Source organism: Streptomyces sp. DSM 116793, assembly GCF_057320905.1.
The window spans coordinates 2,936,235-2,993,905 of record NZ_CM170494.1 but is presented as its reverse complement, the minus strand read 5'-3'; the positions used below and the strand labels follow the sequence as shown (position 1 = coordinate 2,993,905).

35 protein-coding genes and 1 pseudogene (1 of these 36 only partly in view) are annotated in these 57,671 nt (G+C 71.2%); 17 read left to right on the top strand and 19 right to left on the bottom strand.

Annotated features, from left to right (window positions below):
- The first annotated feature begins 261 nt into the window (after positions 1-261).
- Complete coding sequence (locus tag ACSMXW_RS11835) at positions 262-1,935, top strand: APC family permease (RefSeq protein ID WP_485805929.1); 1,674 nt, start codon at positions 262-264, stop codon at positions 1,933-1,935.
- Between the two features lie 295 nt (positions 1,936-2,230).
- Here ACSMXW_RS11835 and ACSMXW_RS11830 read toward each other — a convergent pair whose 3' ends face one another.
- Complete coding sequence (locus ACSMXW_RS11830) at positions 2,231-2,590, bottom strand: DUF4190 domain-containing protein (protein WP_485805927.1); 360 nt, start codon at positions 2,588-2,590, stop codon at positions 2,231-2,233.
- 559 nt (positions 2,591-3,149) lie between these two features.
- On the opposite strand from ACSMXW_RS11830, the pseudogene ACSMXW_RS11825 reads away from it, so the two are divergent.
- The 4 genes and pseudogenes from ACSMXW_RS11825 to ACSMXW_RS11810 form a co-directional block, all read left to right on the top strand.
- A pseudogene (locus ACSMXW_RS11825) lies at positions 3,150-3,608 on the top strand (polymorphic toxin-type HINT domain-containing protein); the annotation flags it as partial.
- 352 nt (positions 3,609-3,960) lie between these two features.
- Complete coding sequence (locus tag ACSMXW_RS11820; protein WP_485805925.1) at positions 3,961-4,401, top strand: hypothetical protein; 441 nt, start codon at positions 3,961-3,963, stop codon at positions 4,399-4,401.
- A 290-nt stretch (positions 4,402-4,691) separates the two neighbouring features.
- A complete protein-coding gene (locus tag ACSMXW_RS11815) occupies positions 4,692-4,982 on the top strand; it encodes an HNH/ENDO VII family nuclease (RefSeq protein ID WP_485805923.1) in 291 nt (96 codons plus the stop codon).
- Positions 4,979-5,473, top strand: coding sequence for an SMI1/KNR4 family protein (locus ACSMXW_RS11810; protein ID WP_485805921.1), 495 nt, complete (start codon positions 4,979-4,981; stop codon positions 5,471-5,473). Before ACSMXW_RS11815 ends, ACSMXW_RS11810 begins: the two co-directional genes overlap by 4 nt.
- Positions 5,474-5,686: 213 nt before the next feature.
- On the opposite strand, the gene ACSMXW_RS11805 is transcribed toward ACSMXW_RS11810, so the two are convergent.
- Positions 5,687-8,047: a GH92 family glycosyl hydrolase gene (locus ACSMXW_RS11805; protein ID WP_485805919.1), complete on the bottom strand. Its 2,361-nt coding sequence runs from the start codon at positions 8,045-8,047 to the stop codon at positions 5,687-5,689.
- Between the two features lie 332 nt (positions 8,048-8,379).
- Here ACSMXW_RS11805 and ACSMXW_RS11800 point away from each other — a divergent pair, with 332 nt between their 5' ends.
- Complete coding sequence (locus ACSMXW_RS11800; RefSeq protein WP_485805917.1) at positions 8,380-9,249, top strand: SDR family NAD(P)-dependent oxidoreductase; 870 nt, start codon at positions 8,380-8,382, stop codon at positions 9,247-9,249.
- 154 nt (positions 9,250-9,403) lie between these two features.
- Positions 9,404-10,132, top strand: a complete 729-nt coding sequence (locus ACSMXW_RS11795; RefSeq protein ID WP_485805915.1) for a heparin lyase I family protein — start codon at positions 9,404-9,406, stop codon at positions 10,130-10,132.
- 63 nt (positions 10,133-10,195) lie between these two features.
- On the opposite strand, the gene ACSMXW_RS11790 is transcribed toward ACSMXW_RS11795, so the two are convergent.
- Positions 10,196-12,673 (bottom strand): polysaccharide lyase 8 family protein, encoded by a 2,478-nt coding sequence (locus ACSMXW_RS11790; protein WP_485805914.1) that lies wholly within the window; start codon positions 12,671-12,673, stop codon positions 10,196-10,198.
- A 367-nt stretch (positions 12,674-13,040) separates the two neighbouring features.
- Between ACSMXW_RS11790 and ACSMXW_RS11785 the strand changes: the two genes are divergently transcribed.
- Positions 13,041-14,498, top strand: a complete 1,458-nt coding sequence (locus ACSMXW_RS11785; protein ID WP_485805912.1) for a glycoside hydrolase family 88 protein — start codon at positions 13,041-13,043, stop codon at positions 14,496-14,498.
- A gap of 160 nt (positions 14,499-14,658) precedes the next feature.
- Here the strand turns inward: ACSMXW_RS11785 and ACSMXW_RS11780 are convergent, their stop codons facing one another.
- On the bottom strand, positions 14,659-15,291 hold the full coding sequence (locus ACSMXW_RS11780) for a maleylpyruvate isomerase N-terminal domain-containing protein (protein ID WP_485805910.1): 633 nt from the start codon (positions 15,289-15,291) through the stop codon (positions 14,659-14,661).
- 250 nt (positions 15,292-15,541) lie between these two features.
- On the opposite strand from ACSMXW_RS11780, the gene ACSMXW_RS11775 reads away from it, so the two are divergent.
- The 4 genes from ACSMXW_RS11775 (at position 15,542) to ACSMXW_RS11760 (ending at position 20,089) form a co-directional block, all read left to right on the top strand.
- Positions 15,542-16,762 carry an ROK family transcriptional regulator gene (locus ACSMXW_RS11775; protein WP_485805909.1) on the top strand — a complete coding sequence of 407 codons (1,221 nt, stop codon included), beginning with the start codon at positions 15,542-15,544 and terminating at the stop codon, positions 16,760-16,762.
- Between the two features lie 437 nt (positions 16,763-17,199).
- Entirely contained in the window at positions 17,200-17,382 is a 183-nt protein-coding gene (locus ACSMXW_RS11770) for a lasso RiPP family leader peptide-containing protein (RefSeq protein ID WP_485805907.1), read from the top strand.
- Between the two features lie 104 nt (positions 17,383-17,486).
- Positions 17,487-19,280: an asparagine synthase-related protein gene (locus ACSMXW_RS11765; RefSeq protein WP_485805905.1), complete on the top strand. Its 1,794-nt coding sequence runs from the start codon at positions 17,487-17,489 to the stop codon at positions 19,278-19,280.
- On the top strand, positions 19,277-20,089 hold the full coding sequence (locus ACSMXW_RS11760) for a lasso peptide biosynthesis B2 protein (RefSeq protein ID WP_485805904.1): 813 nt from the start codon (positions 19,277-19,279) through the stop codon (positions 20,087-20,089). Before ACSMXW_RS11765 ends, ACSMXW_RS11760 begins: the two co-directional genes overlap by 4 nt.
- 91 nt (positions 20,090-20,180) lie before the next feature.
- Here the strand turns inward: ACSMXW_RS11760 and ACSMXW_RS11755 are convergent, their stop codons facing one another.
- Positions 20,181-20,315, bottom strand: coding sequence for a hypothetical protein (locus ACSMXW_RS11755; RefSeq protein ID WP_485805902.1), 135 nt, complete (start codon positions 20,313-20,315; stop codon positions 20,181-20,183).
- 369 nt (positions 20,316-20,684) lie between these two features.
- Here ACSMXW_RS11755 and ACSMXW_RS11750 point away from each other — a divergent pair, with 369 nt between their 5' ends.
- Entirely contained in the window at positions 20,685-20,981 is a 297-nt protein-coding gene (locus tag ACSMXW_RS11750; RefSeq protein ID WP_485805900.1) for a hypothetical protein, read from the top strand.
- Positions 20,981-21,127: a hypothetical protein gene (locus ACSMXW_RS11745; RefSeq protein WP_485805898.1), complete on the top strand. Its 147-nt coding sequence runs from the start codon at positions 20,981-20,983 to the stop codon at positions 21,125-21,127. The genes ACSMXW_RS11750 and ACSMXW_RS11745 overlap by 1 nt, the downstream gene beginning before the upstream one ends.
- 19 nt (positions 21,128-21,146) lie before the next feature.
- Here the strand turns inward: ACSMXW_RS11745 and ACSMXW_RS11740 are convergent, their stop codons facing one another.
- Entirely contained in the window at positions 21,147-23,375 is a 2,229-nt protein-coding gene (locus ACSMXW_RS11740; RefSeq protein WP_485805896.1) for a penicillin acylase family protein, read from the bottom strand.
- A gap of 374 nt (positions 23,376-23,749) precedes the next feature.
- Here ACSMXW_RS11740 and ACSMXW_RS11735 point away from each other — a divergent pair, with 374 nt between their 5' ends.
- Positions 23,750-24,559: a phosphopantetheine-binding protein gene (locus ACSMXW_RS11735; RefSeq protein ID WP_485805894.1), complete on the top strand. Its 810-nt coding sequence runs from the start codon at positions 23,750-23,752 to the stop codon at positions 24,557-24,559.
- Positions 24,560-24,676: 117 nt separating this feature from the next.
- Here the strand turns inward: ACSMXW_RS11735 and ACSMXW_RS11730 are convergent, their stop codons facing one another.
- Positions 24,677-25,543, bottom strand: coding sequence for an alpha/beta fold hydrolase (locus tag ACSMXW_RS11730; RefSeq protein ID WP_485805892.1), 867 nt, complete (start codon positions 25,541-25,543; stop codon positions 24,677-24,679).
- A gap of 197 nt (positions 25,544-25,740) precedes the next feature.
- On the opposite strand from ACSMXW_RS11730, the gene ACSMXW_RS11725 reads away from it, so the two are divergent.
- Positions 25,741-26,325: a TetR/AcrR family transcriptional regulator gene (locus ACSMXW_RS11725; RefSeq protein ID WP_485805890.1), complete on the top strand. Its 585-nt coding sequence runs from the start codon at positions 25,741-25,743 to the stop codon at positions 26,323-26,325.
- Positions 26,326-26,435: 110 nt separating this feature from the next.
- On the opposite strand, the gene ACSMXW_RS11720 is transcribed toward ACSMXW_RS11725, so the two are convergent.
- From ACSMXW_RS11720 to ACSMXW_RS11695, 6 genes are all read right to left on the bottom strand, one after another.
- Positions 26,436-26,597: a hypothetical protein gene (locus ACSMXW_RS11720; RefSeq protein ID WP_485805888.1), complete on the bottom strand. Its 162-nt coding sequence runs from the start codon at positions 26,595-26,597 to the stop codon at positions 26,436-26,438.
- Positions 26,598-26,660: 63 nt separating this feature from the next.
- Positions 26,661-28,496, bottom strand: coding sequence for a carbamoyltransferase family protein (locus tag ACSMXW_RS11715; RefSeq protein ID WP_485805886.1), 1,836 nt, complete (start codon positions 28,494-28,496; stop codon positions 26,661-26,663).
- A gap of 48 nt (positions 28,497-28,544) precedes the next feature.
- Positions 28,545-30,728 (bottom strand): iron-containing redox enzyme family protein, encoded by a 2,184-nt coding sequence (locus ACSMXW_RS11710; protein ID WP_485805884.1) that lies wholly within the window; start codon positions 30,726-30,728, stop codon positions 28,545-28,547.
- Positions 30,729-30,969: 241 nt separating this feature from the next.
- Positions 30,970-32,007: an SGNH/GDSL hydrolase family protein gene (locus ACSMXW_RS11705; protein WP_485805882.1), complete on the bottom strand. Its 1,038-nt coding sequence runs from the start codon at positions 32,005-32,007 to the stop codon at positions 30,970-30,972.
- A gap of 50 nt (positions 32,008-32,057) precedes the next feature.
- Complete coding sequence (locus ACSMXW_RS11700) at positions 32,058-32,687, bottom strand: LysE family translocator (RefSeq protein ID WP_485805880.1); 630 nt, start codon at positions 32,685-32,687, stop codon at positions 32,058-32,060.
- A gap of 102 nt (positions 32,688-32,789) precedes the next feature.
- The gene (locus ACSMXW_RS11695) at positions 32,790-34,106 is read right to left on the bottom strand and encodes an aspartate aminotransferase family protein (protein ID WP_485805878.1); all 1,317 of its coding nucleotides are present in this window, start codon (positions 34,104-34,106) and stop codon (positions 32,790-32,792) included.
- 1,236 nt (positions 34,107-35,342) lie between these two features.
- On the opposite strand from ACSMXW_RS11695, the gene ACSMXW_RS11690 reads away from it, so the two are divergent.
- On the top strand, positions 35,343-38,315 hold the full coding sequence (locus tag ACSMXW_RS11690; protein WP_485805876.1) for an AfsR/SARP family transcriptional regulator: 2,973 nt from the start codon (positions 35,343-35,345) through the stop codon (positions 38,313-38,315).
- A 298-nt stretch (positions 38,316-38,613) separates the two neighbouring features.
- Here the strand turns inward: ACSMXW_RS11690 and ACSMXW_RS11685 are convergent, their stop codons facing one another.
- The 6 genes from ACSMXW_RS11685 to ACSMXW_RS11660 all read right to left on the bottom strand — a co-directional run.
- Complete coding sequence (locus ACSMXW_RS11685) at positions 38,614-40,398, bottom strand: AfsR/SARP family transcriptional regulator (RefSeq protein WP_485805874.1); 1,785 nt, start codon at positions 40,396-40,398, stop codon at positions 38,614-38,616.
- Positions 40,399-40,608: 210 nt separating this feature from the next.
- Positions 40,609-43,443, bottom strand: coding sequence for a non-ribosomal peptide synthetase (locus ACSMXW_RS11680; protein WP_485805873.1), 2,835 nt, complete (start codon positions 43,441-43,443; stop codon positions 40,609-40,611).
- A complete protein-coding gene (locus ACSMXW_RS11675; RefSeq protein ID WP_485805871.1) occupies positions 43,440-54,344 on the bottom strand; it encodes an amino acid adenylation domain-containing protein in 10,905 nt (3,634 codons plus the stop codon). Before ACSMXW_RS11675 ends, ACSMXW_RS11680 begins: the two co-directional genes overlap by 4 nt.
- Positions 54,345-54,528: 184 nt before the next feature.
- Complete coding sequence (locus tag ACSMXW_RS11670; protein ID WP_485805869.1) at positions 54,529-54,744, bottom strand: MbtH family protein; 216 nt, start codon at positions 54,742-54,744, stop codon at positions 54,529-54,531.
- Positions 54,745-54,937: 193 nt separating this feature from the next.
- The gene (locus ACSMXW_RS11665) at positions 54,938-57,418 is read right to left on the bottom strand and encodes an ABC transporter permease (RefSeq protein ID WP_485805867.1); all 2,481 of its coding nucleotides are present in this window, start codon (positions 57,416-57,418) and stop codon (positions 54,938-54,940) included.
- A 5-nt stretch (positions 57,419-57,423) separates the two neighbouring features.
- A protein-coding gene (locus ACSMXW_RS11660; protein WP_485805865.1) for an ABC transporter ATP-binding protein crosses the window boundary here: on the bottom strand, positions 57,424-57,671 show its final stretch. Its footprint extends 499 nt past the window's final position; the window shows 248 of its 747 coding nt (coding positions 500-747); its start codon lies beyond the right edge, outside the window — the gene reads right to left on this strand; it ends in the stop codon at positions 57,424-57,426.

The window sequence follows — 57,671 nt, the reverse complement described above, 5'->3', positions numbered from 1 at the left end:
CCACGCCGCCTGGTGTCCAACTTCATCAACGGCCTGAAGTCGCTGCCCGTGCGGGTGGCCGACTCCTGACCGGCCCGGCCGGCGGCGGGGCGCACCACAGATGCGCCGTGGGCATGACCATACCTTTTCATTACGTGCACTTGCCAACCAATAAACATTCCATAGGCATGGATCGTGGACCACGGGGCAGGGGCGGCCCAGTAGCAGACGAAGACCCAGGACCTCACAAGGGCGGGCCTCAGATCAGGGACGGGTGTGGTGATGGCCACGATCGAAAAGCCTTCGGAGGGGACCCCGGAGCACCAACCGGCGCTGCGCAGAGACATGGGCCGCGTCAGCCTGCTCTTCGCGGGCGTGGGATCGATCATCGGGTCCGGCTGGCTCTTCGGCGCGTTGAACGCGGCGAAGATCGCCGGGCCCGCGTCGATCTTCTCGTGGGTGATAGCCACGGTGATGATCCTCCTCATCGGGCTGTGTTTCGCCGAGCTGGGCACGATGTTTCCGGTTTCCGGCGGTGTGGTGCGTTTTCCGCACCTTTCATTTGGTTCCTTTGCCAGCTACACCATGGGCTGGATCACCTGGGTCGCCGCCGCGACGGTGGCGCCGATCGAGGTCGAGGGTGCTCTCCAGTACGCCACGAAATGGGCGCACTTCACCGATTTCCATGCGGCGAACGGCACCTACACGCTGACCGCTCTCGGCTATGTGGTGGCCGTGATCGCCATGGCGTTCTTCGTGCTGCTGAACTACTACGGCATCCGCTGGTTCGCACGCGTCAACAACGTCCTGGTCTGGTGGAAGCTGCTCGCCATCGCGCTGGTGATCGTGGCCTTCTTCGTGACCGCGTTCCACGGCCACAACCTCGGCGCCAAGGAGTACGGAGGCTTCGCCCCCGGCGGCGCCAAGGGCATCTTCACGGCGATATCCACCGCCGGCATCACCTTCTCGTTCCTCGGCTTCCGCCAGGGCGTGGAGCTGGCGGGCGAGACCAGCAACCCGCGGCGCAACGTCCCGTTCGCCGTCGTCGGCTCCGTGCTGCTCACCGGCGTGATCTACGTGCTGCTCGAAGTGGCCTTCCTCGGCGCCGTCCCCGAGGGCGACCTCAAGCACTCGCACGGCTGGCTCAACCTGGCCTTCGCGAACGACTTCGGCCCGCTGGCCGCGATCTCCAGCGCCATCGGCCTCGGCTGGCTGGCCTACATCCTCTATGTCGACGCGGTCATCTCGCCCGCCGACACCGGCCTGATCTACACCACCGTCACGGCCCGGATCTCCTACGCGATGGCCCGCAACCGCAACGCCCCCGCGGGCCTGGCGAAGACCACGTCCAAGGGTGCCCCGCTGGTCAGCCTGGCCGTGACCTTCGTCCTCGGCCTCGTGGTCTTCCTGCCGTTCCCGAGCTGGCAGGAACTGGTCGGGTTCATCACCTCCGCCACCGTCCTCTCGTTCGGCTCGGGGCCGCTGGTCCTGGCCTCCCTGCGCCGCCGGATCCCGGAGTACGAGCGCCCCTACAGGATCCCCGGTGGCGACATCATCCCGTTCCTCGGCCTCTACTCGGCGAACCTGATCGTGTACTGGGCCGGCTGGAACACCAACTACAAGCTGTTCGCCACCATCGGCATCGGCTTCGTCCTGCTCGCGGTCTTCCAGGCCCTGGACAAGGGCCGCGCCCCGAAGATGGACTGGAAGGCGGGCGCCACCTGGGTCATGCCGTGGCTGATCGGCCTCGCGGTGATCAGCTGGGCCGGCGACTACGACGGCGGCCAGGGCTGGATCGGCCTCGGCTGGGGCTTCGTGGTCAACCTGGCGCTGACCGCGCTCGTCTACCTGCTGGCGCTGCGGGTGCAGCTGCCGCGCGAGCGGGTGCTGGAGCACATCGAGGAGGCGGAGGTCGAGTCCCGCATCGAGGAGGCGGAACTCGGCGGCACCGTCTGACAGACGCCCGCCGCCCGGCGCGGGGCGGATCGCCGGCCTCCCCAGGGGGCGGCATCCGCCCCGCGCCGGTCGACACCTCCCTGCCGGTCGACACCTCCCTGCCGGTCGACACCTCCCTGCCGGTCGACACCTCCCTGCCGGTCGACACCTCCCCGCCGGTCGCCGTGGCCACCGCGCCGGAGCACCGTCCGGAGCGGCCGGCTACGGAGGTGCGGTCCGGACAGGCCGGCTACCCGGGCGCCGTCCGGACGGGCCGACTACCCCCGTGCCGTCCGGACCCGCCCGTCCACCGTTGTCAGGCCGATGACACCTGTGCGATAAAGGCGATGAGCAGGAGGACCGTCAGCACCCCGACGCCCACCCAGCCGAGCACGATCCCCGCGGTGGCCATGCCGTCACCGTTCTCGTGGTTCTCCCTGATCTGCCTGCGGGCCGTGTAGCCGAAGATCAGCGCGAGGATGCTGCCGATCCAGTAGATCCACACGATGCCCAGCACCATGGACGCGATGGCCAGCCCGTTGGTGTGACGGGGCGGTGCGTAGGGGTAGGGAGGGTAGGCGGGCGGCGGGGCGGCCGGCGGTACCGGGGCACCCGACGTGGGAAGCGACGCATCCGGATCGTTCGGGTAGGGGTCCCGGTCGGGTGGGGTGGACATGAGGCCTCCTCGTGCCGTGAGCGTCACGGCAGGGTGGCATGCCGCGGCGGGGAGGGGTCCCCACGGCGCGTGCCCGTGTCGCGTCCGTGCCCGCGGCCCGCTCGGTACCCGGAGCTGAAGGGCGGCATCACGGGCGTGACGAGGCCGTCACCCCCGTGTCTGCGATGCGTCTTCCGCCACTCGGGAATCCCCAGGCGGCGTGCTGCCGGAGCGTGGAAGCAACCCCGTTCACCGGCTGAGCACCCTCGGCAGTGCGGGAGCACACCGAGCGCCGGGGAGATCACGCCTGTATGACGGGACCCGGACAAAGATCCGTCACCGCCCCACTATTTCCTTGACCCCCACCTGTCACCAGAGATTAACTCTGCGCGCCTGTGTGATTTCTGTGAATTCGGGGTGGGGGTTCTATGGTGCGCGGGTTCGGGCGTGCGGCTGGCGCCGTGCGATAGCCGCCACATACTGCCTCGACCACGCCGAGAAATGCGCCCGGGACGCGCAGATTACCGAGACGGTCGATCAGACCGTGGACGAAGCACTCGGACTCATTGCGCTTGGGGCCGGCGGTGGGCGTTACGGCTGCAAGTGCTTCCTGGCCGGTACCGATGTCCTCATGGCGGACGGCACCACAAAGGACATCGAGGACATCAAGACCGGCGACAAGGTACTGGCCACAGATCCCGCCACCGGGAAAACGGCCCCACGCAAGGTAACCCGCCTCATCGTCACCAACGGTGACAAATACTTCAACCAACTCTCCATAGCCACCCACAACGGCGTGGAGAAGCTGACGGCAACCCACGAACACCCCTTCTGGTCCCCCTCCGAACGCCGCTGGGTCACAGCCGGCGCCCTCAAACCCGGCATGACCCTGCGCACCCCGCACGGCCAGACCGTCATCGTCACCCGAAACCACGCATACACGGCACACGCCACGACCTACAACCTGACCGTGGACGACCTCCACACGTACTATGTACTCGCTGGGCAGACGCCGGTTCTGGTTCATAACAGTGGAGGATGCCTTCCTACTCTCCGGGACTGGAGCAGTCAGCGGTTCCAGTTCGGGAATCAGTCCTTCTTGCTCGACAAGAAGGGAATGGAGCACATCCTCACTCGTCATCACCCGAAGTACTGGGACGGCTCGGTGAAGAAAACGCAGTCCTTCCTCGATCCGAGCATGAGTGTTGGTGACGTCCAAGACGCTATCGGCCAAGTCATGCGACAGAACCGCGATACGTTGATTCAGCGAGGAAGTCAGAGTATGTATCAGATTCGCGGGAACGTTAACGGTACCGATTACGTACTCGGTATGAACAGGGGGCGAGTGGGTCAATTCTATCCAGAATCACCGTAATCGAAGGACCTGAAAAGTGGTTGAGGTTGAGACGTTCCTGAAGGATGTGGACGGTGGGTTCGTGCAGGTGGAAGCGTGTCGGACCCCGCCATCCGACAGTGACTACATTGAAGGCGCAATTCGACTGTCCGTGGATGGGTTGGAAGTCATCGGCATCGAAGAGTGGGATTACGTTGACCAGCTCTGGTGTTATATCGCCGAGATGGTGATAAAAATGCAGTCGTCGGGTTACGCGGAGACATATTTCCCGGATCAGCCGATCAAGTTGTCTTTCCGGGCTACTGGGTCTCGCGTGTTGGTGACTGCCAAGATCGGTGAAGAAGTAAAGGCGGCAAGTGCTTCATCTGTGGAATTCTTGGATGCGGTCAAAGCGGCTGGGGTGATCTTCTTCAGGAAGATGTCCGAGCTTGCCCCGGCTAATTCGTATGCCGAGGCGCAGCGGGAACTGTCAGTTTGATCAAGCCAGAGGCCCCGCCGAGAATTCTTGAATCCCGTGGGCCCTCTGGGGTGTCTGACGGTAGTAGTGACGGCAACAACCCCGAAGACCCTGAACAACCCAGCCGAACCCGCACCTCAGCGGACCACCGAGCACCGCTTGACCTGCGAAGCCGCAGGTAGAGAGGGGTCGCGTAGCACACGTACTATGTGCTGGCAGGGACTACACCGGTCCTGGTTCACAACTCAAACTGCCAATTCTGGTCGCCGACTGAGTACAACGGTCAGCGCATTTATCGGCGGGATGATCTGGTGAATCCGGACTACTATTCACCTGCGGACAAGTACGGTCGAAGCAATCTCAAGAGAATGCAGCAGGGGCTGGCCCCGATGGGTCCGGACGACAAGCCGCTGAACCTTCATCACATGCTTCAGACTCAGGACGGGCCGATCGCCGAGGTGACGCACTCGATGCACTTCGGGAACTACAATCAGCTGCACTGGAAGGCGGGCACCAAGATCCCCAGTGGGATCGATCGAGATGCCTTCAACGCCTGGAAATCCCAGTACTGGAAGGATCGAGCGGCAGGATTTGGTGGATGATGAACGCTGTCGAGGCGAGTGAGCGGCTGATCGAGCTGGTTCGCGGGAACGATGACATCGCGAACCACGCCGATGGCTGTGACGCAGGGACGATGGCCGCCGCCGAGAGTGATCTGGGTGTGGCTTTCCCTCCCTCGTACCGCCGTATGATCGAGGAGTTCGGGACCTGGGATATCGCTGGCGAGGAATTCCTCGGCGTATATCAGACGCCCGCAATGGGGCTGAAACTGCTGGGTTCCGTAGCGGAAACCCTGGATGCTCGCAGCCAATATGGGATGCCATCCGATCTGATCGTTGTGATGTTCGATGGAATGGGTGGCCTGGTTGTCCTCGATTCCTCTCGCGTGGATCAGAAAGGCGAGTACCCCGTCCTCGTCTGGAATCCCGGAGTTGTGGATCGTGAGAACATGGAGAGGCTCGGGGATGATTTTGGTTCCTTTGCTTACGCCCTGTGTCAGCGGGCCGTAACGCGCTGGCGGGAATCTGACTGAAGCTGAAAGTCAGATGAATAGCGAGGAGCCTCGCCAGAGTCTTCTGGCGAGGCTCCTGCGGTTCTTGACGGCAACGCTGACGGCAACGTCAGCGAACGGCTGCGGCGGGTGGGTCGTCAGGGGCGTCGTGCGGGATCCGCGGGCCCCGGGAGGGGCGAATATCAACGGCCCCCGCGGCGCGGCCCCCCGTCCGAGGGGCCGCGGCCGGAGTCCTCAGTCCCGGGCCAGGGCGGGCGGCGCCGCGCCCGCCCCCCAGTTCGTCGGCGTGCCGGAGAGCTGGATGTCGATCGTGCCGGAGTGGAGCAGGTCCGCGTGGGACAGCCAGCTCTGGCGCAGCGTGCCCTGGTCCGTGTGCACGGCGGACACATACTGGAGCTTCGACGCGTCGGCGCCCGGGGCCTCGATGGTGATGGTGCGTCCGTGCTCAGGCCGGATCTCGACCTTCTCGAACATGGGCGCGCTGATCACATAGGTGGCGGAGCCGGGCTGGGCCTCGAAGACGCCGGCCATGGCGAAGACAAGCAGCGACGAGGTGGCGCCGAGGTCGTCGTTGCCGGGCATGCCGTTCACGTTGTCGGTGAAGAGCGTCCGCATCGCGCGCAGCACGGCCGAGGTCTTCCAGGGCGCGCCCGTCCACGTGTACATCCACGGCGCGTGGAAGTCGGGCTCGTTGTTGGGGTTGAAGGCGAAGTTGTTGTGGTAGTCGTACGCGCCGGTCACCCACGAGTCCGCGGCGGCCTTCGCCGGGTCGGTGAGGACGGTCGGCATGTCGAAGAACTTGTCGAGCCGCTGCTCGGCCTTCTCTTTCCCGCCCATGAGCCCGAAGAGGGTCTCCGGGTCCTGCTGGGCGAGCCATTCGTACTGCCACGCGGTGCCCTCGTGGAACGGGGCCGTCTGGGTGGGGTCGGGGTTGCCGGCGACGGTGCCGTCCGCGTTCTTCGCGACCGGGAATCCGGAGAAGCCCTGCGACGTGACGGTGGGATCCCACAGCTTGGTGAAGTTGTCACAGCGCGAGGCGAGCGTCGCGGCCTTGTCCCGGTAGCCGAGGCTGCCGGCCATCGTGGACAGCGCGCAGTCGGCGAGCGCGTACTCGAGCGTGGCCGAGCCCGCCTGGCGGCTGTCGCCGTACGTGTAGCCGGGCAGGTTCTGGTAGCCGACCCAGCCGTTCTTGACGTACGTCGGGTTGCCGTCCCTGCCGCGGAAGATCGACTGGTCCGCGGGGACCTCGTTGACGTTCTTCCAGAGCGCGTCGAAGAGCCCGCGCGAGGTCCGCTCGTCGAGCAGGCCGCGGTTGTAGATGTCGACGATCCACGGGGTGATGGGGTCGCCGCTCATCACGTTGGTCTCGCTGTTGCCGAGCGCCCAGCGCGGCAGCCAGCCACCGTCCTGGTAGATGTGCAGCACGGACTTGGCCATGTCGGCGGCCTTGTCCGGGTTCAGCAGGTCCACCAGCTGGTTCTGCGAGCGGTAGGTGTCCCACAGCGAGAACATCTGGTAGTACGTGGAGTCCGCGCGGTGCACCTTGTCGTCGAAGCCGCGGTAGCGGTTGTCCACGTCGGACCCGATCGACGGGTGCAGCAGCGAGTGGTAGAGCGCGCTGTAGTACGTGCGCTGGTCGGCGGTGCTGCCGCCGGCCACACGCATCCGGCTCAGCTCCTCCTGCCAGGTGTGGTGCGCGGCGGCGCGTGCCCCGTCGAACGACGCCGGCTGCTCGGCCCTGCGGTTGAGGCGTGCGCCGTCGACCGAGGTGTAGGACAGGCCCACCGAGGCACCGACCTGGTCGCCCTTGGCCGGGTCGAACGTCACCCAGGCGCCGGCGCGCTTGGTGCCGCGTGACGCGTCGCGCTGGTTCGGGGTGAGGGTGCCGTCGGTCCAGGTGCCGAAGCTCGCGAACTTCCGGTCGAACTTGGCGCTGAAGAAGATCCGGTAGCGCTCCTTGCCGGTCTCACCGCAGAAGTTGCCCCCCTGGAGCCAGCCTTCCACGGTGTCGTCGCCGACCACGTGGACATCGCCGGCGTAGGTGCTGCCGTTGCTCTCGCCGACCTCGATGAGCACGTTCTCGGGGCCGGAGCCGGCGGGGTAGGTGTAACGGTGCTGAGCGGTCCGCTGCGTCGCGGTCAGCTCGGCCCGGATGCCGTTGTCGAACTTCACGCCGTAGTAGCCCGGCGCGCGGGTCTCGTTGTCATGGCTGAACTTCGCGCCGTACTGGGCCGGATCCGACGATGTGACCGCACCGGTGGTCGGCATGAACCGGAAGTTGCCCATCGTCTGGCAGCCGACGCCCGAGAGGTGCGTGTGGCTGAAGCCGAGGATGGTGTCCTGCTTGTAGTCGTAGGAAGCGTACTGGTTCAGCTGCGTGTCGGGGCTCAACTGCACCATGCCGAACGGGACGGCGGCCCCGGGGAAGGTGGTCCCGTCGCCGTTGTTGCCGATCGACGTGTCGACCAGCGTGGTGGGGTCGTCGGCGAACTTCGGCCCCCGCTCCCCGGCGCCTGCGACGCCCGGGGCGGCCGAGGCCGTGACCACAGTGGTGGCGAGCAACAAGGCGGTGAACAAGCGTTTGGGCGCTCTCATCGCGCTCCTTCCTGTGACAACGTTGTCAATTCCCGCGTCCCTCGATCTTTGTCCTTTGTGCACGGTTCCGTCAATCCACCTGCCGCCCCGCGGCTGGTGTGCCACGCACCATCCGCCGGGCCCTCGACCCGGGTGCCCCGCCCGTCCGCCGCGCCGTCCTCCGTCAGTTGGGCGAGGGTCGGGCGGGCCCCGTGCCCGTAGTCCGGGTTTGGTCCCGCCTGGTGGCGGCAACCCGGCTCGGCGCTTGACTCATGGGTTCGAGCACGGACCGGCAGACACCCGCCGCCGAGGGGCGCGGTCCTCGGCGGCGATCGTACGAAGGGGCTTGGGAGATGACGTGGGACGAGACGCCCGGCACCGCCGTGGTGACCGGGGCGTCCTCGGGAATCGGGGCCGAGTATGCCGAACGGCTGGCCGGACGCGGCTGGGACCTGGTGCTGGTCGCGCGGCGTGCCGAGCGCCTGGCCGCGGTGGCGGGACGCCTGCGCGACGGCACCGGGGCGGCGGTGGAGACATGGGCGGCCGACCTGGCCCGGTCCGCGGACCTCGCCCGGGTCGCGGAGCGGGTCGCCGCCGAGGACGTGGCGCTGCTCGTCAACAACGCGGGGATCAACGGCTACGGGCCGTTCGGTGCGGTCGATCCCGGCCTGCTCGCCAAAGTGGTCGACGTGAACGTGGTGGCGCCCACGGTGCTGTCCCGCGCCGCCGTGCCCGGGATGGTGGAGCGGGGCCGGGGAGCGGTGGTCAACGTCGCCTCGCTGCTCGCGTTCGCCGGCTCCCTGCCACCCGGCCCGCTCCCGCACCGGGCCGTGTACGCCGGCACCAAGGGGTACGTGGTGACGTTCACCAGGACCCTCGCCGCCGAACTGGCCGGAACGCCCGTGCGTGCCCAGGTCGTCTGCCCGGGCCTCACCGCCACCGAGTTCCACCTCTCCACGGGCGAGGTTCCGGTGCCGGGCGAGGAGCGCGTGCACGACGAGGGCGGCATGCCCGCGGCCGACGTGGTCACGGCCTCGCTCGCCGCACTGGCGGCGGGCGAGGTGGTGTGCGTTCCCGGCCTGGAGGACGCCGGGGCCGTGGAACACCTGGCTGCCGCGGAGCTGGCGCTGCGCGGTGCCTCCGGCGGCTCGGTGGCCTCCCGTTACCGGCAGGTCCTGTCCTCGAACTCCCGTCGTTCGCCCGAAGGGAGGCGGAGTCGCTGACTGCATGGCTACACATCCGATGACAGGGCCTTTGATCGATCGTTGCCGTCTTCTTTACTCCTTAGAGTCCGGAAATTCATCGGATGAAAAGTCTTGACGGTGTTCAGTCATGAGTACGACAGTGGCGCTGGTCACAAGAGAGAGGAGACCAGCAGTGTTACGCAGACAGGGACTTGCCGGTTCGTCGGCCGCCGCCGTGCTGTGTCTGGTGCTCGCCGCAGGTCAGGCGAGCGCCACGACGATCTGGAGCACAGACGCCGGGGGCGGCGAGTCGGCCGCGGAGGTCTTCGGCAACATCGGCACCGGCAACTGCGAGACGAACACCATCTCGGCCGTCACCGACTCCGCACGGGGAAAGGTGTGGCGCTACCTCAAGCCCGCGGGTTCCAACCGCTGTGAGAGCCGCGGGGTCAGGGTCGACGGCGAGATGTACCGGTTCACGAACAACGCCACGTACTACATCGGCTGGCAGTTCAAGCTCTCCAGCACGACGAACAACAACGCCGTCTTCCAGTGGAAGTCCTACGAGGACCACATCCAGAACTTCCCGGTCGTCCTGAAGATGATCGGCGGCCGGCTGACCATGCTCCAGCGGCAGCCCGACGACGTCGAGACGCTGCCCTGGTCGCAGGCGATCAGCGCCAACCAGTGGAACCACGTGGTGCTGGGCATCCACACGTCGAGCGAGCTGAAGGGCGGCTGGGTCGAGCTGTACTTCAACGGCAGGCAGCAGACGTTCGACAACGGTCAGCAGCGCTACGCGTGCCGTACCTGGGACAGCTACAACGACGTCAAGTGGGGCGTGTACGGGGCCACCGACACGGAGGTCGGCGACTACGTCGACGACCAGCGGATCGGCACCACGTACGCGGACGTCGACTGACGCGGACCGCCCGTGGCCCGCCGGTGGGCCGGCGGGCCACGGGCCCGGTGTGCTGCGGGTCCGTCACCGCACCGTGACGGTGTGGGTGGCGCCCAGTGTGCCCCCCACGTGCACGTCGACGACCAGGTGGGACCCGGTGGCGACCACGGTGGCCGCGGGGTCGGCCCGCACGACGTGCCGCGCGGCCGACGGCAGGGTGATCCGCACGGTGTCCCCGGTCTGCGTCGGGTCGGAGACGGCGAGGGTCCAGCCCGCGGGGGTACGGCCCCAGACGACCGCGGCGGGAGCGGACGCGGTCAGGCCCTCGACGGCCGCGGCGGCGTAGAACACCGCGGCGAGCGTGTTCCGGTCCAGCCGCACCGCCTGGACCCGGACCGTGTTGGCCGCCACCGTCCAGCGCCGGCGTGCCGCACGGGTCTTCGCCGCCGAGGCGCCGGGCAGCACCGCATAGCCGTAGGACGCGCCCGACGGGTTGGTCCCGTGGTCCAGGACGATCTTCTGGTAGCGGCGGGTGTACGGGACGTCGGTGCCGTGGGTGTTGGCGCCGGTGTCGATGCCGAGCCAGGTGCCGGTGCGGTCCTCCCGCAGCAGGGTCACCGACCCGTGATCCGTCCCGTCCAGCAGGACGTAGCCCGCCACACCGTCCAGGTGCAGCCAGTCCACGGGGGAGACCACCGTGCTCCGGCCGAGTCCGACCGGGGCGCGGCGGCCGTCGACCAGGAGCGCGGCCGTGCCGTTCTCGCCGATGTTGCGGTTCTCGATCGTGGTGCGCACCCGGGCACCGGAGGCGTCGGTGATCCCGGCGCCGAGGCAGACGACCCCGTCCGCGGTGAAGAACCAGGACTTCTTCGCCGACAGGGTGCCGTCCTTCGAGCGGAAGTCCAACCCCTGGGCACCACGGGTCTCGTCGAAGCGGACCCCTCCGGCGAAGGCGGTCGCGCCCATCACGGTGCCGTTCGCCGAGTCCGCCGGTGTGTGGTCCTTCTCCGTCGTGCCGGGCAGCAGGACCGGGTCGACGGTGGGCCAGTAGGCGTCGCTGTAGTGGCCCTGCTGGCCGGGCAGGAAGGTGTAGAGGACGCCGTCGCCGACGTACCAGCCGCGCATGTTCATGCCGTTGATCGCCTCGTACCGGCAGATCCGGGTCGAGCCGACCCCGAGCGAGGCGGACCACCCGTGCATGGCGTGCACCATCCGGTCCATCTGGGGAAACGTACGGTGAACGGCCACGCTCCGCGGCTGCCGGGGGCGGGTGGCCAGCAGCGCCTCGGCGTACTCGACCTCCGGCACGCCCACCATCTGCAGGCCGCCGGAGAACCGGGCGAGGTCCGAGACGTCGAGGTACGGCGCCCAGGTGCCGGACTCGATCCACCGCGCGGCCAGGCCCGCGAACCGCGAGCGCGTGGGCTCCGGCGCGCAGCGGGCCATCAGCACCACCGCGGCGATGAACTGGTGGCCGGCGTCGTGCCCGGTCTCGCCCTGCCGGGACAGCATCCGGCCGCGCACCGGCTCCATCATCGCCCCGGACGTGAGGAAGGGCGCGTACACGTCGGTCACCGTGTCGAAGAAGGCCTGCTGGACGTCCGGCGCGAGCACCGTGGAGGTGCCATGGGTGACGTACATGATCCCGGCCGCCGCGGTCAGCAGCACCAGGCCGTAGTGCCCCGGGTAGGGCACCACGCCGTGCTGGATGAAGGAGCCGTCGGTGTGGTAGCCGTCGCCGCTGGTCACCCGGGCGATCAGGCTGTTCGCGCCGCCGGCGGCGGTGTCGGTGACGGCCGCGAGTGCGGCGGCGGCGCGGTCCCGGTCGCCGAGCAGGGCACCGGACACCAGGGCGATCAGCGACTTGTCGGCCCGGTTCGCACCCGTCTCCGGGGATCCGTCGGTGGTCCGGAGGCCGGGGTCGGCGACGAAGCGCATGATCGGCCGCAGGTAGCGCTCGCGGTCGGCGGCGGGCAGGTGGTCACCGAGCGCGACGATGATCTGCAGCAGCCAGTACGGCACCCCGATCTCGTAGACGTACCAGTTGCCGATCTCGTCGGTGTGCTCGTTGTACTGCGTGCGGTAGAGCGTCTCCAGCGCGGTGAGGATCCGCTGCGGCATGTCGGACCGGCGGGCGAGCGCGGATCCCTGTGTGCCCCAGGCCACCGCGATGGTCCGCAACCGGTAGTACATCAGCGGGAAGTAGGTGCTGCCCGGCCCGCTCGGCAGGTCCGTCCACAGCTGATCGGCGGCGACGTTCATCGAGGCGTCGTACGTGAGGGCTATCTCGTCGAGCGACGCCAGCGCCTTGTCCCGCGCCGCCGAGATCCGGCCGCTGCCGACCTGCAACTCGCGGTACGCGGCCACGATCCGGTCCAGGTCCGGCACGGCCGGTGCCCCGGGCGCGCCCTCGGCCCCCGGCACCGCGCCCCCGGCCCCCGGCACCGCGCCCCCGGCCCCCGGCACCGCGGCACCGGCGGACCCGGCGGCGGCGAGCGGAACCGACGAGGCGACGGCGGCGACCGCGCCGCTCCGCAACACATCACGGCGATTGAGCGGCATCAGCGCCTCCGTGGTTCATGTAGATGAAAGCTCGACATATACGCGAACGATCGCGCTAGGGGAACGTAGTTGTGGCCCCCGTCGCGTGTCAACGGTCCTGCAGGGGGTGGGCGCCGGGCCGCCGACTGCAACGGTCCCTTCCGGAAGGGTTGACACCCCGTCACCGTAATGATCCGATCATTGATGAACCGCCGTTGTGTCTCCACGTCGACATCAGGGGTGAATCGTGAGTGACAATCAGCCCGGTTCCGTGTCAAGACGGTCGCTTGTCGGCGCCATCGCGGCCTTGTCGGCAACGCAAGCGTTGCCCGCCTTCGGGGACTCCCGTACCGATACATCCGATAACTGGGCCGAGCAGGTCCCGGCGGTGTCGGTCCATCAGGCGGAGTCGGCCACCCTGTCGGGTGCGCAGGTGGCGACCGCGAACCCCGGCTACACCGGAAGCGGCTACCTCTCCTTCGCGGCTCAGTCCGGCGCGTACGCGCAATGGACGGTCGACGCGGTGCGCCACGGCCGGCAGGAGCTCAGCTTCCGCTACGCGACCGACGGCACCACGGATCGTCCGCTGAGCCTCTCCGTCAACGGAAGGACGGTTGCCGGCGAGCTCTTCACGCCCACCGGCGGCCCCTCCAACTGGCATACCGTCACCGCGCCGGCCGTGCTGCGGCCCGGCTCCAACACGGTGCGCGTCACCACCACCTCCGCGGCGGGCGGTCCGGCCCTCGACTGGCTGGCGGTCGGCACGTGGCAGCGCGCCGCCGCCGACTGGTCCAAGGCCGTCGTCGACTCCACGATGAGCCGGTTCACCCCCACCGAGCTGGGCGGTTGGGGATACACCCAGGGCCTCTACCTCTACGGGCAGTACCTGGTCCACCAGCGGTTGGGCGACCCCGACCACCTCGCCTACATCAAGGCCTGGGTCGACCGCTTCGTGGACTCCACCGGGACCATCGACAATGGATTCAACAGCCTGGACAGCATGCAGTCCGGCAACCTCCTGCTCCTGCTGTACACCGAAACCGGCGACGACCGCTACGCCACCGCGGCCAGGCAGATCAGGACCCGCCTCGACACCTACCCCCGCACCACCGACGGCGCCTTCTGGCACGCGACGTCGCGCCGGAACCAACTCTGGGGCGACGGAACCTTCATGGTGCTGCCGTTCCTGCTCCGCTACGGGCACATGTTCGGCGAGGCGGACCACGTCGACGACGAGGCGGCACACAACCTCGTCGTCTACGGCACCCACCTGCAGGACGAGGCGAGCGGCCTGTTCCTGCACGCTTACGACGAGTCGAGGACGCAGCCCTGGGCCGACCCGGTCTCCGGCCGTTCTCCGGAGCGCTGGTGCCGGGCCATGGGCTGGTACGGCATGGCCACGATGACCGCCCTGGAACACCTCCCCGCCGACCACCCCGACCGGCCCGCCATCGTCACCATCCTGCGCGACCTCATCGCCGCCCTCGCCCGCTACCAGGACCCGGCCACCGGCCGCTGGTTCCAGGTGGTCGACAAGGGCGGCACCGCGGGCAACTGGACCGAGACCTCCTCGACCTCGATGTACGTCCACACCATCGCGAGCGCCAAGGCGAGCGGAGTGGTGGACGACCGCTACGACGACGTCGTGCGGCGCGGCTACCAGGGCGTGCTCGACCACGTCCGGCTCGGCCCGGACGGCTTGGTCGACATCACCGACATCTGCACCGGCACCAACGTCGGCGACCTGACGTTCTACTTCGCGCGTCCGCGCGCCACCAACGACCTGCACGGGCTCGGCTCGTTCCTCCTCATGAACGAGCTGCTGGGCAGGCCCGGAGCGGCGTGACAGAGCGGGCACGGAACGGCGGGTGCGGATCCGTGCGGGAGGGTGAGGTGAGGTGAGACGAGGGGCGCCTGGCTGCCGGCCACCCCTCCGCTCATGTCAGCCGGGCTGAAGCGGCCCATGTCAGCCGGGCCGGAGCGGCGCGGGTGCCGGCCCCTCGGCCTCAGATGCCCGCGATGGTGGCGGGAGCGCGTTCGGCCCGGCTCAGTGCGCGCAGGACGGCCGTCTGCCCGTGCCGGACCACCGCGAGACGGGACAGCAGGTCGAGGACCGGCTCGAAGACCTGCGGTGGGAGCGGCGGCGTGGTGATGCCGGCGCTCAGCGCCAAGTCGTCGGAGTGCACGACGATCTCCATCATGCGCGTCAACAGGAAGTCGTCCAGCAGCAACGGCGTGCCGGCGAACGAGACGACCCGGTCGGCCGGTGCCGCCGACAGCGCGGCGCGCTGGAGGGACACCGCCGATTCGACATCGCCGGCCAGTGCTCCCGCGCCGCCGGCTGCCGCGGCCTCACCGCCGCGCCGTATGCGCACGTTGATCTCGGCATCCTCATCGACGTGGAACGCCTCGGCCCTGGCGTAGAAGTCGAGGACCGACAGCGGCTCGGCATCGGCGTCCTCGGCCTCCAGCAGCCGGGACACGTAAAGGACCTGCGACGCCAGGTGGCCGGCGAGTCCGTGCACGCCGAACTCCTTCAGCACGCTGGGCTCATCCCACGCCGCGGCGACCGCCCGATTCTGGAGCAGCGCCGCCGCCGACGCGGCCGCCTCCAGGTAGGCCTCTCTGATCGCGATCATCACTTCCCCCTTCGACGACATGTGACCCGCGGTGCATCACTGTACGAGTGAGCCGACCGGGCCCGCTGACCGGCCACCGACGCCGGCGGCACCTTCATAGCCGACGGGTCCACCCCCGCGCCCTCTGGGCCCCGGCCCGGAGGCGAACGCCACCGGACCGCACCGTACTCGGCTTCAATTCGAAGACCGCGGGACCCTGCCACGGGTCTGGTTCCGTAATATGAAACTCGCCGGCGGCAGGGGGGGAGCCATGATTCGGATACGTGGTCTGCTGGAGAACGGGAGCGGAACACGAGCGACCAACCGCCGGAGATTCCTCGTCGCCGTCATGGTCAAGGCGGACAGCCAGGCCGGAATCGCACGCCGCATTCAGCTGTCCTCGGGGACGGTGTCCAGCGTCGTCAGGGAGCTGGAAGGGGACGGCGTCCTCCAGGTGGACCGGAGCGGGTCGCCGGCAGGGGGAGGGCGGGCCGCACTGGTGCAGCTGTGCCCCGTGGAGGGCGTCGCGGTCGGTGTGCACATCGGGTACGGCGAGGCGACGGTGGTGGCCCGCCGAGTGGACCTGCCGTACGACGACGTGTTCGTGCGGCACACGCCTGGCGGTGCCGACCACGGACTCGGCGCGGTGCTGCCCCGCGTCCAGGAGATGATCGGCTCCGTGGTGGACAGGACCGGCCTCGGCCTCAAGGATGTGGTGTCCCTCGGCGTGGCCGTCCCGGGCATGGTGCATCCCAGGCTGAACCGCTTCGCCACCCCGGTCATGCGGCCCTGGAGCCCGGACGACGACCCGGCCGGAGAGCTCGGGGCATGGCTGCGCGGGGTCGCCGGGGTCGAGGTGCCCGCGGTGCAGGACAACGACGCCAACCTCGCCGCACTGGCCGAGCAGGTCTACGAGACGGACGAGGACGACGAGACGCTGGTCTACGTCAAGGCGTCCACGGGAGTGGGCGCGGGCGTGGTGATCGGCAACCGTATGCTCAGGGGGCAGCGCGGGATGGCCGGGGAGATCGGCCACCTCACTCTCCGGCCGGACGGTGAGATGTGCCACTGCGGAGGCCGCGGCTGCCTCGACACCCTCGTCGGCGGGGACGCGTTGGTCGGCCAGGTCCGCCAGGCGCTGCGGGCCCATGCCGTCGACCTGCCGCGTGACCTGCCCTCGCTGATCGCCCGGGCCAAGGCCGGGGACGCGGTGTGCCTGCGCGTGCTCCAGGACGCCGGGCGCCACCTCGGTTTCGCGCTCGCCCAGGTGTGCAACCTCCTCAATCCGAACCTGATCGTGTTGGGCGGGCACCTGGCCGCCGCCGGGGACATCGTGCTGGAGCCCTGCCGGGAGTCCCTGCGCCGCTTCGCGCTGGCCGGCGCCGTGCCGGACGAGTTCAGGCTGAAGCTGAGCTCCCTCGACAGGCTCGCCGAGGCACAGGGTGCGCTGGTACTCGGGCTGAGCTGGTACGAGGCGAACGGCGCGGAGTGAGCCGAAGAGGCGGGGCGGCGAGAGCCGAAGCCGGCGGGGCGGCCGGAGTTGAAGAGGCGGGGCGGGGAGTCGGGAGCGCCGCGGGGCCACGAGTCGGCGCCCGGCACCGACCGCGGTCTCGACCCGTTTCGCGATGTGACGACCGGGAGCGCGGAATCGCACCCCGCATCTCACAAATTGAATTCCGACCGCCGCCCGGACCGGATGTGACGTTCAGATTGATATGTGGGCCGCGGGAATGCCCGGCGCATTTCCGGGCGCATTGCCGTGCGGATCCGTGCCGCGTCACGCACGCGGATCTCAGGGCATGGTCCTCGGCTTCAAATTCCCCTCGGCCATCGGGTATGGTCGACATTGCTCCGGGACACCACCGTACGCAGTCCGGACGAATCTTTTATGCGCCCAGCGCACCGGTTCCAGGTCATCAGGTGGCGATCATGGCCTCATTCTCACCCCCTTCCCCGTCCGGCGAAATCGACGATGCCGAGGGAAACCAGGAAGCCGAGACGAGCGACGCGTACGAACCACCGGTGGTCATCGACCTCGGGCCGGTCCGCAAGGCGACACTCGGCAGTTCGAGCAGTGGCAGGGCCGACGCCAACTCCCAGTACTACTGGTAGGCGCCCACGTGTCGTCGCCGCCGGCCCGCCCCGCTGGAACCCCGACCGCATCCGCGTCCACCGCCCCTGCTCCCGCCGACGCGGCCGGTACCCGCTCTCCGGACATGGTGGGCGTGTTCCCGGCGGCCGGTGGCCGGGCGGCGGTCCACTTCCGCGGGTGCCCGCGGGACGGCGAGGTGCGGGCCGTCGCCGTGCCCGGCGGCTCCTTGACCGTCATCGGTCAGTGCTTCGCCGACGAAGACCGGCTGCGGCGGGCGGCCGTCCGGGCGCTGCGCTCCGGCGGCACCGACGCGTTGACCGGGCTGCCCGGCGCGTACGCCTGCCTCCTCCTGCGGGACGGCGAGGTGACGCTGCTGGAGGACGTGGCGGGCCAGTACCCCTTCTACTACCGGCACGACGGCAGGCGGCTCTGGTTCGCGGACCGGCCTGCCGCGGTGGCCGAGGCCGCCGGCATCGAGCCCCGCCCGGACACGGTGTTCCTGGCGGCACGGATCCTCTGTCCGCAGGTTCCCGCCCTGACCGGGGACGGCTGCCCCGTCGAAGGGGTTCGGCGGCTGGGTGCGGGCCACGTCCTGCACGTCACCGACCGGGGCACCCTGCGGCGCCGCGCGTACGAGCCCCTGACGCCCGACGGCCCGCCGCCGACGGCCCGCCAGGCCGCGGCCGGTGAGGCGGCCGAGCGGGTGCGGGCGGCCCTGGGCGACGCCGTCCGCGTCCGTGCCGCGCACGCCGGCCGGCTGACCGCCGACTTCAGCGGCGGCCTGGACTCCACGTCCCTCGCGTTCCTGGCGCTGGAGCACCGGCCCGGCAGCATGGACGTGTTCGTCTACCACCACCCCGGATCCGTCGGCGACGACCTCGCGTACGCCGAGCAACACGCACGCCTCGATCCCAGGCTGCGCCTGGAGACGATCACCGGCGGCCCCACCGAACTGACCTTCCAGGGCCTGGACCGCAGCGGCGCCGTCCACGACACACGGCCCGGCGCGGCCACCGGCGCCCGCACCCGGCTGCGGCTGCGCCGCATCGCGGCCCGCGGCGGGGGACTGCACCTCGGTGGAGAGGGCGGAGACGCCCTCTTCGCGGCGCCCGCCGCCTACCTGGCCGACCTCGTCCGGCCGGGATCCCTGCGACGACTGCGGAGCGACAGCTGGGCCCTCGCCCGGCAGCGGAACGTCTCCCCCGCGGCCGTGGTCGCGGCTGCGCTCCGGCTGTCCAGGACGTCCAGGACCACCGCCCTCGTGCGGCTCGCCGAGCGTATCGAGCGCCCGGTGGAACGTGACGTGGGCTGGCTGGACACCATCTCCTGGTGGCCCGAGCCGGGCGGGGAGGCTCTGTGGCTCACCCGCTCGGTACGGCGGAGCCTCGCGGAGCTCGCGCGGCGGGCGGCCACCGCGCAGGGCGGGCCGCCGACGTCTCCGGCCGAGGAGTGGACGCGGTGCGAACTCGCTGCCTCCGCCGCGATGCAGCGCCATCTGTCCGCATGCGCACGGGAGTTCGGCGTCTGGCCGCAGGCGCCGTTCCTGGACCATGCCGTGATCCGTGCCGGCCTCGCCCTTCCCGCGTACCTGCGGGCCGCGCCGCCCGCCCCGAAGCCCCTGCTGACCAGGGCCCTGGCGGGCGCCGTGCCCCATGAGGTGCTGGCCCGCACGACCAAGGGCGACTACAGCGCGGAGGACTACGCGGGAGCCCGCGCCGCCTCGGCCGCGCTGCGCTCCCTGCTGACCTCGTCCCGCCTGGCCGAACTGGGCGTCATCGAACCCGGGTCCGTACTCGCCGCGCTGGAACGCGCCGCGGTCGGAGTGGGTGCCCCCCATGCCGCGCTCACCCGGCTGCTGGGCGTCGAGGCGGGACTCCCGGCGGTTGCGGGACCCGCTGAGCGAGGAGGACTCCCGTGAGGGCACTGAGCGTTCCCGGCCATGTGCACCGCACGGACGCGCCCGGCGGAGGAGCGACCCTGCTCAACACCAGGACCGGGCAGTGGCACGTGATGAACGGCACCGCTCGCGACCTGTGGGAGGAGTGCCGCAGAACCGGCGACTTCGACGCCGCGGTGGCCGCGGTGAGCGCCCGCGTGCCGGCCGCCCACGCACACCGGCTCCGCAGGGACGCGTACGCACTGGCGGAGGCCCTGCTCAAGCGCGGCCTCCTGGTGCCCGGGCCGCCGAGGAAGCCGGTAGGCAGGCCGGCCGCCCCGGAACCGGCCCCGGGGGAGCGCGCGCCGGAAGCCGGGCCCGTGTCGCCGGCCGGACCGGTGCCGCGCGCTGGAGGGGTCCGACCGCCGGGACCCCCGGTCAGGGCCCTCGTGACACCCCTGAGCCTGCGCCGGCGGGACCGCCTCGCCGGTCTGGTCGGGCTCGGTCTCGCGCTGTGCCTGCTGCGGCTGCCCTTTCGGGGCACCTTGCGGGCCGTCACCGTCGTCAAACGGCTCCTGGGCCGCCGTACGGCGACGGGTGCGCAGGCGGAACGGGCCCTGCTGGCCGTTCAGCACGCGGCGCGCTGTTACCCGGGCCGGGTGGCGTGCCTGGAACTCTCCCTCGGTGCGGTCATGGCGCTGGCCCCGGCAGGCCGCGGTGTGGATTGGTGCCTCGGCAGCGGCGGCGACGCCCTGCGCTTCCACGCCTGGGTCGAGGCCGGCCGCACTCCCGTACCCCTTCCGGGGGAGCCGGACAGCGGCCGTTCGTTCCGCGAGGCCCTCAGGGTCTGACGCGCCGCACGCCTCCCCGTCACCCGTCCGCCCCGCGGGGCCCGCACAGTGCGAGACCACACCGGGCGGACGGGTTCCTCAACACCACGCGCTAGCCGGGCCGCACGGCGCTCAGGTAGCCCTGAGCGCCCAGAACGACGAGAACGATGACGACGATGATTGCCCGTACGTGGACCCACCGCACTGGTATGGAGCCATGGATGGAAAGGCCTACGGTGCAGGTCATGAAAACCACCTCCTCCCGCCAGGTGATTAACCCGGGACAACTGCCCAGCAGTCGGCCCGAATAGGCCGGCAGCGCTGCCGTGCCCCCAGTCTGGCTCCGTTTTCCCATGCAGACAACTGGCCTGCTGCCTGGGCCGACGCCAAGGGAATCCCCATGTATGACACCGGTTGGAGATATCGAAGGCGCGATTCCTCGAATTGAAAAACCCTGGGTGGGGCCAGGTACGACGTGACCGCAAATTGAGCCGGGACGCGCTCGAACGAGCAACGGCAAGAAAGTTCAAAAAATCTCGGGCGACGGCGCGGGCGGAGGCGCGGGTGGTGACGCGGGGGCGGGAGGGACAACGTCCAGCCCGGCCTGCCCGGCAGGATGATCGGGCTCGCCGCGCGGCTGCCGAGCGGACTCCGGCTCGTCGCCCGGCGGATCCACGTCGGCTGGATCCGCCGGCTTCCGGTGGCGTTCGGGCAGATGGCACGGCGCCGCCTCCCCGACGCTCTCGTGCGTCGCTGGACCGGGCCGCTCCTGCGCGACGCCGGAGTCCGGCGCGACCTGCTCGCCTACTGCCGCGGACCCCCCGACAAGGCGGACACCTCGTCCGCGACACGCAGGCACCGCGGCGGTTCACCGGAGACGCACTGGTCCTGTGGTCACCCGACAACCGGGTGATGCCGCCCGGGCACGGGCGCCGTCCGGCCGACCTGCTCCCCGCCGGAGGGTACTCCGACGTGCCCCGCGCGTACGTGCTGTCGATGCTCGACGAACCCGAGACCGTGGCCCGCGAGATCGGCGGCTTCCTCACCTCGTCCTCGTGATCGGTAGCGCGGCGACGCCTCACCTGCCCGGCCGGTACCTCCGCTCGGTATGCCCGGCGAGGTCATCGGGGTGGAAGTAGACGGGGCGCAGGTCGCCCTTCGCGTAGCGCTCGGCCTGGTCGTCGAAGTGCGGCGAGTCGGGGTGCCCGCTCCCGCCGCCCGTCGTCACCGCCCAGGCGCGCAGGCGCGGCCCGAACTCCACCACCGCCACGAAGCTGTTGCCGCTGGTGCCGTAGTAGCGCTTCGTTCCGGGGTAGCGCTTGGCCTCGAACGCCGCGAGCGAACCCCACCGCGACGAGGTGAAGGGCACCGGCATGCTCGGCTTGGCATCGCTGAACTCCTGGACGATGGCGCCGTCGTTGCGCTGGTAGCGGTTGATGTCGCCCCACGGCACCTGCCAGCCGCCGAAGTCCCGCACCAGCCGGTCCGCCGCCGTCTCCAGCGCGTCGAGCCGCTGCGCGTCGGTGGCGCGGTCGGCCATGTAGTCCCAGACCGACATGCCGGCGTCGGCGGCCGACCGGGACGTGAGAGCCCACAGCGCCTCACCCCAGAACACGGCCACCGACGTGGCGGCGGACTGCGCGGACCAGAGGTGGTCCCAGTCGCGCAGCAGACCGACCGGTCCCGCCAGCTTCGCCTTCCGTCCGTCGTCCTCCGGCAGCCGGTCCCACGCCGTGACGAGTCCCGGCGTCAGCCGGGCGAAGGCGGTGAGGTACGGGTCGAAGGCGGCCTCGATCAGGGTGTGCGGGGTGAAGTCGTCGCGCGCGGTCAGCACCCGGATCGCGTGCGGCCCGCGCGGGTTCTCGCCGACCTGGTCGAAGTAGCGCGGGTAGTCCGCCGCGTGGGGGCTGTCCGCCCCGGCGGCGGTCCAGGGCCAGTTGTTCGAGTTGTACACCCAGCCGTTCTCCGGGTTCACGGCCTGCGGCATGCTCGCCAGGCTGTGCAGTCCGTGCCAGTCGGTCGCCGGGTCGCTGCCGTCGACGGGCTCGCGGTAGTCGAAGCGGTCGTCTCTCACCGGCATGAACTGCGGCATCAGGAAGGCGATCTCGCCCTTCGAGTCCGCGAAGACGGTGTTGTTGGAGCTGTTCGCCTTGAGCCCGGCGACCCGGAGGTAGCCCGCATAATCCCGTGTCCTGGTGCGCAGGAAGCTCTGTTCCAGTGCTTCGACGGGCCGGTTCATCAGGGCGCAGGCGATCCACTTGCCGTCCGCCTCGCGGACGATCGGGCCGTGGTGCGTGGCGAAGGTGGTGAAGCTGCGTGTCGACTGCCCGCCGTCCGCGGTGCGGAAGGAGAGCGTGACCCTCTTCGTCGTCACCGGGCGCAGTTCGTCGCCGTAGCGGTAGGAGAGCTTCCCGTGCGTCCCGGTCACGATCGTCTCGGCGAAGTCGTCGACGTTGTCGACGCCGCTCGTCGTGTGCATCCACCCCGTGTGCCGGTTGAAGCCCTGGTATATGAAGAACTGTCCCCAGGTGGCGGCACCGTAGGCGTCGAGCCCGTCCCCGCTCGTCACGTGCTGCTCCGAGCGGAAGAAGAAGCTGGTGTGCGGATTGATCAGCAGCAGTGCGTGGCCGTCGCGGGTGTGGCTCGGTGCTATCGCGATGCCGTTGGATCCCGTGGGCTCGCGGAACCGCAGCCCGCGCTCCTCGTCGGTCATCGCCACCGGCCGCTTGCCGTAGAAGGCTTCGAGCTGGGTCAGCGGCACCGATTCGATGTTGCCGCCGATGCTGCCCTCCGAGAAGCTCAACGGCATCCAGGGTTCGAACCGGTCGAGCACGAGCGGACGTACCTCGGGGTGTGTCGCGAGGTAGTAGTTCAACCCGTCCGCCCATGCCCGCATCAGCGCCCGCAACCAGACCGGGGCCTTCGCGTAGTCCGCCTTCAGCGCCTCGGGGTCCAGGTACAGCCGCTGGCGCAGGTCCTGCCAGATCGCACTCTCGCCCTCCGCCTCGGCGAGACGGCCCAGGGCGACCAGATAGTTGTGTTCGACGCGGTTGAAGTCGTCCTCGGCCTGGGCGTACATCATCCCGAACACCGCGTCGGCGTCGCTCTCGCCCACCACGTGCGGCACGCCCCAGTCGTCGCGGGTGATCGTCACCCGCGCGGCGTGCCGGCGCCAGCGGGCCGCATCGGACTCGGAGGGCGCCGCGGACGCGGCCCCGGCCGGCAGAACCGTCGCGGCGGCGGCCAGTGAGGCCGCGCCGCCCAGGACGCGGCGCCGGCTCCACCCTGTGTGCTGTGCGTGGCTCATGAATCGCCCCACCTTCCGTCGAGAGTCACGGATGAAACCGCCACCGGCTTGCCCGGCAGGTCCCGCAGCGCGTCCCGCGGTGTCCCCTCACACAAGCACGCTCGCCGGCCCACGGAAGCGTCACCGGGCGAGCCAACCACGGCCGCTATGCGTGCGCAATACACTCAACCGCTTCACCCGGAGGGATACGGCCTCAGCCGGGCGCTGTCCGCCGACCGCCGCCTTCCCGGCCTGCCCTCGCCCCGGTCGGCAAGGATCCACCGGTCCCATGGAACCGCGCGTGAGGGCGGCGGCCTCGTCGGGGTCTTCCGGGTGCCTCGCGGACCCGCCGACCTGCGGTTCAACGTTCTCTCAACGCACCTGCAACGTCGGCGATGCACGGGGTGACCGCGGGGCGGGACGATCCGAAACCGATCGCATACGTTGTCCCGGCGAAGGATGCGCCCGACCCGGAGGCCCTGCGCCGGGACCTGCGGCGCACCCTGCCCCCACACATGGTCCCGGGGCTCTTCGTCATGCTCGACGCACTGCCGATGTCCGCCAACGGCAAGGCCGACCGCAAACGCCTCCCGGCACCCGACGCGGTGGGCCGCGGGAAAGAGCCGCCCCGCGACGAGCACGAGAAGAAGATCGCCGAGGTATGGCAGACCGTGCTCGGGGTCCCCGAGGTGGGGCGCTCGGACAACTTCTTCACGCTCGGCGGACACTCCCTGCTGGTGACGCAGGTCGTCTACCGGCTGCGCGAGGCGTTCGGCGTGGACCTGCCGCTGCGCGCGCTGTTCGAGGCCCCCACCGTCGCCGAGCTGGCGGGCGAGGTCCGCGGCGCCGCCCGACGCGAGGTACCGGGCCTGGCCCCGGTGCCCCGCCCGGAAGCCATCCCGCTCTCCTACGCCCAGCAGCGGCTGTGGCTCCTCGACCAGGTCATCCAGGATCCCGCGAGCTACAACAACATGATCGCGCTGCGCATCCGCGGACCACTCGACGCGGCCACCCTGGAAGCGGCCCTGAACAGGGTGGTCGCACGGCACGAGTCGCTGCGCACCCGCTTCCCCGACGTGAACGGAACCCCCGCCAGGAGATGGCGGCGGAGCTGTCCGTCCCGCTCGGCCGCACAGACCACCCCGCCGTGTCCTCGGATTGCGGGTTCGCATGGGAGCAGTCCTTCCAGCACGGCTACGAGGTGACCAGGGAGAACGCCTCGTCCCGTCGCCGGTCGACCGTCGTCGGCCCACCGGGGCCGTGCGGGTGCCGCCACCTGAGCGGAAGGGGCCCGCCGGGCGCCTGCCGCGGTGGGCAGCGCGTCAGCGCCCCAGGAAGGTGTCGACGTCGGCGGCGAACTCCGCGGCGTGCTGGAAGAGGAAGCCGTGGCCCGCGTCGGGGTAGATGCGGAGGTGGGCGTTGGGTATGTGTTCGGCGAGACGGTAGGTGTTCTCGGTGGGGACGACCACGTCGTTGTCCCCGTTGGCCACCAGGGTCGGCTGGGTGATGGCGGCCAGCCGGGCGAGGCGCGTCTCGTCGGGAACGCCCCAGCTCATGATCGCGGTGAACTGCGCGTCGCGGGTCACGAGGTCGGTCGGCTCGTCGCGGTCCGTGTCGCGGGTGAAGATGCGCTGGATGTACTCCCTGCCCGCGGTCCTGCTGGAATCGGTGCGCTCGAAGAACAGGCGGAGGACGTCCTCTGCGCCGGGCTCGTCGACGATGAGGGAATGCAGCAGGTCGCCCGTCCACACCGTGGCACCGGGCATGTTCCTGCCGCCCTCGGGGCCGGTGCCGGCGAGGATCAGCCGACGCACCTGGTGCGGGCGGATCACGGCGAGCACCTGAGCGACGAAGCCGCCCAACGAGAAACCCAGGAGGTCGTACTCCTTCAGTCCGAGGGCGTTCGTGAAGTGCACGACGCTCTGGGCCATGTCCTGGACGGTGGCGCGCGTGGCGCCGGTGGAACCGCCGACGCCGGCGTTGTCCACGAGGACGATCTCGCGCTGTGCCGCGAGGGCGTCCACCAGTGCGGGATCCCAGTTGTCGAGGTTGCCGCGGTAGTGCTGGAGGAGGAGCAGCGGCAGGGCGGTGCCGGCGGTGTTGCCGTACCGGCGATACGTGTATCTGACGCCGTCCGCGGCCTCGACGGACTGGTTGGGTGCCGTCAGTTGGGTAGCGGTCTGGGTCATCTCGGGCTTCCCTTCGCCTGTGGCCGCGCTTGGCGGGCCGGGCTGGTGCGCTCACTGCCGCGGGCTCCCCTGCGGAGGTCCACGGAGGTCGCGGGGCAGGTGTAGTCGTTGAGCGGCGAGTAAACAGATCTGTTTCCTGCCTGGGAAGGTACACCGATTTGTTTACTGGAGGCAAGCGCAGAGATACGGTGGTGTGTGTGAGCGATACTTCGAAGCCCGACAAGGTCCGCGAACGCATCCTGAAGACCGCCGGGGAGCTGTTCTACGGCGAAGGCATCTGCACGGTCGGCGTGGACCGGATCAGCGAGGAGGTCCCCGTCTCCAAGCGGACCCTCTACCAGCGCTTCGCCAGCAAGGACGACCTGGTGGTGGCCTACCTGAGCGCCATCGGCGAGGAGACGATCGCGGGGCTCCCGTCGTCCGCGGACACGGACATGACACCCGTCGACAGGATCCTCGCGGTCTTCGCGTCGCAGCAGGCCGAATCCGCCCGCCCCGGTTTCCGGGGCTGCCCGATGGTGAACGCCGCCGGCGAGCTGAGCGACCCCGCCCACCCGGGCCGAGCGCTCGCGAAGGAGTACAAACTGCGCCTTCAGGGTTTCTTCTCCGAGCAGGCGTCACTCGCCGGTGCGCGGGCGCCCCGGGAACTGGCCGAGCAGTTGGTCATGCTCTTCGACGGAGCGATGGCCTTCGCGCTCGTCCGCGGCACCGCCATACCGCCGAGCGTCCGCACCGCCGCGGAGGCGCTGCTGCTGGCCCAGCTGCCCGCCCCCGCCGCCTGAGGCCCGGCGGCCGCCCGGCCACCGCTCGCACGGTCGCCCCGGTCGGCGCGCGCGGCCGGCCGGAGTGCGGTCGGCCGGAGCACCGGGCCGGGCCGGAGCTGCGGGAGTGATCAGCCGGTCCGTACCGGGCCGTCGGCAGGTTCGGCCCGCTTCCAGTAGGTGTCGGCCTTGCTGTGCCAGGTGCGGGCGAGCGGGTCGTGGACGCACCGCGCCAGGAATCCCGCGGGCGTGACCAGCACGACATAGACGATGGCCAGGAGCGCCTTGCGCATCGGAGATCTCCTCACTCTTCTCGGCTCTCGGCGGAACGCCGCCGACGGAACACCGCGAGGGGTTCAGTCGAGGGGGATGGCCTCGCGCCAGTCGGCTTCTTCCACCCATTCCGGCTGGTCGGCCTTGTGGAGCAGGAAGTTCCCGATGGCCAGCACGTCGATGTCCGTACGCATGAAGCAGGCGTAGGCCTCGGCGGGTGAGGCCACGATCGGCTCGCCCCGCACGTTGAAGGACGTGTTGACGAGCACCGGGCAGCCGGTCAGCTCTTCGAAGTCCTTCAGGAGGCGGTGGTACAGGGCGTTGCTCTCCTCGGTGACCGTCTGCACCCGGGCCGAGTAGTCGACGTGGGTGACCGCGGGAATGGTGGAGCGGTGCACCCTGAGCCGGTCGAGGCCGGTCGCCTCCCGGGCGTCCGGCACCTCGAGACGCTGGGTCGGGGACACCCCGGTGACGATCAGCATGTACGGGCTGTCCTGGCGGAGGTCGAAGTAGTCCTTGGCCCTCTCGGCCAGGACCGAGGGCGCGAACGGGCGGAAGGACTCCCGGAACTTGATCTTGAGGTTCATCGCGGACTGCATCGCGGGGTCCCGCGGGTCGCCGAGGATCGAGCGGGCGCCGAGTGCCCGCGGCCCGAACTCCATCCGGCCCTGGAACCACCCCACGATCTTGCCGTCGGCGAGTTCCGCGGCGACCCTCCGGGGCAGCTCGTCCGGCTGGAGCCGGGTGTGCGGAACGCCCCGGTCCGCCAGGTAGGCGGCGATGTCGTCGTCGCTGAAGCGCGGGCCGAGCAACGAGCCGGACATGCTGTCCCGGCCGGAGCGCACATGCGCGCGGGGTGCGCCGCGCTCGACGGCGACGGCGAGGGCCGCACCCAGGGCACCTCCCGCATCGCCGGCCGCCGGCTGGATCCACAGCTCCTCGAAGATCTGCTCCTCCATGAGCCTGCCGTTGGCGACGCAGTTGAGGGCCACGCCACCGGCGAGGGTGAGGTTCCGTTCTCCGGTGACCTCGCGGGCGTGCCGCGCCAGCAGGACGACGACGTCCTCGGTGACCTCCTGTACCGAGGCCGCCAGGTCGAACTCGCGCTCGGTGAGCGGGCCTTCCGGGGTGCGCCGTGGTCCGCCGAAGAGCCGCTCGAACCCCCGGCCGGTCATCACCTGGCCGCGCAGGTACTCGAAGTACCGCATGTTGAGCCGGAACGACCCGTCCGGCTTGATGTCGATGAGCTCCGCGCGGATCGTGTCCGCATGGCGGGGCTTGCCGTAGGGGGCCAGACCCATGAGCTTGTACTCGCCCGAGTCGACCTTGAAGCCGCAGAAGTACGTGAACGCGGAGTACAGCAGGCCGAGCGAGTGCGGGAAGCGGATCTCGGCGACCGGCCGCAGTTCGGCACCGGTACCGTGCCACAGCGACGTGGTCGCCCATTCGCCGACACCGTCGACGCACAGCACGGCGGACGACTCGAAGGGGCTCGGGTAGAAGGCCGAGGCCGCGTGCGACTCGTGGTGACGGCTCACGCGCAGTTCGGGCACGTCTCCGAGTCCGAGATCGGCAAGCCGCCGGCGGACGACGTCCGTGGCGCGACGCTTCCACGACACCCAGTCGGGCAGGGTGTTCCGGAACGAGGTGAAGCCCTTCGGAGCGGCACCGAGGAAGGTCGCCATCACGCGGCGGAACTTCAGTCGCGGGTCCTCGTAGTAGGCGATGGCGGACACGTCGCCCAGCGAGGCGCCGGCCTCGCGGAGGCAGTACTCGACGGCCCGCGCGGGAAAGGCCGGGTCGTGGCGGACACGGCTGAATCGCTCTTCTTGCGCGGCAGCTACGGGAACACCGTCGGACACCAGTGCGGCCGCGCTGTCGTGGTAGAAGGCCGAGATGCCCAGCACCAGGTCAGACACGGGAAGACGCTCCTTAGTGAAGGGTGCGGATGGGAGAGCGGGGGCTGCTCAGCGGGTCTTCCGTGCCGCGTGCGCGGCCGTTCGCGCTGCCCAGCGCGCCCGGAGACCCGAGGGCGGGTTGAGCGAGCGGTATCCGGTGCGGACCCGTGTCCAGGCCGTGCTCAGCACCCCGGAACCCTGGGAGACGGTGAGAGCGGACATGTAGGTGTCGATGGCGTCGGCGGCCCAGGCCGAGTGGCCGGTGGCGACGTTGTCGATCGTGTTGTGGATGTCGACGAAGCGGGTACTGAAGCCGTACTCCCTGAGCGCAAGCCGGGCCCGCCGGTAGGTGCCGCCGACACCGGACAGCTCCATCGCCAGGTTCAGCCCCAGCACCTCCGGCATGAAGGTCTGCGGGAACCTGCCGATCGCGAGCCAGTACACCGGAAGCTCGAAGGAACGTTCCTGGAAGCCCGGCCACTCGGCGAACTCCCGCGATGCCGTGGGCGGCAGGTCCACACCCATCTCGCGCAGCACGTCGCGGTAGATCAGGGGGTGGTTCAGCCGGGCCTCGCCGTTGCCCAGTTCGTCCCAGTAGGTGTCGAACAGCGCGTACCCGATGTCCGAGGAGGCGTGTTCGTAGTCGGTGAAGCCCTGGAGCCAGGCACCGTCGATCAAGGTCAGCGGCGCCAACTGCACGGTCGACTCGATCAGCTCCGCCCGGCTGGGCAGTTCCTGATCGCCCTGCCGCTCGAAGTCCTCGCTGTGCCGATCGTGCATGCCGAGCAGCCACGGCCGCAGGCCACCCGGGGACCACTGCTCCGGCAGCGGCAGGGCACCGCGGTCCATGCCGTGCCGGGAGCGGCCCAGCCAGCCGTGCACGTATGCGAGGGCGTAGCGCCGCAGTGCGGGGGTGACCGTGCGGCCCAACAGCATGTGGTACGCCTCCCTCAGTCCCCCGGGGGCGCGGCCCTCGTCGGCGGGGGCGGCGTCCCAGGTGAACCGTCGGCGCGACGCCGTGAGCACGGCCGGGGTGCGCCTTTCCGGCCCGCCCGCACCGGTGCCTTCCCGCCCCGTGCTCGGCAGGGAGGCGATCCAGCGGCGTATGACGGTGAGGTCCTCGGGGGAGAACACCCGGAACATCCGGCCCCTCTCGCCGACCAGGCCGCCCACCAGAGGGCTGGACTCCGGCCGGCCCGGTTTGACGAGGCGGCTACGGGACAGCGCGGCCAGCAGGGGGTAGGGGTCGCTCTGGCCGGCCTTCAGCCAGGCCGAGAGGGGCCTGCCCTCCAGCTGGAAGGAGGCGTGGTAGACGGATCCCTCGCGCGCCCGCAGTGCCACCAGCTCGGCCATCTCGTACGCCGGGTCACGGGCGGCGTCGAGTTCCTCGTGGAGCCGGTCGTGCCAGTGACCGAGCGCGAAGAGGGCCCACTCGAAGCCCAGCCGCACGCGGTCGTCCGTACCGGCCGGTCCGGCGGCCACCAAGGCGTCGACGGCCGCGCGGCAGCGCTCGGCGCCCGTGCGTGACTCGCCCTGCCGGGTGCCGGCCGGGTCGATGGCCGACCAGTCCGCGGCGGTCGGTGCCGCGCTTCGCACGGGGCCGAGCACGGGCAGCAGGCCCACGGACCGCAGGCACAGGTCGGCGCCGAGGATCTCCGGCGTGAAGTCGTCCGGCCTCCTGCTCATGGTGAGGAGCAGGGCGGGCAGGTGGAAGTGCTCCTCGCCGATCCGCTGTTCGCCCGCGAGCCGGCTCACGGGGACGGCGTTCTCGGAGACCTTCAGGTGGCGCATGAGGCCCAGGTAGGCGTCACCGCGGGCGGCGTGCGGCCTGCCCACCCCGAGGTCACCGGCGTAGAGCGCGAGGATGCTGAGGACCGCGGCGTCGTCGCAGGTGCCCGGGCTGCTCAGCCATTGCAGCCAGGCCCCGGACAGCAGGGCCAGCGGGGCACAGCACAGAACGGACCTCTTGAGGAGGGCGTCGGCGGTCTCGGCGGTCTCCGCGGAGCCGAGGAGGAGGTCGAAACGCCGTGTCTCCTCCGCCGACCAGTTCGCCGCGCGTGCCCGCAGAACGTCGAGCGTGTCCACGGTCTTCGGAGCGCGGTGCAACTCCTCCTGGATCCGCCTCAGCAGATCCCGTCCGGGCGGTGCCGCCTCGGGATCACCGGCCCGCACGTAGACGGCGCGTGGCCCGTCCAGAGACGGCATCACCCGAACGGCGCGGGGCGAGGCGGCCCCCGTGGACGGTGCTGACATTCTCCGCGCTCCTCTCAGCGGCTCCCGGGCTCAGAACATGGGATAGATGGACGCGTCGTTCCTGGGCTCGGGCTTCCGGCGCAACAGCTTGTTGATCAACCTGCGGAGAAAAGACATACGGGTGTCCTCCTTCCGGTGGTGGAGTGGGAGCGGCGCACCCCTCACGGGCGCCGAGACGCATTCCGCGGAGCGGGGGCGGTCGCGCAGGTGGTGTCCCTGTCCCGACCCGTGGGGGGGCGGGTCAGGACAGGGACAGGTGCTCGGCCAGCAGACGCGCGACGCGGTCGTGGCCCTCGTCGGTGAAGTGGATCCGGTCGACGAAGAGCCAGTCCTCCTTGCCGATCGCCTCGCCGAGCACGGGGGTGAGGTCGAAATAGCGCACACCGATCCGCTCGCAGCCGGTCTTCAGCGCCTGCGAGTAGGCCTCTTGGGCCGCCATGGAGGAGATGTCGCCGTAGACCTTGCCGAAGTCGGCGATGGCGTCCAGCTCTTCGAAGAGCAGCTTCTCCTGGGGAGCCGGCTCGTCCCGGACCCAGGTGGCGAGCGGCTGGAGGACGAAGGTCAGCCTGGCGCCCAGTCCCTCGGCGAGGATGCGCCAGCTTCTGAGGTGGCGCAGGGTGAGGTCGGAGGCGATGTCGATCTGCTCCGGCAGGTCCGGTACGGCGGTGTCCGCGGTGTCGGCCCCGGTGGACCTCGTGCGGCGCCGCCCTCCGCCCCAGCCGCGGCCGGCCGCGGACCTGCGGTGCTTCTCGTTGAGCGCGGCCATCTGCTCGAAGAACTCGGTGCAGTTGAAGAAGGCGCCGTGGTCTCCGCGGGTGGCCGCGGGCAGCCGGCTGAGGCCCAGGTTGTTGAAACCCGAGAAGATCACGATTTCGTCGATCTCGGGAAGAAGGTGGTGGTAAAGCAGGAAAAGCAGCAGCTCCTGAGTGGAATTGTGGCTGCGCCCCCCGAAGTTGAGCCAGGGCAGGGAGCCGGCGTGTCTGGACCACAGACGGGACGACAAGGTGTGTGCATCGCTGCTCGCGCCTATGCCGAAGGCCGTGGAACTCCCGGCGAGCAGCCGTACGGGTCCCTCGGGAACCGACCCGCCGACGGACGCCCGCCGGCCGTCGGGGCCGTGCGAGATGCGGAATCCCAGGCCATCGGTGTTGACCACCTCGGAGCGGTGGCCGGCCGCGTGGAAGTACATCAGGTAGGGGAGCCAGCGGATCTCGCCGCGATCGTCGAACTTCTCCGCGTACTGCAGCATATGAGGCGTCAGGGTGCGGCGGTGGGACATCGGAATCTCCTGTCGTGACCAGGTCGTCGGATCGGCACGGCTCTCTCCCGTCAGCCGTCTCCCCCCGTCCAGGAGCGGACGATCTCACCGACCACGGGAATCAACGAGAGAACGAGCAGCCCGGCCATCACCGCGTTGAAGACCCGGAGCCGGAGCGGATGCGCGGTGACGCGTGTCCCCTTCGCCATGACGCCGAGCAGCATCCAGGCGACGGTGCAGGGCGTCCCGAACACCAGGAACACCAGTGAGATGACACCCACCTGCCACCAGTAGCCACTGGATGTCGTGGCATAGGTGGCGAGAGCACCCACGATCATCACCCACGCCTTCGGGTTGACCGCCTGGAAAAGCGCGCTCTGCGTGAAGGACAGCGGTTTCCGCCGGCTCTGGTCGTCCGAGGGGACGGGAGAGGACGTGGCTATGCGGAAGGCGAGGTAGAGCAGGTAGCAGGCGCCGACCGGCTGGAGGATGTCGTAGATCACCGGCCAGGTCAGCAGGACTTCGCCGAGTCCGAGCCCCACGCCCACCACCATCAGCGGGAAACCCACGTTGATCCCGACGACATGCGGAAGGCTCCGGCGTGCGCCGTAGGTGGCCCCCGAACTCATGATCATGATGTTGTTGGGCCCTGGCGTGCCCGTCGTGGTGACCACGAACAAGATGAGCGAGAGATAGTTCACCTCTTGCTTCCCCCACTACCATGGATCTTCCAGGCCGCCGGCGGGCGGACCTCCCTTACGCCGTGGCGCTCGCACCGGTGCGGCCACAGCACGACAAAGGCTTCACAAGCACGCCCTGGCCACGTCGTTGAAGCGCTCGGCGATCTCCTCGACCTCCTCCGGTTTCGCGGTGAAGGGAGGGGCGAAGAGAACGTGGTTCCCGCGCACCCCGTCGACGGTCCCCGAACCGGGGTAGATCAGCAGACCGCGCTTGAAGGCCTCCGCCTTCAACGCGCCCACCAGTTCGTTGCCGCCCGTGGTGGGAGCGTTCGTCGAGCGGTCCGCGACGAACTCGATCCCCAGAAACAGACCCCGGCCCCTGATGTCGCCGAAGAAGGGTGCGTCCGCGAGCCTCTCCGCCAGGTGCGTACGGAGTTGCTCACCGAGTTTCCGCACGTGCGACAGCAGGTCTTCCTCCAGGATCGTGCGCTGCACCTCAAGCGCGACGGCGCACGCCAGCGGATGGTTGACGTGCGTCTGGCCGTTGCGCAGCACTCCGGAGCCCTCCGCCAGGGCGCGGTGGACGTCGTCGGTGGTCAGGACGGCTGAAATCGGTTGGTAGCCGGCAGCCAGCCCCTTGCCGATCGCGACGATGTCGGGCGTGACGTCGTCCTCAAGGTAGGCGAAGTGGTGTCCGGTCCGGCCCATTCCGGCCATCACCTCGTCGAGAATCAGCAGGACTCCGTGCCGATCACAGACCTGCTTGATCTTCGTGAGGTATCCGGCGACGGCAGGCACGGCTCCGTTGGTCGACCCCACGACCGTCTCGGCGATGAAACCGGCCACGCGGTGCGGGCCTGTCTCCCGGATCCGCTGGTCCAGCTCCGCGGCCAGCCGCGTCGTGTAGGCGTCGTCGGACTCGCCCGGCTGCTGATCGCGGAACGCGTAGCAGGGGGAGACGAACTCGCCGTCGCCGAGGAACGGCTCGAAGATCGACCTGCGCTGGGCGTTCCCGGACAGCGCCAGGGTCGCCATGGTGCTGCCGTGGTAGCTCTGCCGCCGGGAGATGAAGACCTGGCGTTCGCTCTGGCCGCGTTCCCAGTGGTACTGGTAGGCGATTTTGAGCGCCAGCTCGACTGCTTCGGACCCGCCGGAGAGGAACTGCACCCATGACAGGCCGCCCGAGCGAGACACCAGCAACTCCGCCAGTTCCTCCGCGGCATCCGTGGTGAAGCTGCCCGCGTGCGCCCAGGCGAGTCGGCGTGCTTCCCGCTCGATGGCCGCGCATATCCGGGGGTGCCGGTGTCCAAGGCTGGAGACGGCCACGCCGCCACAGGTGTCCAGGTATCGGTTGCCCGCTCTGTCGACGAGGTAAGAGCCTTCACCCGTCACCGCCCACAAAGGCGCATGGTTTATGTTTTTGTACACCACATGCGTCATGTGTTTCCCTTTGTCGTCCGGGCCTTGGTTCACTTCGGGTTGCGCGCCGGCGGTGAAGGAGTGTCCCGGCGCCCGCCGACCGGTCGGCCTTTTGCGGTGGGCCGATATCGGTCCCGGTGTGGTGAGGGGCTGTCGGGTACCGCCTGGAGAACTCACTTCGTCGTCATCGTCCCGGGAGACGGGCGGTTCCCCCTTCGGCGTTTTTCGGTGAGGAGCGCGTGTCATCGCCCCCGGTTGTCGGTACGGGGATCAAAGCACTGTGCCGACTGGGAACTCAATACCGGACGGCTGTCCGGCACTGTCCGTCTGCGGTCACGGCACACTGGGGCCAGCCGAGCCGGCTCGGCCTGACCGGGGCGGGTTGTGGCTCCGGCTGGGGCGGTGCGGGGCGCGGGCGCCGACGCTCACGAACGCTGTCGGGGGTCCCGTCCGCCGTGCCGGGGATGCGCCCGCCGACCGGCCCGTGCGGCACGGGTCGGACGCGTGGCCGGGGCGGGCGCGCCGCACCGGCATTCGTTCCCCTGAATTCGGCTGGAAATTGCCGTCGGGAAAACGGGAACCGAACGCGACTCACATTGATCCGGGGGCGTACCGGAGGACCCCGCTCCGGACGAACTCGTTGTCGTTACCCCCGGTTAGTACCGCTCTACTGCTCAGTAGCTTCTTCCCTCGTCGTATTGTGTGCGCAGGGGCATACCACCTGGATTTGGTGGCGACCGGGATAGCGCTTCCGCTGTCCGGGAAGCACGGGGGGTCAGCAGGGCGATTGAAAAATCTCCTGATCTTGGATCGGTGCTGGTCAGTCGAGGCCGGGGAGGGGCGGCGGGCCGAGGGGACGGCGGGGCGTCTCGCGGAGGCCGGCTGCGACGCCGGTGTGCCCGGCGGCACGGGGCCGGTTCCCGGTACCGTCCGGCACCCGCGGCCGGGTGACGGTCCGCCCGTCGCCGGCCCGCGACGGCTGGGAAAGCAGCCGCGGCAGCGACGCGATGCCCCGATGCCTGCGGGCCGGCGGCTTGACGCAGGCCGGCCGGTGGGCCGGCGGCCCGATGCGGGCGGACGGCGGCGGACCGCCGGCACATCGAAGCTCCGTTGCGCGGACGCGGCCCGGGAACGTCGCCTCCGCCACGGAGCTTCGTCGCGTCACGTCGCGCATCCACCGCACATCGCCACACGCCCGTGGCTCGGCACCTACAAGACCACACCGACGCTGAAAACGCCTGGGGGGGCATGGAGAGCATGGAGAAGCGGCTGGAATTCCGGGTCCTGGGCCCGCTCGAGGTACGCGTCGGCGAGGTCCAGGTGCCGCTCGGCGGACCCCGGCACCGCACCATTCTCACCCTCCTGCTGCTGGCCCCGGGGCGCGTCGTCCCGGTCGACTCGCTGATCGAGGCGGTGTGGAACGAGCGCCCGCCCGCCACCGCGCGCACCCAGGTCTCCATCTGCATCGCGGCTCTGCGCAAGGCGTTCAAGAACGCCGGCTGCCCCGACGAGGTGATCGTCACCGCGCACCCCGGATACCTCCTGCGGGTGGGCCGGCACTCGCTGGACACCGCCGAGTTCGCCGAACTGGTCGCCGAGGCCGAGGCCGCGGTGCGCGAGGACCGGCTGCCCGAGGCGTCCCGCGCCTACACGGACGCGCTGCGGCTGTGGCGCGGCTGGCCGCTCGCCGGTGTCACCGGCCACCGTGTGGAGGACGAGGCGCAGCGGCTGGAGGAGCTGCGGCTCGACACCTTCGAGAACGCCACGGAGGTGCGGCTCCAGCTCGGCGACCACCAGCGGGTCCTGCCCGATCTGGCGGCGATGGTCCGCAGCCATCCGCTGCGCGAGCGCGCCCGCCATCAGCTGATCACCGCTCAGTACCGCTCCGGCCGGCGGGCCGAGGCCCTGGAGACCTTCCAGGAGGGGCGGCGGTGGATGGTGGAAGAACTCGGCATCGAGCCGGGCCTCGCCCTGACCGAGCTGCACCACGCCATCCTCCAGGACGAGCCGTTGCCGTCGGCGCACGAGCCGGACGCCGAGCCGGTGCCCCCGCCGAAGCCGGCCGGCGACCCGCTGGAACTGCCCCCGGACGTGCCGAGACTGGCCGGGCGCAAGGAGGAGCTGGCCCGGCTGGGCGAACTGCTCGACACGGACAGCACCGCCGGCGGCCCGGCCACCGGCCTGATCACCGGCGTCGCCGGTGTCGGCAAGACCAGCCTGGCGGTCCACTGGGCGCACGGCGTCGCGGACCTCTTCCCCGACGGCCAGCTCTTCGCCGACCTGCACGGCTACGACGAGCAGCTCGAACCGACCACGGCCGACGAGGTCCTCAGCCGCTTCCTGCGGTCCCTGTCCGTGCCCACCGCCCAGATCCCGGCGGAGCCGGAGGAGCGTGCGGCGCTCTACCGGAGCCTGCTCGCCGACCGCAGGGTGCTCGTCGTCCTGGACAACGTCCGCAGCTACGCGCAGGTGCGCCCGCTGCTGCCCAGCGGTGCCGGCTGCTGTGTGCTGGTCACGGGACGCGAGCAGATACCGGAGCTGGTGGCCTGGCCGCCGCGGGCCTGGGTGCGGCTCGGGCCGCTCTCCCCGTACGAGGCGGTCGAACTGCTGGGGCGGATCGTGGGCGAGGAGCGCATCGCGGCCGACCAGAGCGGCACCGCCACCCTGGCCGAGCTCTGCGACCTGCTGCCGCTGGCGCTGCGCATCGCCGGGGCCCGGCTCGCCTCGAAGCCGCACTGGACGGTGGCCCACCTGGTGCGCCGGCTCAGCGACGAGCGGCTCAGGCTGGACGAGCTGAGCCAGGGCGAGTCGCAGGTCAGAGCCAGCTTCGCGGTGACCTACCGGGGACTCGCCGCGCAGACCGCGCAGCTCTACCGAAGACTGGGCCTGCTGGACGTGCCGGACTTCACCCCCTGGGTGGCGGCCGTCCTGCTCGACACCGACCTCTACACGGGCGAACGCCTCGTCGAGGAGCTTGTCGACGCCCAGTTCCTCGACGTGGTCGGCCCGGACATGGCCGGGCACACCCGCTACCGGTTCCAGAACCTGCTGCGGCTCTTCGCCCGCGAGCGCGCCGAGGAGGAGAGCCCCGAGGAGCGGCGCGCCGTCCTGGAACGGGTCTACCGCGCCTACCTGTACCTCGCCTCCGAGGCCCACCGGCGCTCCTACGGCGGTGACTTCAGCATCATCCACGGCACGGCCCGGCCGCACCGGCTGTCGCGGGAGCTGACCGAGGCGCTGCTGGCGCGGCCGCTGGACTGGCTGGAGGCCGAGCGGCTCTCCCTGGTCACGGTCGTCGGCCGGACGGCCGCCGCCGGCATGGACGAGTTCGCCTGGGACCTCACCCTCTCGGTCCTGGTCCTCTTCGAGACCCGCAACTACCTCGACGACTGGCGCGAGTGCGCCGAGCGCTCGCTGGCGGCGGCCCGTGCCGCGGGCAACGCACGGGGCGAGGCGGCCATGCTGCACGCCCTCGGCGCCCTGGAGATGCGGCTGCGGGACTTCACAGAGGCGTACGACCTGTTCACCCGGGCGCTGCGGCTGCACGAGCGGGCCGGGGAGGAACACGGCCGGGCCCTGGTGCTGCGGAACATGGCGATGATCGACGAGATGCGCGGCGAGCTGGACACCGCCATGCGGCACAGCACGGCGGCGCTGGACGTCTTCCGGGCGGTCGGCGACCGCTCCTCGGAGGCCCACGTACTGAACAACATGGCGCAGATCCGCCTCGACCAGGGCGACGTCGACGAGGCGCAGCGGCTGAGCGAGGAGTCGGTGCGGGTCTCCGCCGCCATCGGCGAGGGCGGCGCCCGCAGCCTGGCGCTGGGCACCCACCGGCTGGCCCGGGTGCACCTGGCCCGCCAGGAGTACGACCTCGCCGAGGAGGCCCTGCTGCGGGTGATCCACATCGTGCGGGGCCAGCTGGACACCCTCGGCCTGGCCCACGGGTTGCTGGCTCTCGGCGAGGCCCGGATGGGCGCCGGCCGGTGGCAGGAGGCCCGGGCCACGCTGCGCCAGGCCACGAAGGTCGCCGCCCTGGTGGACAGCGCGCTCGTCGAAGGTCGTATCAAACTCGCCCTCGGCACCGCCAGTTGGAAATGCGGCGATTCCCACGAGGCGCGCCGGAATTTCCTGGGGGCGCTGGCGGATTTCGACCGGATCGGCGTGGCGGCGTGGCTACGGCGGACGCGTGCCGCCCTCGCGGAACTACCCGATCCGACCGACGGGTAGGAAAAGGTCCCCGGTGGCTTCCCGGCCGGACGGCTACGGGAAAGCACCACCTGAAAGCTGAAACGATAATGAGGAGAAAACGCACCGCACTAGCGTGCGTCGCACCATCTCAACACATGGGGGAGAAGAAGTGGCGAGCATCCGCGTGACCCATCCGCACACCGCTGAGGCGTTCCACTGCGGCGACGAGAGCTGGCACTGAGCACACCGACGCGGTCGAGGACATGACGGCCGCGGGGCCGAGCAGAGCCCCGCGGCCGCGCCGTGTGCGCACCCGGGCCCTGCCCGGCCCGCCGGCTCAGCGGGCCGCGGGTGACCGCGAGGGAGCGCGGGGCGGTGCGGGCTGCGCGGCGGCGAAGAGCAGCACCAGCTCGTGGAAGCGGTAGAGGGGACGGCCTCTCAGATCCACCCCGCACAGGTCGAGCAGCGCCCCGTCCACGAGCTGCTCCAGCCACTGCTCCGCGGCCGCCTCGTTCATGCCGAGCCGCCCGGCCGTCCGGTGGGCGGGGAAGGGCTCGGTGCCGATGCCGGCGAGCCGGGCCAGTACCGCCCGGGCCGGTGCGGGAAGGGCGTACAGGGACGGCTGCAACGCCGCGGCCACGTCCAGTCCGCCGAAGGAGAGCTCCCGCAGCCGCATCTCCGGTGCGGCCAACCGCTGCGCGAGCCGGGCCACGGGCCAGAACGGGCGGGCGGCGAGGCGGCTGCCGGTGATGCGGAGCGCCAGCGGCAGGCCGCCGCAGTAGCCGAGCAGGTCGTCGGTGGCGTCCGGTTCGGCGAGCAGGCGTGCCCGGCCGGCCGCGCCGGCCAGCAGGTCGAGGGCCGCGGCGTCCCCGAGCGGGGCCAGGGCCGTGGTGCGGGCCCCGGTGACCTGGGTGAGTCTGGTGCGGCCGGTGATCAGCAGCACGGCGTCCGGCAGGCCGGCCAGCAGCGGGTCGAGCAGCCGTCCCTCGGCCGCGCCGTCCAGCACCACCAGCAGCCGCCGGCCCGTGGTGCGGGCGCGGCAGAGCCGTACCAGGTCCTCGTGCTCCCTGCGGTCGGGGCCGGCTCCGGCGGGGGACTGCGGGGCGCCGGCCTCCCCGAGGGGCTCGCCGAGGTCCCGCAGGATGCCGGCGAGGACGTCGCGGGGCCGGCGCGGGCGGCCGTCCGCCTCGGACAGCTCGGCGAAGAGCCGGCCGTCGGGGAAGTCCGCGGCGGCCTCGTGCGCGACGTGCACGGCGAGGGCCGTCTTGCCGACCCCGGCCATGCCGGTGACCAGCAGCTGGCGCGGGCCCCGCCCGGCGGCCGACTCCGCCAGCTGGGTGCGCAGCACGTGTACTTCGCCGTCGCGCCCCACGAAACCGTCGACGTCCGGCGGCAGCGTGCTCGGGGCGCAGCGACCGGCCGCCGGGTCCGGCACGGGCCGCCGGGCGCCGCCGGGCCCGGGCCCCCGGGTGCCCTTGAGAACCGCCGCGTAGGTCGAGCCGAGGGCCTCGCCCGGGTCGATGCCCAGCTGTTCGGCGAGCAGGGAGCGGCCCTCGTAGTAGCTCTGGAGGGCGTCGCTCTGCCGGCCGCTGCGGTAGAGCGCGGTCATCAGCTGGGCCCGCAGCTTCTCCCGCAGCGGGTACTGGGCGACGAGCCCGGTGAGTTCGGCGGTGAGCTGCTCGTGCCGGCCCAGCGCCAGATCGGCCTCGATACGGCTCTCCACGGCGTGCATCCGCGCCTCTTCCAGCTGCGGAAGCTCCGCCTCGGCGAGGTGTTCGGTGACGCCCGCGAGGGCGGTGCCGCGCCAGTGCCCGAGGGCCTCGGCGAGCAGCGCCCCCGCCTCCCGGTGGTGGCCGCGGGCGAGGGCGGCGCGGCCGAGCCGGTCGAGCCGCTCGAACTCCAGCAGGTCCACCGCGCTGTGCGGGGCCCGGAGCAGATAGCCGGGCGGCCGCCGCTCGATGCGCACCTCGTCACCGAGCAGCTTCCGCAGCCGCGACATGTACGTGTAGATCTGCGCTCCGGACGTGGCCGGCGGTTCCCAGCCCCAGAGCAGGAAGTTGAGCCTGCTGTCCGACACCACGCGGCCCCTGGCGAGCAGCAGGGCCGCGAGTACCGTGTGCACCTTCGAACCTGAGAGCGGAATCCTTGCACCGCTCCTGTGCGCTTCCACCGGGCCGAGGACTCGAAAGTCCATGCGACACCCCCCCGTCTGGCATGTACGAACGTGTACAGAAGCTATGCGGGGCCTCTATTCTCGCGTTATCCGTTCGGTAACACCACCGGTTCATCGTGGTGATCTGCCGGCGGCAGGGTGCGCGGGGGCCGGTTCCGGTCAGTCGTCGCTGACGACCAGCTCGCGGCCCAGGGACGCGGCGACGGCCTTGTGCACGTGCTTGCCGCCGTCGCCATTGGTCAGGACCACGCAGCCGCTGCCGGACCGCAGCCGGACCGAGACCAGCGCACGGAACCCGGCGGTCTGCCCGCCGTGCCCGAACTCCGTCTCGCCCAGGGACCCGTCGACGACCGTGCCGAGGCCGTAGAAGCTGCCGGGGAACGCCTCGGTGAGCATCTGTGTGGCCAGCGCCGCCGGCAACAGGTCGGAGCAGCCCAGGTGGGCCTGGCGGATCTCCACGGCGAGCTGTGCGATGTCGGTGGCGGTGGACCACAGCCCGCTGCCGGCCCGCACCGGCCGCACCCGGAAGCCGTCGAGCAGCGGCCGGCCGTGCTGGTCGTGCCCGCAGGCCCGGTCGTCGCGGGCGCCGTGCTCGCCGGAGGGCGCCGTGAAGGAGCTGCCCGCCATGGCGAGCGGCGCGAACACCAGCTCCTCCACAAGGTCCGGGAAGTCCTGCCCGGTGACGTCCATGAGCAGCCGCTCCGCCAGCGCCCACTGGCTGCCCGCCTTGCGGAACCGGGTGCCCGGCTCGTGCTCGGCCGTCACGTCGTCCAGCACGGTGTCGAGCTTCGGCATCGCCTCACCGGGCCGCCACCAGGTGGCCGCCGCGCTGGAGAAGCCCGCCGTGTTCGACAGCAGATGGCGCAGCGTGACCGGGGTGCCTGCGGTGGTGCGGGGCACGCTCCGCCCGGCCAGGTACCGGTCCAGGTCCGTGTCCAGGTCGAGGACGCCCCGGGCGACGAGGCGCAGCGCCGCGAACGCGGTGACCTGCTTGCTGATGGACCCGGCCTGGAAGCGGGTGCGCAGGGTCACCGGGAGGCCGCCGTCCGCGGACCGCACCCCGTGCGCCTGGGCGCCCACCAGCCGGCCCTCCCGGAGCAGGGCCACCGCGGCGCCCGGCACCCGGTGCGCGGCCATGGTCCGCGCCAGGTCCCCGGCCGGATCCGTCCGTGCCACCGACGTCATCGCCGCCACCTCGTCCTCTCCCGTTCCCGTCCCGTCCTGTGGGGTGCCGTCCAGGGCCTCGGCCAGGTCCTCGACACTCTCGCCGTCCAGCAGCATCCGCAGCGTCAGACCGAGCCCGGCCCGCCGCGCGGCCGCCATCACGTGCACGATCCGCATGGAGTCGGCGCCGAGGTCCCGCAACCGGTCCCGCACACCGACGTCGGCCACGCCCAGCACCTGGGCGCAGACGTCGACCAGGAGCCGTTCGGTGGGGGTGCGGGGCGCCACATAGGGGCGGTCGGAGGCGAGGGCGGACCGGCCAGGGGCGGGCAGCGCCGACCGGTCGACCTTGCCGGCCGGGTTCAGCGGCAGCTCCGGGAGCGGGACGACCGCCGCGGGCACCATGTACCCCGGCAGGGTGGCGGCCAGCCGGTCCCGCAGGGCACCCGGGTCGGGATCCTTCCCGTCGGCGCCGACCACATAGGCCACCAGCCACTTCTCGCCCTGGTCGTCGTCGCGGGCCAGCACGGCGGCGTCGCGCACGTCAGGACCGGCGCGCAGCACCTCCTCGATCTCGCCGAGTTCGATGCGGAAGCCGCGGATCTTGACCTGGGTGTCGATGCGCCCCAGGCATTCGAGCCGCCCGTCGGCCCGGAACCGTGCCAGGTCTCCGGTGCGGTACATGCGGGAGCCGGGCGGCCCGCCGTACGGCTCCGGGAGGAACCGCTCCGCGGTGAGCCCCGGCCGCCCCACATACCCGCGGGCCACCCCCGCGCCCGCCACGTACAGTTCGCCGACCACCCCGACCGGCACCGGCTGCTGGGCCGGGTCGAGCACGTAGGCACGGTAGTTGGGCAGCGGCCGGCCGATCGGCACCGTCGTCATGTCCGGCGTCAGATCGGTTCCGGTGCACCAGACGGTGGCCTCGGTGGGCCCGTACAGGTTGCTCAACCGGTCGACCCGGCGCGCGAGGTCCCGCGCCAGGTCGGGCGGGCACTCCTCACCGGTGGTGACCGCGGTGACGGGCAGCCGCCCCAGCCCCGCGGCCAGCAGCCGTTTCCAGCCGGCCGGGGTGGCCTGCACATGGGTGATCCCCGCGCTCTCCACCAGCCGCAGCTGGGCGGCCGGGTCGTGGGCCTCCGCGTCGTCGGCGAGCACCACCCGGCCGCCGGTGACCAGCGGCAGGTACAGCTCGGCGGTGGACACGTCGAAGGCGAGCGAGGTGGTGGCCAGCCAGCGGTGCTCCGGCCCCGAACGGTGCCAGCGCCGCATCGAGAAGAGCACGTTGAGCAGCGCGTACTGGCCGATCTGCACCCCCTTGGGGCGGCCCGTGGAGCCGGAGGTGAAGAGGGTGTACGCCAGCCGGTGGGTGCGCGCCGGATCGTCCGGGTCGCGGTCCGCGGACCGGTCGGGCGGGGCCTGGGGGGCTGCCGCGATCCGGTCGCGCTCCCCGTCCAGGTCCAGGACGTCACCGGGGTGCCCGGCGCCGAGCAGCGCGGCGCCACCGCCGTACGTCACCGTCAGCCGCGCCCCCGCTGTCCGAAGCATGTACCGCAGCCGTTCGGCGGGCAGCGCGGTGTCCAGCGGCAGGTGGGAGCCGCCCGCCTTCCAGATGCCGAGCAGCGCCGGCAGGGTGTCCGGTCCCCGGCGCAGCAGCACCCCGACCACCGACTCGGGCCCCACGCCGGCGTCCCGCAGCCGGTGCGCGATCCGGTTGGCCTCCTCGTCGAGCCGCCGGTACGTGAGGGTGTGGTCCCCCACCTGGACGGCGACGGCGTCGGGGGTGGCCGCGGCCTGCCCCTCGATCACCTCGTGGACGTAGCGTCTCATCCCCACTCCACCTCGGTGTCGTTGAAGTCGCCCAGGACCTGTGCCAGCTCCGCCGCGGACAGCAGCGGGGCGTCCACGTCGCCGTCCGGGTCGCCGGCCATCGCCTCCAGCACCGCCCGGTACATCCCGGCCAACCGCTCCGCACCCGGCCGGTCGAGGCCGGTGCTGACCGCCCGCAGGACGAGTCGGCCCGGCACGTTGGCCACGGACAGCGTGAACTCGTTGGAGCTGTCCCCGGCACCCGCCTGCACGTCCACCGCGCTGCCGACGGTCTGGTGGAAGTCCTGGTAGCGGTACATCACGTCGAACAGGCGGTGTCCGCCGGCGAGCTGCTGCACGGCCGGCAGCGGGTACCGGCGGTGCGGATACACCTCGGCCTCCCGGTCGAAGACCTGGCGCACCAGCTCGCGCCAGGTGCGCGCGGACCGGTCGTGCGCGAACGGCAGCGTGTTGAGGTACATGCCGAACACCCGCTCGGCGCCCGGCGCCTCGGGACGCGCGCTGTACACCACACCGGTGTGGAAGGCCGCCTCCCCGGTGACCGTGCTCAACACCTTGAGGTGCGTGGCGAGCAGGACCGCCTTGAACGAGGTGTCGGTGGACCTGGCCAGCTCGCGGAGGGCCGGCTCGATGTCGCGGAAGTCCACCGACAGCTTGAAGTCGTCCCGGGGCGCGCTGTCCCCGGCTCCCCACTCCTCCGGCAGCCGGCACGGCGCGTACCGGTCGACGACGCCCTGCCAGTAGGAGCGGTCGTCGTCGGAGGCGAGGGACTCCCGCTCCGCGGCGACGAAGTCGGCGTAGCGCACCGTCACCGCCTCCGGCTCCGCCGGTTGCGCGCCGGACGCGTACGCCTGGTAGAGGACCAGGACCTCCCGCAGCAGCGACTGCTGGCTCCAGCCCTCCGTGATGGCGTGGCAGTGGGTGAAGCCGAGGTGCCACGCCTCGTCCGACTCGACCAGGGCGGCGAACCGCAGCAGCGGCGGCCGGTCCAGGTCGAAGAGCTCGGCCCGCTCGGCGGCGATGTGCTCCTGCCGCGCCTCCGCGAACCGCTCCGGGTCCGCCGCCCGCAGATCCCGCACGGTGACCCGCGGCTCGGCCGCCGGGTGCACCAGTTGCAACGGCACCGAGAAGCCCGCCAGGTCGAAGGAGGTACGCAGCATCTCGTGCCGCTCCACCACGGTACGCGCCGCCCTGCGCAGTGCCTCGGCGTCGAACGGCCGCCCGTCGTTGATCCGGAAGGTCGCCGTGTTGTGGTACTTGTTCAGCCCGTCGCCCGCGAGCATCTCCACGAGCATGCCGAGCTGCATCTTGGCGACCGGGTAGGCGTCCACCATGCCGTCCGGGAGCCGTTCCCGGTCCTCGTCGCCGATGAGGGTGAAGGGTTGTACGGCTTGGAAGGCGTTGAGGGGGTTCTCGTCGTCGGTGAGGGTGGCGGCGAGGTTGGCGATGGTGCGGTGCTGGAAGATGTCGCGTACGGCGGCGTCGAATCCTTCTGCGCGGAGGGCGCCGACGAGGGCGATGGCTTTGATGGAGTGTCCGCCGAGGTCGAAGAAGTTGTCTTCGACGCCGATTCGCTCGACGCCGAGGACTCTGCTCCAGACGGCGGCGATGCGTTCTTCGGTGGGGGTGCGGGGGGCGGTGTGGGAGTCGGTGGCGGTGGTGTCGGGGGCGGGCAGGGCGCGGTGGTCGAGTTTGCCGTTGGCGGTCAGGGGGAGCGCGTCGAGTTGTATGTAGGTGGAGGGGGTCATGTAGTCGGGGAGTGTGTCGGTGAGGTCCGGAACCTCGCCGACGATGTAGGCGATGAGCCGCTGGTCGTCCGTCACGGTGATGGCGGCGTCGGTGACGTGGGGGTGGGCGGTGATGGCGGCTCGGATGTCGCCGAGTTCGATGCGGTAGCCGCGGATTTTGACCTGGTCGTCGATGCGGCCGAGGAATTCCACCGCGCCGTCGGAGCGCCAGCGTGCGAGGTCTCCGGTCCGGTACATGCGGCTGCCCGCGGGGCCGTACGGGTCGGGCAGGAAGCGTTCGGCCGTGCGCGTGGGGTCACCGGCGTATCCGCGGGCTACTCCGGTGCCTGAGACGAAGAGTTCGCCGACGGCGCCTACGGGGACGGGGTGCAGGTGGGTGTCCAGGATGCGCATGGTCGTGTTCGGCAGGGGGCGTCCGATGGGGACGATGCCTTCGACGGTTTCGGTGAGGGGGTGGACGCTGGTGCCGACGGTGGCTTCGGTGGGTCCGTATTCGTTGAGGACGTTGCCGTCGCCCAGAGTCCGGCGCCATCGTTCGACGAGTGCGCCCGGCAGGGCTTCTCCCGCGACCACGACTCGGCCTGTCAGCGCGGCGATCTGCGTATCGGACAGCTGACCGGACAGTACTTCCAGATGTCCGGGTGTCAGCTTCACGAAGGAGAACGGGCCGGCTGCTGCCAGTGAGGTGCCGAGTTCGGTGAGTTCACCGTTGAACAGCCATGTCCGCTGGCCTGCGGCCAAGGGTGCCCACACGTTCGGCACCACCAGGTCGAACGCCACGGAGGAGAAGACGGGCGCGCCGCCCGAACCGGCCGGTGTCAGTTCCCGTACGGCCCAGTCCACGTGGTTGGTCAGGCTCCGGTGGGAGACCTGCACGCCCTTCGGGCGCCCGGTCGAGCCGGATGTGAACACGGTGTACGCCACGGTGTCCGGGTCGATGTTCACTGTGGGTGCCGTGTCGGGCAGGTGGGACAGGTTCTCGTCCACCTGCACCACGGGTACGGTGAACCGGTCCGCGTATGCCCGGGAGGTGATGGCCACCTGCACCTCGGCGTCGGCGATCATCCCGGCGATGCGACCGGCGGGCAGGACCGGGTCCATCGGCACGTAGCCCGCGCCGGCACGCCACACCGCCAGCAGGGCCACGACCAGGTCGACCGACCGGTCCAGTAGTACCGCCACCGACGACTCGGCGCCCGCGCCCGCTTTACGCAGTGCGTGGGCGAGACGGTTGGCCCGTGCGTCCAGTTCCGCGAACGTCAGCGACTCGCCGGCCGAGGCCACCGCGGTCGCCTCGGGCCGTTCGGTCGCGTGCCGTGCGATCAGCTCGGGCACGGAGACCTCGGGCGCGGGCGCGGCGGAGTCGTTCCAGGTCATGAGCACGCGCTCCAGCTCACCGGCCGGCAGGAACGCCTCGCGTGCGTCGCCGTCCACGTCGGCGGCCATCGCTTCCAGGACCGCCCGGTACATCTCCGCCAGCCGGTCCACCGCCGCGCGGCCGAGGACCGCCGGGTCGGCCGTGAGCAGCAGCCCGCTACCGCGGGCGGCGACCGCCAGGCCGAACTCCGTGGCACCCTCGCCGTCTCCGGACTCGGCGTCGACGAGGTCGCTGTCGGCCTGGGCGTCGGAGAGGTCGAGGTAACTGAAGCGGACGTCGAGGAGGCGGGTGCCGTCCCCCAGCTCCCGCTGCATCACGGGCATGGGAAAGCGGCGGTGCGGCCACAGCTCGGTCTCCTGCCGGAACACCTGGTGGATGACTTCCGCCCAGGTGCGTGCGCCGCGCCGGTGGGCGAACGGCACCGTGTTGAGGTACATGCCGTAGACGCGCTCCGCGCCCTCCACCTCGGGGCGGCCGCTGGAGACGAGGCCGGTGTAGAACGCCTCCTCCACGGTGAGCTGACTCATCACCTTGAGGTGGGCCGCGTGCAGGACGGCCTTGAGCGAGGTGCCGGTGGTGCGCGCCGCGGACCGCAGTGCAGCGGTGAGGTCCCCCAGCGGTACGTGCACGGTCACGGCGTGGTCGCCGGGCTCCGGGTCCGCCCAGCCGGCCGGCAACTCGAACGTGGCATGCTCGGTGAGGACGCCCTGCCAGTAGGAACGGTCCTCGTCGGAGGCGAGGGACTCCTGCTCCGCCGCCACGAAGTCGGCGTAGCGGACGTCGGGTGCCGCCACCTCGCGCAACTGCTCGCCGGCACGCAGGCGCAGGTAGCCCTCGACGATGTCGCTGAGGAGGTTGCGGTGGCTCCAGCCCTCCGTGATCGGGTGGCAGACACTGACCGAGAGCCACCACGCCTCGTCGGACTCCACGAGCGCCGAGACCCGCAGCAGCGGGGCGCGGTCGAGCTCGAAGGCGGTGGCCCGCTCACTGACGATGTGCTCCCGCCGCACCCCGGCCTGCTGCTCGGGGCTCATGCCGCGCAGGTCGCGCACCGTCACGGGGAGGTCCGCCGACGCGTGGACGAGTTGGAGCGGTACCGAGTAGGCGTCGAGGTCGAAGGAGGCCCGTAGCATCTCGTGCCGCTCCACCACGGCCTGTCCGGCACGGCGCAGGGCGTCCACGTCGAAGGGCCGGCCGTCCTTGATCCGGAACGTGGTGGTGTTGTGGTACTTGTTCCGCCCGTCGTCGGCGAGCATTTCCACGAGCATGCCGAGCTGCACCTGAGCAAGCGGGTAGGCGTCCACCATGCCGTCCGGGAGCCGTTCCCGGTCCTCGTCGCCGATGAGGGTGAAGGGTTGTACGGCTTGGAAGGCGTTGAGGGGGTTCTCGTCGTCGGTGAGGGTGGCGGCGAGGTTGGCGATGGTGCGGTGCTGGAAGATGTCGCGTACGGCGGCGTCGAATCCTTCTGCGCGGAGGGCGCCGACGAGGGCGATGGCTTTGATGGAGTGTCCGCCGAGGTCGAAGAAGTTGTCTTCGACGCCGATTCGCTCGACGCCGAGGACTCTGCTCCAGACGGCGGCGATGCGTTCTTCGGTGGGGGTGCGGGGGGCGGTGTGGGAGTCGGTGGCGGTGGTGTCGGGATCGGGCAGGGCGCGGTGGTCGAGTTTGCCGTTCGCCGTCAGGGGGAGCGCGTCGAGCTGCACGTAGACGGAGGGGATCATGTAGTCCGGGAGAGTGTCCGCCAGGTCCGGGACCTCACCGACCACGTAGGCGATCAGCTGCTGGTCCTCCGACACGACCACTGCCGCGTCCGTGACCTGAGGGTTGGCGATCAGGGCAGCACGTACCTCGCCGAGTTCGATGCGGTAGCCGCGGATTTTGACCTGGTCGTCGATGCGGCCGAGGAATTCCACCGCGCCGTCGGAACGCCAGCGTGCGAGGTCTCCGGTCCGGTACATGCGGCTGCCCGCGGGCCCGTACGGGTCGGGCAGGAACCGTTGTGCGGTGCGTGTGGGGTCACCGGCGTATCCGCGGGCTACCCCTGTCCCTGCGACGAAGAGTTCGCCGACGGCGCCTACGGGGACGGGGTGCAGGTGGGTGTCCAGGATGCGCATGGTCATGTTCGGCAGAGGGCGTCCGATGGGGACGACGCCTTCGACGCTTTCGGTGAGGGGGTATGTGCAGGTGCCGACGGTGGCTTCGGTGGGTCCGTACTCGTTGAGGACGTTGCCGTCGCCCAGAGTCCGGCGCCATCGTTCGACCAGGGCGCCCGGCAGCGCTTCACCGGCCACGACGACTCGGCCTGTCAGCGCGGCGATCTGCTCATCGGACAGCTGGCCGGACAGCACTTCCAGATGTCCCGGGGTCAGCTTCACGAAGGAGAACGGGCCGGCTGCTGCCAGTGAGGTGCCCAGTTCGGTCAGTTCACCGTTGAACAGCCATGTCCGCTGGCCTGCGGCCAAGGGTGCCCACACATTCGGCACCACCAGGTCGAACGCCACGGAGGAGAAGACGGGCGCACCGCCCGAACCGGCCGGTGTCAGTTCCCGTACGGCCCAGTCCACGTGGTTGGCCAGGCTCCGGTGGGAGACCTGCACGCCCTTCGGGCGCCCGGTCGAGCCGGATGTGAACACGGTGTACGCCACGGTGTCCGGGTCGATGTCCACTGTGGGTGCCGTGTCGGGCAGGTGGGACAGGTTCTCGTCCACCCGCACCACGGGTACGGTGAACCGGTCCGCGTACGCCCGGGAGGTGATGGCCACCTCCGCTCCGGCGTCGGCGATCATCCCGGCGATGCGATCGGTGGGCAGGACCGGGTCCATCGGCACGTAGCCCGCGCCGGCACGCCACACCGCCAGCAGGGCCACCACAAGATCCACCGACCGGTCCAGCAGCACCGCCACCGACGACTCGGCGCCGACACCCGCCCGGCGCAATGCATGCGCCAGGCGACTCGCCCGCACGTCCAACTCCGCGAACGTCAGCGACTCGCCGGCCGAGGCCACCGCGGTCGCCTCGGGCCGTTCGGTCGCGTGCCGTGCGATCAGCTCGGGCACGGAGACCTCGGGCGCGGGCGCGGCGGAGTCGTTCCAGGCCATGAGCACGCGCTCCAGCTCACCGGCCGGCAGGAACGCCTCGCGTGCGTCGCCGTCCACGTCGGCGGCCATCGCTTCCAGGACCGCCCGGTACATCTCCGCCAGCCGGTCCACCGCCGCGCGGCCGAGGTGGTGGCGGTGGGCGGTGATCACCATGAAGCCGGCGCGGGTGGAGACGCCGAGCGGGAACTCGGTGGGGCTGTCGTCGATCGTCGCCGGGTAGTCGACGAGGTCCTGGTCGACCTGGCGGAAGTTCTGGTAGCTGAAACGGACGTTGACGAGGCGTTCCCCGGCACCGAGTTCGCGCTGCATGGCGCCGAGCGGGAAGCGGCGGTGCGGCCAGACCTCGATCTCCTGGTCGAAGACCTGCCGTACCAGTTCCCGCCAGGTGCGCGCGCCGCGCCGGTGGGCGAACGGCAGCGGGTTGAGGTACACACCGTAGACGCGTTCCGCGCCGGCCGCCTCCGGGCGGGCGTTGGTGACGAGGCCCGTGAAGAAGGCCTCTTCGGGGGTGAGCTGGCTCATCACCTTGAGGTGCGCCGCGTGCAGCACGCTCTTGATGGGCACCTCGGCGCGGGTGGCGAGGGTGCGGAGTCCGGCTTCCAGGTCGTGGTAGGGCACCCAGGACCGGTTGAGGCCGCGCGGGGTGCTCGCCGGGTCGCCGCCGAGGCCGGACGGGATCTCGAACGGCGCGTGGTCGGCGAGGACGCCCTGCCAGTAGGCGCGGCCCTCGTCGGCCGCGAGCGACTCCAGTTCGGCGGCGACGAAGTCCGCGTACCGGATGTCGGGGGTGTCCGTCTCGGGCAGGGGCTCGCCGGCGCGCAGGGCGTGGTAGGTGGTGACGAGTTCCATCAGGAGGGAGTGGTGACTCCATCCCTCGAGGACGGCGTGGCATTCGGTGAGGGTCAGCCACCAGGAGCCGTCGTCGCAGGCGTGGCCGGTGAAGCGGACCAGGGGGGCGCGGGTCAGGTCGAAGAGGCGGGTGCGTTCCTCGGCCATGTAGGCGCGCAGGGACTGCTCAATGGCGTCCGCGTCCAGACCCGTGAGGTCCCGTGCGGTGACGGGGGAGGTCACGGTGCTCGCGGGGTGCACCAGTTGGAGGGGGACCGAGTAGCCCTCGATGGCGAAGGAGGAGCGGAGGATCTCATGCCGGGCGAGGACGGTGTCGACGGTCCGCTGGAGGACGTCGGGGTCCAGGGGCCGATCGTCGAGGACCCGGAAGCAGGTGGAGTTGTGGTAGTGGTTGCGGCCGTCGTCGGCGAGCATCTCGACGACCATGCCGAGCTGCACCTGCGCCAGTGGGTAGGCGTCCACCAGGCCGTCCGGGAGCCGTTCGCGGTCGTCGTCGCCGATCAGGGCGAACGGGGCGACGGGCGCCCGGGGGGCGGCGGGGGCGGGGCGGCCGGTGACGAAGGCGACGAGTTCCGCGGGAGTGCGGTGCTCGAACACGTCGCGGACGGTGACGTCGTACTCGCTGCCGCGCAGCGCGCCGACGAGGGCGACGGCGCGCAGCGAGTCGCCGCCCAGGTCGAAGAAGTTGTCCTCGACGCCGACGGTCTCCACCCCGAGGACCTCGCGCCAGACGGCGACCATCTCCTCCTCGGCCGGGGTGCGCGGGGCCACGTGGACGGCGTCGACGCCGAGGGCGCCGCGGTCGGGGGCGGGCAGCGCGGCCTGGTCCAGCTTGCCGTTGACGGTGAGGGGGATGCGGCCGACGACGAGGAACGCGGCCGGGACCATGTAGTCGGGGAGGCTGCGGGCGAGCAGGGCGCGCAGTTCGCTGGGGGCGGCGACGGCGTCGCCGGTGGGCACGACGTAGGCGATGAGGCGGCGGTCGCCGGGGGTGTCCTCGCGGGCGACGACGACGGCGTCGCGGACTCGCGGGTGGGTGGTGAGCGCGGCCTTGATCTCGCCGAGTTCGATGCGGTGGCCGCGGATCTTGACCTGGTGGTCGATGCGGCCCAGGTAGTCGAGGCTGCCGTCGGGCCGCCGGGACGCGAGGTCGCCGCTGCGGTAGAGGCGGGTGCCGGGGGTGCCGTACGGGTCGGGGACGAAGCGTTCCGCCGTGAGCGCGGGCCGGCCCAGGTACATGAGGGCGACGCCGGGGCCGCCGACGTGGATCTCGCCGGGGACACCGACGGGCACGAGCTCGCCGTGCGGGCCGAACAGGTGGACCTGGAGGTCGCGCAGCGGCACCCCGATCGGGTTGCCGGTCCCGGAGTCCAGGTCGGCCTCGGTGACCAGGTGGAACGTGGTGTGCACGCACGTCTCGGTGATGCCGTAGAGGTTGGCGAGGGCCGTGCGGTCCAGGCCGCGGCGCTCCACCCAGGGCCGCAGGGCGGGCACGTCGAGCCGCTCGCCGCCGAACGACACGACGCGCAGGGCGAGGTCGTCGATCAGGGGGTGGCCCTCGGCGGCCAGGGACACCAGGCCCCGGAAGGCGGACGGGGTCTGGTTGAGGACGGTCACCCGCTCGTCGGCGAGCAGGCGCAGGAAGTCCTCGGGGGACCGGGAGATCTCCGGTGGTACGACGACGAGCCGCCCGCCGTGGACGAGCGCGCCCCAGATCTCCCACACCGACATGTCGAAGGCGTACGAGTGGAAGACGGTCCACACGTCGTGCTCGTCGAAGCCGAAGTGCTCCTCGGTGGCGGTGAACAGGCGCAGCACGTTGGTGTGGCTGAGGCCGACGCCCTTCGGGCGGCCGGTGGAGCCGGAGGTGTAGATCGTGTAGATCAGGTCGTCGGGGCCGGCGCCCGAGTGGGGATTGTCGCCGGGCGCCGCGTCCAGCGCGGCGGTCTCCCGCGGGTCGTCGAGGACGACGAGCCGGCCCCGGACGGCGTCGCGCAGGTGGCCGGCGTGCCCGGTGCAGGTGACGACGAGGTCGGCACCCGCGTCCTGAAGGGTGTAGGCGATCCGCTCGGCGGGGTGCTCGGGGTCCAGCGGGAGGTAGCCGGCGCCGGACTTCAGCACGCCGAGCAGGGCCGGCACGAGGTGCGGTCCCCGGTCGAGGCTGACGCCGACCAGGCGGCCGGGGCCGGCGCCGAGGGAGCGCAGGTGGTGGGCGAGCCGGTTGGCGCGGGTGTTCAGCTCGGCGTAGGTGAGGCGTTCGGAGCCGCAGACGACGGCGACGGCGTCGGGGGTGGCGGCGGCCCGCTCCTCGACGCGTTCGTGGACACTGCGGGTGGGCGCGTCGAAGGTGTGGACCTCGGGCAGCAGGACGGCCAGGTCGGAGTCGTCGAGCATGTCCAGGCGGGACAGGCGGCGGTCGGGGTCGGCGGCGGCGGACTGGAGGAGCCGCACCAGGTGCCGTGCCATGCGTGCGACGGTGGCCCGGTCGTAGAGGGCGGTGCTGTACTCCAGCGTCCCGGTCACGGAGCCGTCGTCGGCCTCGCGCAGCTGGAGGGTGAGGTCGAAGCGGGAGACGCGGGAGGTCGCGGTCAGGGTCTCGGCGTCGACGCCGGGCAGGCTGAAGCCGGTGGTGCGTTCGCGGTGCATGGTGAACGCGACTTGGCACAGCGGGGTGCGGGACATGTCCCGCACGGGGGCCAGCTCGTCCACGAGGCGCGCGAAGGGGAACTCCTGGTGGTCGAAGGCGTCCAGGACGGACTCCCGGGCGCCGGTGAGCAGCTGCCGGAAGGTCGGGTCGCCCTGCCAGCGGCCGCGCAGTACCAGGGTGTTGATGCCGTAGCCGATGAGCCCTTCCAGCTCGGGCCGGTTGCGGCCGGAGACCACGGTGCCGACGGCGATGTCGTCGCGGCCGGTGTAGCGGGACAGCAGGCCCTGGTAGCCGGCGAGGAGGGTGTGGAAGAGGGTCGCGCCGTGCCGGCCGCCGAGGTCCCGCAGGCGGGTGGCGAGCGGGGCGGGCAGGTGCACGGGCACGGCGTCGCCGGCGTAGGAGCGGGTGGACGGGCGCCGCCGGTCGGTCGGCACCTCCAGCGGGGCGAGGCCGGCGAGGCGTTCGCGCCAGTGGTCGAGCTGGCGGTCGAGTTCGCCGCTGCCGAGGCGGCGGCGCTGCCAGGCCGCGTAGTCCGCGTACTGGACGGGCAGCGGCGCCAGCGGTGAGGGCTCGCCCCGGCCGAACGCCGCGTAGAGGGCGGCGAGTTCGGCGAGGAACAGTCCGACGGACCACTCGTCGCAGGCCACGTGGTGGAAGACCACGACCAGCAGGTGGTCCTCCGGCGCGATCCGGATCAGCCGGGCCCGCAGCGGCGCGCCCTCGGCCAGGTCGAAGGGGCGGCCCGGTTCGGCCTCGGCCAGCCGGCGGGCCTGCCGCTCGCGCTCGGCGGAGGTGCCGCCGCCGGTCAGGTCGTCGACGGGCAGGTCGAACGGACCGGGAGGGTCGATCAGCTGTACGGGGTCGGTGCCGTCGAGGCGGTAGCGGGTGCGCAGGATCTCGTGGCGGGCCACCAGCTCCGTGAGACCGCGGCGCAGCAGGTCGGCGTCGACCGGCCCGCGCAGCCGGAGCGCCACGGGGACGCTGTACTCCCAGCTGTCCGGGTCGAGCCGGCTGAGGAACCACATCTGCTGCTGCCCGTGGGAGAGGGCCAGCGGGCCGTCCCTGTCGGTGGGGGTGACGGCGGCCCGCCGGCCTCCGCGGCCTCCCGCGAGCCGGGCCCGCACCAGTTCCTCGCGCCTGTCGTCGACCTGTCCGCCCGTGTGGACTTCGCCCGTACTCATGCTGAGCGCCCCTCCCGACCTTCGTTCCGTACGACGTACTTCGTGTGGTGCCTGCTTGGTGCTTGGTGCTGGGTGATTGCGGTGTGCCGCCGCCGTCGGCGCTGGGGGCCGTGCGGCGCGATCAGGGCCGGTGGGGGCAGCCCGAGGGCCCGTCCCACAGGACCTGGCGCCGGTCCCACAGGCCCTAGGCGCCGGCCTGCTCCATGCGGCGGCGCAGGCTCGCCGGGCGCAGGTCCGTCCAGATCTCCTCGATCCGCTGGAGGCAGTCCTGCCGGGGGCCCTGGGTGCCCTCGGCACGCCAGCCGGCCGGCAGTTCCCGGTCCGCGTCCCAGATCGAGTACTGCTCCTCGTCGTTCAGGACGACCCGGTAGGTGCGGTGGTCGGTCTGCTCGTCAGCCATGACGGTGGTCCCTTCTGTGATCGGATGCGCGCCCAGCCTCCGACGGCGACCTATACCGGGGCTCTTACCGGCTCTCTTATGGGGCTGCCGACGCTCGTGGCGGGGCACGTCCCGCGGACAGCACACGGCCCGGTCCCGCGGGGGATTCGGGACCGGGCCGTGTGGCTCGGGGAGTGGCGTGTCGTTCGCGGACCTATTCGCGGACGCCGATCAGCTGCACGGCGCGGGCCCGCAGGGCCGCGCCGACCGGAAGCACCGTGCCGATGACCGCGAGCAGGGTGGAGACCACCGCCACGCCCACGACCACCGCGTACGGCACGACGATCGGGGTGGTGCCGAAGAGCTGGTACAGCGCGCCCCACAGCCCGGTCAGGTTGACGGCGGTGGCGGCCAGCGCGAGCACCACGCCGATCGCGGACACCAGCAGTGACTCGGCGACGAAGAACCGCAGGACCTGCCGTGGTGTGGCGCCCGAGGTGCGGAGCACCGCCAGGTCGCGCCGGCGGTCCGCGGTCGCCATGAGCAGCGTGTTGAGGATCGCGATGAAGCAGAACAGCATGATGATCACCGCGGTGGAGCGCTGCCGGACCTCGGTCAGGTGCTGGGCGTAGGCGGACTCCGACGCGACCAGTTCGTCCCGCGTCATGAAGGTGGCGCCCGTGCCGGCGACCGCCTTGCGGATGGCCTCGACAGTCGCGGTCCGGTTCGTGCCCGGGTCCAGGGTGATGTACGCGCGGCGCGCGAGGCCGTCCCGTGCGTACCGGGCGGTCCCGGCGAACCGCGGCGGCAGGTAGGCCACGTCCTCGCCGCGCAGCGCCTTGTACACGGCGGCGACCTTCAGGTGGGCGGTGCTGCCGTCGGCCATCAGCAGGGTCTGCGTGGAGCCGACGTCGAGGTGCCACAGGTCGGCGACGGCCATGCTGCCCGCGTCGAGGTCGTCCAGGGAGCCCGCGACGACCCTCAGGTCCATGGTCCGCTTCAGCGCGGCGGGGTCGACGACGAGGCCGTCGTTCTCGTCGTAGCGGTCCTCGTCCTTCTGGTAGATCGTGGTGAGCAGCGGCGCGGCGATCTTCACGCCGGGTACCCGGCCCACCCGGTCGACGACGGCGGTGCTGATGCCGGGCGTGCCGTCGGGGGCGAGGGCGTACTGGGCGATCACCCGGTTCTGCAGGCCGTTGTTGCGGGCGGCGCCCAGCGAGTCGGTGGCGGCGAGCAGGGAGAACGCCAGGCCGACGGTGAGCAGTATCGGCGCGGCCGTGGCCGCGGTGCGGCGGCGGGCGGTCAGCGCGCTCTCCCGGACCACCATGGCGGTGGGGCCGGCGGCACGCCGCCACGGCCACATCAGCAGCCGGGTCACCGGGCCGACGGCCAGTGGCGCGAGGACCGCGGCCGCCAGCACCGGCACCATCAGCGACACCACGTACACCGTCGGCGAGAGCGCCGTCACCGGGGAGCCGGTGGCGATCCACCCGGTCCAGCCGAGGCCGCCGAGCAGCGCGGCACCGCCGAGCAGGGCGCGGCCGCGGGTGACGCCGGTGTCGTCGACGGCGGCCTCCCGCAGCGCCTCGATCGGCTGGATGGTGCCGGCACGGCGGGCCGCCGCGGCGGCACCGCCCACCGAGACCAGCAGCCCCACCAGGAAGGCGCCGACGAGCGGCGCCAGCACGGTCCAGTGCAGCGACGGGGTGACGGTGAACCAGTCGGGCGACACCCCCATGGAGATGAGCATGTCGGCGAGGAGCTGCGCCCCGAACAGACCGAGGACGGTGCCGATCGCGGCCGCCGCGCCGCCCACCAGAAGGGCCTCGTTGCGGACCATCTTCCGCACCTGCTTGGGCGTGGCGCCGACCGCGCGCAGCAGGGCGACCTCCCGGCGGCGCTGGACGACCGCGAAGGCGAAGGTGGACGCGACCACGAAGATCGCGGTGGTCCCGGCGACGCTCGCCATGACGGGCACCAGGGTGATGGTGTTGTCCAGGGTCTCCCGGTCGTCGGCCTCGCTGGCGTCGGCCTCGTGCCGGTCCTGGCCGGTGAGGACGTCGGCCCGGTGGCCGACGGCGGCCTTGACCGCGGCCGTCGGGCCGAGCGCCACCAGCGAGTCGATCCGCGGGGACAGCCGGGCGGCCTCCTCGTCCGAGAAGAAGACGGCGTCCTCGTATCCGACCGGGGCGACGGTGCCGCTGACGGTGTACGTCCGCACGGCGGACGCGGTCAGCACGGTCACCTTGTCACCGGTGTGTGCCTGGTCGGAGGGGACGACGATCTGCCGGTCCCCGGTGGGCGCGGTGCCGCCGGTGAGCCGGTAGCCGCCGAATCGCGCCACCCCCCACGGGTGCCCCACCTGGTCCTCGGGGCCGCCGCGCAGCTGTGCGTAGAAGGCGCGGTCGACCACGGTCCCGCCGGTCGCGGCGACCTCGTCGCGCAGTGCGGCGCTCAGCCCGCGGGCCGCTTCGGGGGAACGGATGCCCAGGTCGTGCTGGGCCGGGTTCCAGCCGGGGGAGTCGGGACGGACCACGGCGGGCGCGTCCGCGAAGCGTTCCACGGGCCGGTCGGGCAGGTCGAACGCGGTCGTCAGCAGCAGTCCCATGGCCGCGACCTGCGCCACGCCCAGGACCAGGGCGACGACCGTGCCGAGGAACGACACCCAGCGGGCCCGCAGGGTCTGGAACGCCACCCTGATCACGGTGTCACCGCCAGGTACGTCATGCGGGCGGCGACGGCCTCGGCGGTCGGCTGGTGGAGCTCGCCGACGAGGTTGCCGTCGGCGAGGAACAGCACCCGGTCCGCGTAGGCGGCCACGTTGGGGTCGTGGGTGACCATGATGATGGTGGTCGTCACCTGCCCGTCGCCGCCGGGTCCGGCCAGCGCCCGCAGCGTGACCAGCAGTTCGCGGCCGGTGGTCAGGTCCAGGGCGCCGGTGGGCTCGT

What these genes read in the sequence shown, in the direction of transcription:
- ACSMXW_RS11835 (WP_485805929.1), top strand. Translation starts at nt 262, where the DNA reads ATGGCCACGATCGAAAAGCCTTCGGAGGGGACCCCGGAGCACCAACCG.
- ACSMXW_RS11830 (WP_485805927.1), bottom strand. Translation starts at nt 2,590, where the DNA reads ATGTCCACCCCACCCGACCGGGACCCCTACCCGAACGATCCGGATGCG.
- ACSMXW_RS11810 (WP_485805921.1), top strand. Translation starts at nt 4,979, where the DNA reads ATGATGAACGCTGTCGAGGCGAGTGAGCGGCTGATCGAGCTGGTTCGC.
- ACSMXW_RS11805 (WP_485805919.1), bottom strand. Translation starts at nt 8,047, where the DNA reads ATGAGAGCGCCCAAACGCTTGTTCACCGCCTTGTTGCTCGCCACCACT.
- ACSMXW_RS11800 (WP_485805917.1), top strand. Translation starts at nt 8,380, where the DNA reads ATGACGTGGGACGAGACGCCCGGCACCGCCGTGGTGACCGGGGCGTCC.
- ACSMXW_RS11790 (WP_485805914.1), bottom strand. Translation starts at nt 12,673, where the DNA reads ATGCCGCTCAATCGCCGTGATGTGTTGCGGAGCGGCGCGGTCGCCGCC.
- ACSMXW_RS11780 (WP_485805910.1), bottom strand. Translation starts at nt 15,291, where the DNA reads ATGATCGCGATCAGAGAGGCCTACCTGGAGGCGGCCGCGTCGGCGGCG.
- ACSMXW_RS11775 (WP_485805909.1), top strand. Translation starts at nt 15,542, where the DNA reads ATGATTCGGATACGTGGTCTGCTGGAGAACGGGAGCGGAACACGAGCG.
- ACSMXW_RS11770 (WP_485805907.1), top strand. Translation starts at nt 17,200, where the DNA reads ATGGCCTCATTCTCACCCCCTTCCCCGTCCGGCGAAATCGACGATGCC.
- ACSMXW_RS11765 (WP_485805905.1), top strand. Translation starts at nt 17,487, where the DNA reads ATGGTGGGCGTGTTCCCGGCGGCCGGTGGCCGGGCGGCGGTCCACTTC.
- ACSMXW_RS11755 (WP_485805902.1), bottom strand. Translation starts at nt 20,315, where the DNA reads ATGACCTGCACCGTAGGCCTTTCCATCCATGGCTCCATACCAGTGCGG.
- ACSMXW_RS11750 (WP_485805900.1), top strand. Translation starts at nt 20,685, where the DNA reads ATGATCGGGCTCGCCGCGCGGCTGCCGAGCGGACTCCGGCTCGTCGCC.
- ACSMXW_RS11745 (WP_485805898.1), top strand. Translation starts at nt 20,981, where the DNA reads ATGCCGCCCGGGCACGGGCGCCGTCCGGCCGACCTGCTCCCCGCCGGA.
- ACSMXW_RS11740 (WP_485805896.1), bottom strand. Translation starts at nt 23,375, where the DNA reads ATGAGCCACGCACAGCACACAGGGTGGAGCCGGCGCCGCGTCCTGGGC.
- ACSMXW_RS11735 (WP_485805894.1), top strand. Translation starts at nt 23,750, where the DNA reads ATGCACGGGGTGACCGCGGGGCGGGACGATCCGAAACCGATCGCATAC.
- ACSMXW_RS11730 (WP_485805892.1), bottom strand. Translation starts at nt 25,543, where the DNA reads ATGACCCAGACCGCTACCCAACTGACGGCACCCAACCAGTCCGTCGAG.
- ACSMXW_RS11720 (WP_485805888.1), bottom strand. Translation starts at nt 26,597, where the DNA reads ATGCGCAAGGCGCTCCTGGCCATCGTCTATGTCGTGCTGGTCACGCCC.
- ACSMXW_RS11710 (WP_485805884.1), bottom strand. Translation starts at nt 30,728, where the DNA reads ATGTCAGCACCGTCCACGGGGGCCGCCTCGCCCCGCGCCGTTCGGGTG.
- ACSMXW_RS11705 (WP_485805882.1), bottom strand. Translation starts at nt 32,007, where the DNA reads ATGTCCCACCGCCGCACCCTGACGCCTCATATGCTGCAGTACGCGGAG.
- ACSMXW_RS11695 (WP_485805878.1), bottom strand. Translation starts at nt 34,106, where the DNA reads ATGACGCATGTGGTGTACAAAAACATAAACCATGCGCCTTTGTGGGCG.
- ACSMXW_RS11690 (WP_485805876.1), top strand. Translation starts at nt 35,343, where the DNA reads ATGGAGAAGCGGCTGGAATTCCGGGTCCTGGGCCCGCTCGAGGTACGC.
- ACSMXW_RS11680 (WP_485805873.1), bottom strand. Translation starts at nt 43,443, where the DNA reads ATGAGACGCTACGTCCACGAGGTGATCGAGGGGCAGGCCGCGGCCACC.
- ACSMXW_RS11675 (WP_485805871.1), bottom strand. Translation starts at nt 54,344, where the DNA reads ATGAGTACGGGCGAAGTCCACACGGGCGGACAGGTCGACGACAGGCGC.
- ACSMXW_RS11670 (WP_485805869.1), bottom strand. Translation starts at nt 54,744, where the DNA reads ATGGCTGACGAGCAGACCGACCACCGCACCTACCGGGTCGTCCTGAAC.